This is a genomic window from Catenovulum agarivorans YM01 (assembly GCF_000281085.1).
Classification (GTDB): domain Bacteria; phylum Pseudomonadota; class Gammaproteobacteria; order Enterobacterales; family Alteromonadaceae; genus Catenovulum; species Catenovulum agarivorans.
Map to the genome: position 1 here is coordinate 184,974 of NZ_JH767522.1, position 41,468 is coordinate 226,441.

Sequence of the window (41,468 nt, forward strand, 5' to 3'; positions counted from 1 at the left end):
AACGTTTTATCATGGTGTATTACCCAAATGGTTGTGTGCGTGATTCATGGCACAACTATGCGCTTGGCCCACTCAATGCGAACAGCTTTGCAGCCAGCCCATTAGCACCACTTGGGAATCATTTCGATAAAATGTTACCAATCAAAAACCTGACTCTTGCCGGTCATGGTGGTAGTACAGGCCATCCTGAAGCATGCCGCGGCGTGTTTTCAGGTGGTATGGACGGCGCAACCAGCTTTGATGTCAGCATAGGTGAAAATTTAGGTGGGCAGCTTACCAATAACATGCATGTTGGCTGTTTCTCATCTAAAGCAATCAGTGTCGACTATATGCCGTTTACTGATAAAAACGGTAACAAGATCAAGGTTTCAGATGATCCTCAGCTTATTTACGACAATCTGCTAGCAGATGTTGTGACTGGAGATCCAAACGACGTACCACCAGAAACTCTGCGTCGTCGTCGCGTATTAGAATCCTTGCAAGAAAACTTAGACCTGTTACAAGCCAACAGCTTAAATGTGAAACAGCAAGGTAAATTAATGCAGCATGAAGAAGCACTGAATTATTATCAAAACTTGCTCAACAATAGTTTAAATGTGGGTACAGGTACGTACTCACGTCCAACTATTGGCATGACAGATAATGATGAAGATGCTGAGTTAATTGCTCAAGCTCAAATGCGCAATATTGCGATGGCGTTTGAAGCCAACATCACCCGCACTGCGACTTTCCAGTTTATGGGTGCGCAGGATGAATCTGTGCGAATTAACTTTGAAAGTATTCGTGACCGTATGGGTGATTTTGGTTTTGATCCTAAGTTGTATTGGAACGAAACTCGTAGCCATGTAAGTTCTCACAACGAGTCGGACTTATTTAATACCCAAACTTTCTGGTACAACTTGATGATTGCCTACTTGATGGACGAGCTAGCAGCTCGCCCTGACAATGCGTACGGCGGCACTTTACTCGACAACACTTTAATATTGGTGATGTCTGAAGTTGGTGGTGGTAATCACCAAATGGATAACCCGGGTACTTATGTTGCTGGCGGTGCAGGTGCGGCAATCCGCACTGGTAATGCGATTGATGCTGGCGGCGCGGGTATGTCGAATTTGTATTGGGATATTTCTAACGCCTTTGGTTTAGGTTGGGGCAATTATGGCAACAGCTTTGGTGGCATAAACGGCTTCCAAGTTTAGTATATTCTTGCGCTAAACAATGCTGAGTTGTGCAGCTCAGCAGCACATAGTTTCAAAGCCGCTTATTGAAAAATAAGCGGCTTTTTTTGTTTTGATAGCTAGTACCTAGTCGATGATGAATTTGAGACTTCAATCGCTTCACTCCAAACGGTCACTTAAACATAAGGTAAAACAAAAACGCTTTAACTTCGGAGCAAGCAGGCTGGAAATCACGAATAACTCACCAAACGCTGCAAGTCATCCCTGAGCGCTCTCGAATTGCATCCATGCAATTCAAGGTTGGTTCGTTTATTCGCAATTCCCATCCCTACTAAACTTATTTATCGCGGCAGAAAAATAGCAGCACCTCAATAGGTAAAAAGAGCTAGAGCAATAACTTAGAGCAAAATTTCTTTTTCATGGATGAAAAAGCGAAGCGTACAAGGATGTATTCACAGCGGTTTTGCGAAAGTTTTGCTCTGGCTCTTTTGAACATATAGCACACACTCCAAGCACCAACTAACTTTAACTTCGGGGCAAGCAGCTGCAAAACAGCAGCGACTACATTACCTGATTGAAGCCTGTTTAAATGCTGATTTTCTAAAACTTCAAAAGATATGGATATCTTTTGTGAGCGGCCAGGGACTGGCGAATAGCGTTTTTAGAAAATTATGCTTCAAACGGGCTTAGTTGCACCGCGCAGACAGCTATTTAACTCTATCAGTTAGCCACTCTGGTAAATAGACAATACAAATATTCAAGCTGCGGTTGTCTTCCGACAACATAGCTGACTGAATTTGAACTTTTTTGCTATCCGCACTAAAAGTTGGATGCACATGGTCACGCGCTGTGGTTTTATGCCCAGAAGTTAACAACATCTGCTCGCCAGTTTTGCGATCATACAAATACAAATCACGCGCAAAATCATCACCTACAGCCCAACGACCATTTGGTGAACCGTGCACATGCCAAACACCACTGCCCTGTTGCGGTTGACCAACAATATGCATTTCATTAGTACGCAAGTTAACAATGCCTAGACCCGTTGGCTTTTCGCGAGTGCCAGAAGGCCCCCAACCGTCATTAGTGCCAACATCCCTATGACCCATTAACGCAAATGCGACTTCATCTTTGGTAATAATGGCTTCGTGAGTTACCCAATCATAATCAGCTTCTGGGAATAAAGGGCGCGCCTTTTCACCCACTTTAACTGTCCACATACGCTGTGGTGATTTACCGCCGGTTTCCCAACTAAAAACTAACTCGCGTGAAACCCAAGGGTTAGTTTGAATATGCCCAGCTTGAAATGGCACAACTGTGACAATATCAATTTCACCGGTTTTAACATTCATACTGGCAATACCTGTTGGCCCAGCGCCCATATTGCGTGGGCCAAAAGTATCACTCACTTTAGTGCCTGCAGGTAAATGTTTGGCAGCTTCTTCACGGCCAATGCGAAAATAAATTAAATCTTCTTTTGCATCTAACGCCATGTCACCACCCGCGCCCATACTCGCAGGTACAGTACCGACAATGCGCTGATAAACACCTTCGCCTTTTACTTGCTGTTTATTCACATCGGCAAATAACTTAGCTAAATCCACTTCAACAATTTGTTTATCAGCATCATTATTGCCATATCTCGGCTGTTTATTCGCAGCAGATGTTGCATCACGCATCACATATAATTTCATCGCCTGACGCGCGTTAACCAACATGCCAAAATAACCACCTTGGGTAATTTGCACTATGCAGCCATCTTGCTCATTCACCGCCATAGCTTCGCCGGCAACACGGCCAGAGCGAAATACCAACCAATTGCCATCTGCAGTCCACTGCAGATGAGTTGGATAAATTTTCGAATCACCCTTTGCTTGGGTGGTTAAAAAAGCCAGTTTGACGCCGGTTACTGGATCAGTAATCACCTTCTTTTCAGACGGAAATACTTGGCCGATTTCGGCCTGAACAACAAAACTAGCCAACAAACTAATAGTTACAAAAAACATACGAACAAATTGCATAAGCTTCACACAAAAACCAAATTTAATCACATTCGGTCAATTTAAATTTTAAGTGATTAAAATATTTTTCAGTGAGTTTTAACCTAGCAATATGTCGAAAGCCGCTATTCAACTCGACATCAAGCTGGGCTAATCTATACTGAAACACTAGAGCGTTTCTGCACACAAATGGACTCCAGCACGATGCACTACTTAGAAAATGAACTTCGAACACTAATCCAACAAGATCCCGAAATTTTTAAATTTGTCGAAAGTGTAGCGCTGGATGGCCTGTGGTATTGGGATTTAACTCAGCCAGAACACGAGTGGATGAATGAAAGGTTTTGGCAAATTTTAGGTTATGCCCCCGAAGATAAACGTCACCTTGCCAGTGAATGGCAAGACATTATTAATCCAGATGATTTAGTGGTTGCAACCGACAATTTTTACAAACACTGTGAAAACCCCAAGCACCCATACGATCAAATTGTTCGATATACACATAAACAAGGCCATACTGTGTGGATCAGGTGTTATGGCAAAGCGATTAGAGATGAGCAAGGCCAACCAATTCGCATGTTAGGAGTTCACCAAGATGTAACCTCTTTTAAAAGTGTTGAAAGTAAATTACAACGCCAGCAACAAATGCTCGAACAAATGAGTGAGCTCGGTCGCATTGGCGCTTGGGAAGTGGATTTAGTTAACCAAAAATTGTACTGGTCATCAATGACTAAACAAATCCATGAGGTTGCCGCGGATTATCAACCAAACATAGACACAGCGGTGACATTTTATAAAGCGGGTCATGCGCGCGCAACGATTGAAAAATTAGTAAATAAAAGCATAAAAACTGGGCAACCCTATAGCGCAGAGTTGCCACTGATCACGGCCAAAGGTCGAGAAATATGGATTGCGACTCGAGGCCGAACAGAAATGTTCGAAGGTGAATGTGTACGTATATTTGGCTCTATCCAAGATATCAGCGACAAAAAGTCAGCAGAAAAGGCTTTGATTGAAGCGAAAGAAGCAGCCGAGTCTGGTGACAAGAGTAAAAGTGAATTTTTGGCCACCATGAGCCATGAAATACGCACACCACTAAATGGAGTGCTTGGCATGCTCCATCTGTTAGAACAATCCGGCTTAAATACACAGCAAACCAAACACCTAAAACTTGCGCGTAATAGTGCAAGTACACTGCTGAATACAATCAACGATATCTTAGATTTCTCAAAATTAGATGCGAATAAAGTCACACTTGAAGGGCAAAAAATTAATCTAGTTGAATATCTTGAAGAATTTGCCCAAACGGTCGCGATTCGAGCCAATGATAAAGGCATTGAATTGATTCTAGATGTCAGTGCGGTTGAACACCCAGTTATCATCACAGATCCATATAGATTGCGGCAAATTCTCGATAACTTGGTTAGTAATGCAATTAAGTTTACTCACAGAGGAAGTATCAGCCTCTATTGTGAAACCAAGCAAGTACACCAGTCGGTACTATTATCGATAGATGTGGCAGATACTGGTATTGGTATAGATAAAGAGCAGCAAAAAAACTTATTTAAACATTTTTCACAAGTCGATAGCAGTACAACGCGGAAATATGGTGGCACAGGTTTAGGTTTAGTGATAGCACGTAAACTTTGCCAACTAATGGGCGGTGACATTAGCCTGACCAGCGAACCAGGTGCAGGCACTACATTTTCATTTTGCATTAACACCCAGTTGTTAGCTAATGAACAACCAACAACCTCTGACGACCCTATAGGGGAAAAACGCATAGGGACAATAGGTATTAGTCCAACGCAAAAAGAGGTGATCACCAATTACGTTGTAAAATGGGGCGGCAACGAAGCGCTAGTCGCAGATATTTTACTCGATTTACAACAACACGAGTTAGCGCATCAACAAGTCATCACACAACAAATTGTATTAATTGATCATGCGCTTTATCACAATAATAGTGCCTTTATAAATCAATTAATTCAAACAACTAAAGAAAATGTCCACTGGTTATTAATTGAACCCGTGGCGATGCAAGCACCTAAAGCCAAGTACCATAAAATTGGCTTTAAAAATTGTATATCTAAACCCATTTGCCCGAGTGAGCTATTTAATAAACTTAACATTCAGTGCGAAGACAATCCCGCTGAAAGCGACGAGCAAACAACCAAGATCACAGCATCGAATGAAGAACAACCAGCAACAACAAATAAAAATAAACAGCATGTTTTATTGGTTGAGGACAATTTTATTAACACTGAAGTTGCCAAAGGCATATTGCAACATTTGGGCATGTCGGTGATCACAGCTGTGAATGGGCAAGAATGCATTGAAATCTTAGCCCAAGAACAAGCCCACAACATATCTTTGATATTTATGGATTGCCAAATGCCTATCGTAGACGGATATCAAGCGACTCAAATGATCCGAAACGGCGAAGCCAGCGAACAATTTAAACAAATTCCAATTATCGCCATGACGGCCAATTCGCTTAAAGGTGACAAAGAAAAATGTTTAGCCGCTGGGATGGACGATTATTTATCTAAACCTATTTCACCAGATAAAGTTGCAGAAAAATTACGCATCTGGTTACCGAATAAAACTCAATAACATGCTAAACTGCGTTCAGTTTTTAGATGTATTGATTGATTATGCAAAAAATTACCACCTTATTATTCGACCTAGACGGCACTTTAGTTGACAGTGCCCCAGATTTAGCCGCAGCGGTAAATAAAACTTTAGCTGTATTACAACGCGACACTTTTGACGAACAACAAATTCGCACTTGGGTTGGCAATGGCGCAAAAGTATTAATTGAACGAGCCTTATCCGGCAGCCAACAAATAGACCCAGAGTTAGACAGCGCGCTTGCAAACGATGCTTTGGGCTTGTTCTTAAAACATTATCAACAAGATGTTTGTGTGTATTCAAAGCTGTATGCGGGTGTTGCTACAACACTTCAACAACTAAAAAATGCAGGTTTTACTCTAGCTATTGTCACTAATAAACCAGAAAAGTTTATTCAGCCAATTTTAGCCAAATTGCAAATTGCCGAGTTCTTTTGTTCAAGCCTTGGTGGTGATAGCTTGCCGGAGAAAAAACCGTCACCTCAACCACTATTGCATATATGCCAGCAGCTCAATGTTGCAGTGGAAAACACACTAATGATCGGCGATTCACACAATGATATTCTGGCTGCCAAAGCAGCTAATATGCAGAGTATTGGTTTAACCTATGGGTATAACTATGGTGAAGATATTAATAAACACCAACCAGATTGGGTGTTTGATAATTTTGCGGATATTGTCTCTGTTGTGATGAAATAAACGAGCAGCCATCCCCTTAACACAACAATACAAAAAGGAATGCACTTTGAAACTAGAAAAAGACACAGTTGGAAGTTTAATCGCAGCATTTAACGCTGCTCCTTCTAGTGAGCTAGCTAAACTTATCTGCCTCAATTTAGATCAAGTCGAAGATAAAACACATGCAGCTAAGTTTAGCCAATACATCCAAGCCCCCATAAGCAATGATGAACTCAGCAAAATTCAGCGTCATTTTTTAGCTGATTTCGGATTAAGTTCAATAGAACATCTATACGACCTAAATAATCCTCAACAAAGCCAGCTTAAAGTGGAGGCGTATATAAATTGTGGTCAATTCGACCGAGCTAAAACTTTGTATATGGAGCTTGTAGAGGCAAATCCAGAGTTAAAAAATCCTCAACTTGAGTCATTGCTCTCAATTCCACCAACCAAAGAACGCCCAAAACTCAAAGTAATTGAAGCCGAACAAAACGTAGTACAGATTGAAAAGTTTAAAGGCCAAGTAACTAATTTTTCGAGTGTTGTTGGTTTGACTGACGTCAAAAAACAAATCCATAAAAAGATAATACTGCCTTATCAAAAACCAAGCATATTTCAAAGGTTCAAGAAAAAAGTAGGCGGTGGCGTTATTTTATACGGGCCGCCAGGGTGTGGAAAAACACTATTGGCTCGGGCAACCGCAGGTGAATGTAAGGCAAATTTCTACAACATTGAAATTTCAGACGTGCTCGATATGTTTATTGGTCAATCCGAGGGGAAGCTGCACGATATTTTTGAAAAAGCGCGCCAAAACACGCCTTGCGTGCTGTTTTTTGATGAATTAGAAGCACTAGCGAGTAAACGCGAATTCAACAAAAATAGTGCTCATCAATTAGTCAGCCAATTTTTAACTGAGTTAGACGGATTTGAACAAAAAAATAACGGTGTATTGGTGTTAGCATCAACTAATGTACCCTGGTCAATAGATTCTGCATTTATGCGCCCTGGCCGCTTCGACAGAATGTTTTTTATTCCACCGCCAGATAAAGAAGCCAGATTAGCCATATTAAAACATTATCTTGAACAAAAGCCTTTTGATTCAAATATTGAATTAACACAGATAGCGGCTAAAACGTCCGGCTATTCTGGCGCCGACCTAGAAAATTTAATTGAAATGGCCGCAGATGAAGCTATAGATGAAACACTCGAAAGTGGTGAAGAGGTACAAATCAATCAACAACATTTGTCTGAAGCACTTAAACAGGCAAAACCAAGTACAATAGAATGGTTAACCACAGCTAAAAATTACGCAAAATACGCCAACGATGGTGGGAAATACGACCAAGTTTTGGAGTTTATAAAAAAACATGGAAAATAATATCTATACAATTGCTGACGAGCCAAAACCGAAAAAGCTCAGTTATCTAGTACAAAACCCGACTATGATTATATTTGCCAGCATACTCATTCCAATTTTTTGGACACCACCTTTTGCAGGTAGATTGTGGATGCCATTAGTATGGATTGTTATAAATGGATATTTGTTAGGCAGTATCAGCTTCAAGAAAGAACTAGGTATAGCAATAGGTGCAGTGTTTGCAATGTTTTGTTCTTTTTTTGCATTAGGTGCATTAATACAACTAGACAACTTTTATACGAGCGAACAAATGCGCCCTTATTTTCAACTTTTTCTGAATGGCATTTTATTTTTTAGCTTGTACTGGATCAGCAGTAAACAAGAGCAGAGCTATAGTTTGTTTCAATACGCACAGGGCAATCATCATGGATGAAATACAATTTAACTTAGCTTGGCAAGCCTACCGCCAAGGTAATACTTCTGCTGCGCAATCACGTCTGTGTGAGCTATTAGCTCAGTCACCTAACGAGCCTATGTACCATGGTTTATTAGCCGCCTGTCTTATGCAACAGCATCGACTAACAGCCGCTCAGTATGAATTATCAATTGCACTGCATGGCGAGCCCAATAACGCTTTTTTGCTTAATCGTCAGGCGAGCTTGCATATACTGCAACGCGAATATCAGCTTGCAATTGACACCTGCCAACACATGTTGCAACTAGATCCTATGGATATTAGCGCCTTATTATTACTCGCAGATATTTACCAAACAACCGAAAACTACGACCAACAACTCAGCTATGTTCAACAAGCGCATGCGCTTGAACCAAATGATATAGATGTATTGTTAGCCTATGCTGATTACTTTATTAACATCAAAGACTTGAATACAGCTAAACAATACGCGCTAGACGCGATAAAAATAGATCCCTCAGCTCTGAATGCTAATTTAGCAGTAGCCAATATAGATTTAAAACTAGGCAACATTGAGTCGGCTGAAAACCATACAAAATTTGTTATGACCTATGCGCCCGACTCGAAAGCTTGTTTACAGATTTTTGCAGCAATTAAAGCAATAAAAAACCCGCTATTGGGCTTGTGGTGGAAAGCGAATAACTTTTTAGACAACCTGTCACAGTTACGCATGGTGCTGGTACTTATTTCTGGATATTTGATGTTTAATTTAGCTGCGCAAATTTTGCGAGATTTAGACCAGCCTAGCTATGCAACAGTCGTATCGTCCGCTTGGTTATTAATTGTTATCTATTCTTGGGTTGGTATTCCGCTTTATCATAAAATGCTTAAAAAAGAGCTGGCTGATTTTAAGTTTAATCCGAACTACTAAGCAGAAGCCTCTTCAACCAGCGCCATGCAATCGATGCAAAGCGCTGGCCTACCAACTATTTATTCGTTATAACATTTTCACTGCGGCACAAGGCCATCAATACGCGGATAAAATCTTTGACCGAAGAAATAGACGCGGTTTCTTCCATGGTGTGATAACCAGTTGTTGGGATCTGGATAGTTGTACCTGTCACCTTGCCGTTTGACGCACTGATAATACGCCCAAGCTCAGTACTACCATAGGATTGCTGCTCACCACCCACTTGCGCGGCTTCTTCGTTTTTCAAACGCACATATTCGTCTTTAAAAATGACGCTAATACCCAGCTCACTACAAATAGTCGCAACTCGTTCGGTTGCGCCTTTGGCAAATTCAGCATTGGCATCTTTGTTCCGTAAAACCAGTTGTTGTTCATCAGCTGTGGTTCTATCCGGAAATGGCGAGGTATCAACCACGTACAATTGATTGTTTTGTGCACCGAAACGACGGAACCACTCGAGCAAATAGCGCCAGCTTTTACCTGCTTCTTCTTGGGCAGTAAAAAATACCGTACCTTGAAAACCTAAACTGAATAAATGCACTAATACCGCAGCAGATATAACGTTATCTAGCTGAGCAGATAGGTAGTTTTCGTTAATTGCTAATTTATCTGAAAACGCCACGGGCGTACCGGCAACTAAGTGCTCCAATCCTTCAACTTCAAAAATTAAGTTATTTCTGTGTTCGCAAGTATAACTGCCTTTGATCACCCCAGCGCCACGGTACGCGCCCGACCAAGGTTCATATGCATACACAGGCGTTTGGGTAAAACGCCCAGCAACTTTTTTAACTAAAGCTTCAGATACCGAGTTGCCTAACAAGTCTGAACGACTACCCGCGACAAAGGCGGCAAATTGGAACTCATTTGGACCTGTACAGACTAAACCGTGGCGGTCGATATGCGCCGAAAAATAACCGGATTGTGGCTTATTGCCTTGTGCAACTAACAAGCCTTCGTACCAAGTCACTTTGGCACCTCGGCTCTCTAATTCGCGTTGTAAAACACGGTAAAAAGCATGTTCAGAACCGACCACACAAGGTTCACGAACAAGTATCTTTAACAGGTCAATAAAATCGGCAAAATGTAGGTTCATATGGGCAACCTCGGCAGTCAAAAGTTAACTGCCTTATACGCTTTTTAGCTGTAATTACAAAGCTTTTTTGCAGATTTTTTGCTCGCGAAAATTTCGACTATTCCGCCAGCGACAAAATATAATCAGCAATGAGTTCACGTGTATCCTGTGGTAAAAAATCATGTGCTGGCATTTGGTGTTCACCCCACTGACCACTGCTACCCTTTGCTATAACTTCTGCGATTTTACTTTTGCCGTTATCCATAGCTTGATACTTGTTGCCAACTTGTTTAAAGCTAGGACCAACAGAAACTTGTGCCTCTTGGTGGCAACCGATACAACGGTTTTCTTTAGCGGCGTCTTTGCCTTGGCTAATTAGCAGCTGGGTTTGATGATCGACAGTTTTGTCTGTAGCAAGTGTTTGTTCGCTGTTAGGCTCAACCTTTTGTCGCAACTTCGCCAGTATTTGTTCTAGTGGCGCATCGTTGAACTCAAAATAACTCAGTTTAGAATCATCGGCATCAGCCCACCATTTCACCCCGTATTCCAGTACCCACAAACGTCCTTTTGCATCTAGCTGCATATCTAATAAACCCGCAAACTCAACATGGTTAGCAAAGTCGTCAATTTTGACCACGCGATCAAATTCATCCAAAGTGACCACTTTTAACCAATGGCGCATAAAATCGCCAATAAAGAGTTTTTTGGCAAAATATTGTGGATAAGCAAATTCATCACCACTAGGGTAAATACCTGCCACTAAAGAATTGCGCGAGCCTTGGCCTAGCTCGGGAAATTCAGCTGAAGGCGCATATGGATAATACAAAATAGCCGCTTGAGCTTGGGGTAATTCCCTTAAACCTGTATTGCGAGGTGAGAAATTAACTGGCGCTAACGGATTAAATAAGTTGGCTGATTTTTTCTCAGCGTAATCGTACATGCGGTACGGAATGTTATTGGCAATCATAGTTGGCCAACCAAAGTTACCGGGTTTAGTCACTTTATTAATTTCGCAATAACCGCGAGGTCCAAACTCAGCAACATCTTCACGTGCATCAGGGCCAACATCAGCAAAATATATAGTATCTGATTGTGGGTCAACCGCCATAGTATATGGGTTACGCGTGCCCATGACGTAAATTTCCGCTCGACCTTTTGTACTGTCGGCAAATAAGTTGCCCGCTGGAATGGTATAACTACCTTGTTTGTTTGGTGTAATGCGTAAAATTTTGCCGCGTAAATCTTGTGTATTGCCAGCGGTGCGCAGTGCATCATGGTGCGCCCTGCCTTCAACATTACTGATAGGGCCAGTGCCATTCGACTCAAACGGATTGGTGTTGTCACCTATGGTAATAAATAAATTGCCGTGGCGATCAAACTCTAAATTACCGCCAGTGTGGCAACAAGTATTGTCCATAGGAATATCTAACAACACTTGTTCTGTGCTCATATCGAGCTTTTTATCAACAACTTTGACTTGCGAAATGCGCTGAAGCAAGTCGTGCTGTTTAGCTGCATCGGCCAAGTCATACATCAAATAAACCAACTGGTTTTCGTCAAAATCAGGATCAAATATAGCGGACAAAAAGCCAAATTCACTTTGTTTGTGCTCTTTGGCGTACAAGTCGAGTTCAACCATCACATGCCTTTGCCCCGACTCAATATCAAACCACAATAATTGACCTCGACGTTGGGTGATTAAAGCTGTGTTTAAATCAGGTGATAAGGCGAAACTAACTGGCTCAGCTAATTGTTGAGTAACGACCTTTTGTTCAAAACGGCGTAAATCAGGCTTCGCTTTTGAATAGTCTAATGGTTTGCGTTGTGCCAATGCGTAATCTAAACCGCCAGATAAATGTTTTAAATAAAGGGGATGTTGATAAACCGCTTTGCTATGACCAATGCCGGTGTAAAATACTCGCCCGCCATCAAATTCGTGATACCAAGCCAGTGGATGATAAGCACCTTGTTTGCCACCTTGATAACTGCTTTCGTCTAACACTAATAGGTCTTTGCGCCGATCTGACAAATCTTTAAAGTCGTACCATTCGTCAGCTAAAACAAACTCGGCCGGTAACGTTTCTGTCGCCGGGTGCTCATGGTTAACAACTTTTATCCGCGCTTGTTGTACATTAGATGGATCGCCTGGATGAGATAAAAATACCCCACCTATCATACGGCGGTACCAATACCATTTTCCTTCGTGTTCAGTATCTGTTGCCGAGTGAATACCAACAAAACCGCCACCCGCTTGCATATATCTTTCTAACGCCAACTGGCCATCGTCATCGAGTACATCACCTGTGGTATTGATAAATATAACAGTGGCTATTTTGCTTAACTGCTGGTCGTTAAATACGCTAGCGTCTTCGCTGGCGATAACCTTTAAACCTTTGTCTTTGGCTAATTTGCTGACCGCCGTCACAGCCGTTTCAATTGAATCGTGTCGCCAGCCAGTCGTTTTAGAATAAATGAGCACTGTATCTAACTTGTTGGCGACAGTTTTATCGGTTGCTTTGTCTTCCGCTGAGCAACCAACCAGAAACAGCAGAGCTGCAGCAAACATATTGATTAGAATTGATTTTATAAGTTTCATAACCTTGCCAACAAACCACAAAAAGTATGTAACAATTTACAACATTTATGAAACAAAACAATCCGAGAAAGTCGGATATTAATAGGACAAATTCGGCGTTAGCTAGAATAGCTCTACTTTATAGCGCTTAGCCTTTTTAACAAACTTAGCGGTAACAAACATATCGGCCGCCCCTGTTACTTTGCAATCTAACTGGTGATCAGCTTTATCATGAATGCAACGAATAACTGCTTTAGTGCCAATTTTCAGCACTTGTGAACTGCCTTTTATTTTTAGGTCTTTAACAAAAGTTACTTTATCGCCTTCAGCCAATACAGCACCATTGGCATCACAAATGTTCAACTCATTTTCCGCTGCTGCGTCTTCAGCATTCCATTCATGCGCACATTCAGGGCAGATAAATAAAGATTGATCTTGGTATACAAATTCAGATTGGCAGTGCGGGCAAGGAGGACAACTCATAATTACAACTCAGGATAAATTTAGTGGTGATAACGGCATTGTACAATAATTACCGCTAAGTATGTTGCACGTGCTTATTCTTTGTGCGCAAATGGATACTTGGGCAAAAATTAGCAAATTTGGTAAAAACTAAATACAGAGATACACTTAGGTGATGTGTATATATTTTAGGCAATAACAAGTGACAAAAAAATTAACTATATTGGTTCGAGTGGAACCCGGTTGTTTAGGCCCAACAGGCAAAGATTATGTTGAAGATTTTTGCGCTTTTGCCAACCCTGTGTTTAGCAGAATTAGGGAGCAAGCACTGAATTGGCAGCTTGTGCCAAGGTATGACAAGTCACTTGATGAAGTAGAATTGCAGCTTGAAGGACGTAAATTGACCCCTGAACAAGCAGAGAAATATTTATCTATGTTAGATACCTCTTTTACTGAAATCTCTGAAGATATAGGTAACAAATTGAGTATTTGTATCGATAAGTTTTTCGAAGCTCATTGATGAAAAAGCCTTAAACATTCTAAAACCATAAGTTTTGTAACAAAGTGTACAAGGCGTTTACAATCAAATCAGCTTGACCTAACATGACGTCAATTAATCAATTTTGACAACATGGACGTCATTTATGTTCAAGCTAAAATCCAAACCTATTTCTTGCCTGCTGCTCCTTCTAGCCTGCACGCTCAATAATTTATCAGGTTGTTCATCAATACCAGCTACCAACATTGAATCATCACAAACAGAAGTTGAGCAAATTCAAGCCAGTAAAATTGCGTTGGACGGTCGAGATAAATTTAATTCGAATGCCCAATATGCTGAAATTGGCAATAAACAATATGTGTTCTTTGAAAGATCTGAAGGGCTAAATTTCAAAGATAAGTCGATACACTTAAGCGAGATAGTCGACAAACAAAAAGCAGTGGAAAAAATATCACCAACAACTCAATTTACCCAAAACAAACAATTCAGCACATTGTCGGGGTTGGTTAAAGAAAAAGAACGCCAGTGGTTATATTTTACTTATGGCGATAGCATAAGGAAAAAACCAGCTACAATTTTAAAAGGCCAAGTCATGCCAGATGGCCGATTAACAGCTGTAACACAAGTCACTTTAAACCATGATATTGAGGTAGGTAGTTGGCCATATTTCCACTACCATAACGGCCAATATTATATGGTTTACCGTAAAATTAAGTGCTGCGAATTAGGCTTTGCTGTTAGTGAAAATGGCACGGATTTCACAAGTACGAACCAATCAGGCTTTAAAGGTTTTATGCCCGCAATTGCCAGCTTTGGCGATGGCTCACTAATTTATACCTACCAACGTACCTTTCCCACTGATCAATTAAGAAGTAATGGCAAAGTTAAATACACGCTTAAATCTAGATATCAAATATCACATGATCAGGGCCAAACTTGGCAGCCCGAAAAAATTGTTACAGATACTACATTTACCGTACATGACGCCATTCCCTTTTTACGCCAAGACGGCAATATAGATTTGTATTATAGCCATGGGTTCAACCGAAAGATTGGTCATTGGAGCTTATGGCGACGCTGTGTAAACAGCCAAGGTGATCTAGGTAAAGAATATTTGGTTGCCGATGAAAGCATAGGTCATATCGCAAAACCTAACGTATTTAGGCGTACGGACGGCCGAATAGTTTTACTCTTTAGTGAACAAGGTGAAGAGATTAGAAATGGGTCTCAGCAAACTTTCAGCATTTTGAACTCGGACGCTGATTGTCAATTTAATAAGGATTAATATGAAAACAACTGCATTACTTATCATCAGCATCTTAGCCGTTCTGCTATCAGCTTGCTCGAACAACTCATCATTTCAGAGCCAAGTGAAAGCGGATGTGAATGAAATTAAACAACAAATTAAAGCAACCCACCCCGCTTTTTTGAAACCAGAAGACAACCAAGAGTTTATTGCTTGGTGGCACAACGGTGACAAGTTGGTAGAAGAAAAGCTGCCATTAGTAAAAACCCAGCACGACGCAACCGCCTTGCTCAATTATTATATTTTGGGTTACAAAGAGCCGCATATGTCAGCCCGAAGATATACCAAGTGCAAACTGTGTCTGCGCATTCCATTGACCCGAGTATTCTTAGTAAATTTTACAGATACAGAATCTGATTTATCTTATGCTAAATGGAGTGGCTTTTTTGTCGATTTAGTCGAAGATGAATTTATTGTTGGCCATACCAGCCAGAACTGGCCAATAGATTTACCACCAGCTGGTGCAAAATTGCAAAGCTGTGATCAACAAAAAGCGCACCATATTTACCACCAAAAAATATTGCCTTATATAGACCAACGCGCGCAAATTGATACAAGCTCAGCTACCGCATTGTTTACTTTCAGCTTTCCACACTTATATCCGATACTCGCTCAGCAACATTTTTCAAACTGTCAATTTCAGCTAATCGATGGTTCACTAAAAAACTACGCATTAACCTGGCAAGGGGCCGAAGGACTAAAACAAACCAAAGACGACTGGCAGAATCTTGGCAAAAAGCTCAACCAAGGTAAAAAACCGCAATTGGGGATTGAGAATAAAAGTGATTTAACATGGGTGAGTGTGCCTTCTTTTACCTTGTCGAGTAAAAAAGTCGCTCACTACAACACAGTGCTCAAGCAAGTTCAGCAACTAACAGATGATGACACATTAGTTGTCGACTTACGCGGCAACCAAGGTGGCTCACTGTATTATATGGCTCAGCTCATACAATCTATCTACCCGTCAATCACCAGTTTACGTTACACAGGTACAGCCGAGCCAATCGCACATGTCAAAGCTTCAAAGCAACTCATTGAGTTTTATCAACATCACCTTAATTTGTTTGAACAAGCCGAGCAAAATACAATTCCACCAAAAAAACAGTTTGAATTGGATACAATAAGCCGATTATCTCGGTTACTCAAGAATCACAAAAATGCCAAGCAAGCATTAGTGTTAACCAAACAACAACAGTCCGAGTTATTCAGCTATATATATCAAGAGAATACTCGCCAACAAGACTTTGCCGGTAAAGTGATCTTGTTAACTGCGCAAGATTGTTTCAGTGCTTGCCTAACATTTGTTGATTTATTACGAACTAAAGATCAGGTTGTGCATGTAGGCAAAACCACAAATGCAGATACCAAATATCTAACAAACATCCACCTTAGCACATCAAAAGGCAAAAAGTTTAGGTTACCTGTTATGCACTTCCCAAATAGAGTGCGGGCAGACAACCAACCTATATATCCACAACATCAATACCCTGGATATATTTGGGACACGGCTAAAGTTGCGCAGTGGATTTTAAGCAATCAATCAATATTCTCTAACCACTCTAACCCTTTGTAGCGCAGCGATATATCAGCTGCGCTATTTGCAATTACTCTGTTGGCAGCCTGTCGCATCTTGGCAAGCTGCTGAATTGAAAAAGCGTTCGTAAATGTGTAAGACCATTCATTGAGCACATTCATCCCTTGATAACAAATTTGGCTATGCTCTGACTCTGTTAAAGCAATTAGGTAGTCAAAAACCTCATCACTAACTGCAGGTTGTGGATTAAACGTTTTTAGCGCGTATGCACGTAAGATAGGGTCATTTGTTGATTCAATAAATTCTGCTATATATGGGTTTAATACAGCAGATTTGATCAATTCATCATCACGTCTGATATGTGCAAACAGATACTGTTGCATCTGCGGCGAAAATTGCTGATTTCGAATCAGTTCAATGATCAGCTTTATTCTTATTTGCTGATTTTGCATATACATAACAACGAATACCGCTGTATCTAAATCGAGCTGGCGCTTTGAGCTTAACCAGTGTTTTATCGCTTGCTCTTGTACACTAGCATCTGCAACTAACATCACACGAGTCAAAAAATGCCTAGTTGGGGTGTCGTCCATCTGAAAAAAACTGCTGATAAACGACTGCAATAAATTATTATCTGCAGCAAGTTGAGCTGCATGGTCGTAAACAGGTACCTCTTCTATCCATTCAGCTTCTTGCTGTGTTAATGGGGTATTAAACAATGAAGTCCAATTATGTACTAGCCTATCACTTGGATGGTTTTGCTCAGTTAACTCAACCACAGACTGATGTTTGTCATCAACTGAGATTAGAGCTGAACTGCTTTGTTGCGTGCGTGGTAACAGCACAAAACTCACAAGCGTGCTTGCCACAACAACACCCAATACAAAACCCACAATAGCATGTTTATTAACCATAACTATGTTATCCCGAATTAAAGTTATTGTAGATAACCCAATAGCTCCAATGCTTTCATGCGAGTTTCAATGCTGAAGCTGCGGTCATCGGCTATTGCATTAACTCGCTCGCGCGCATCTGCAATTTGATTAGAATTGAACAAAACTTCTCTGTTATGTAACCAGCCATTTAACGCTTCTAGCCCTTGAAAACTTGCTTGTGGGTTAGCAGAATCAACTAATACAAATATTTGATTAAACATACTGTCGGGTATCTGCCCTGCAGGAGCGCTAGCTTGCAACGCTAAAGCTTTGAGCTCACTGTCGTTTGTATTGTTAAATAAAACATCTACTACCTGTTTTATTCTAGGGTTATGTTGAATATCGTCAGCAATGCGTAAATGTTGCAGCAAGTATTTGGTCGCTTGGCTATCTATTTGCTGTGCCGCTAATTGCTCTAAAGCCGTTACCTTTAACTCTGCTTGATTGATGTTCATAATCAGCGCAACACCTGACATTTGATCTAACACACGCTCAGACGCAACTAGATAAAATCCAGCCTGCTCCATATAACTATCTGAACTTTGTTTAAGCACATTGATTAAATAATCACGTGTAGGCGAATCTTGCAAATACAAAATGTTGTCTACCACCTGATTGAGCAGTTGTGGGTTATTTTGCAATGCATCTGCGTGCGGCACTGTTTCCATATCACCAAGCAAGCCAATTTCATATTCACTTAAGCCTGCAGCTAATATGCTGGCGAAGTCTCGAAACTGATGGGTTTGCTCTGAAAACTCCCCCTCACCTGTTGCTTCCATATCAAGCTGGGCGAATTCATCAGCAGAGCTGACAGCATTCTCATAATTGGGCGAGTTCGATGACTGTTTGGTTGAGGCTGTTTTGGCGGCGTATTTTATGTCTATCGGCTGGAGTGAACTGACAAAATTGCTGTAAAGAATAACAGAAACAGCTGTTGAGAATGCACAGCCTAATGCAAAAGAGAGTTTGTCTAACACCATAGGACCTGGGCACCTATTAAACTAAGCGAAAATCTGGACAACTAAACCAATTTCAAGCAACATCAGGTTCAAAGCAATTGCTTGCCTTGAACCTTGAATAAATTAAACCTAGTTCCCTGCTGAGCCTAGTTTCACATAACCATCTACCCCACTAATAGCTGGATTGTTAGCACTGAAAACAGTAAAAGTAGGTCGCGTGTTGTCGGTTGATTGGCCATCGTGTTTACGGTAAACCAAAGCGTATACCTTATCTGCCGAATTAGCAGGGTTAACTCCTCTAATTTCGTTACCATCTATTGAATTAATATTGGTTACACCGTTTAAGCTGATCGCTTCATAAAAAGTTTTATCAAATGAGTTGCTTGAAGGTCGGCTGTTGCCACCTACAGTCGCGCCCACATCTTTAATTTTATTATTGCTAATGGTTACATCGTTAGCGCGCTCTAAACTAATGCCTCGAACTGTTTTAGTAATTTCGTTACCGGTTACAGTGATATCAGAAGCAGTCCATGCTGAGCCAGAATTACGGTTTTTGGTACTGATGCCCACTACCACATCATTCAAATCGTTATTTTTAAAAGTTATTTTGTCGGCACCACGCTTGGAGGTTAAACCGTCGTAAGCTCGCTCAACATAATTGTTTTCCATAGTGTAATTGTCGCCGAGATGACCTTTATAGTTATCGGCACTCACGTAAATACCAGCGTCACGTACACCATAAAATCTATTGTTTTTGAAAGTAGCACGGCTTGCACCAACCATTAAAATACCGCTGTCACCACCCGCATATCGATAGTTTTGTGTACTGCCTGGAGAAGTGCCATAAAACTTGATGTTTTGCACATCGATATGCCCCAATACTAGAATACGATCATTTGCGTTGCTTGAATTAGGATCATCAACTTCACCACGAATACTTAAACCATCAGCCGTTGCAGACGTTCCTTTTTGTGAAGCAGGCGACAAGTTAGCAGACTGGCCACCAGGGACAACAGTAGACACTTTAGCGTCGGCCATAATAAAGCGACCACCACGCCACACAACACCAGGCTTGATTGTATTGCCAGTGCTGCCAGTGGTATTACATTCGCTAGTGCTTGAGGTGCCTTTTAATGCAATTAAGTCGCCGTCTAAACTTGAACTGCCTTTAAAAGTAACTTTGTCAGTAGTACTGACTTTAAGTGTTCGTTTGATATTAATTTTGATTGTTTTGCTAATGGTGTGAAATTTATTGTTATTTGAGTTAGTTTCAATAACCAGCTGCTTGCCTGTTCGTGTAGCCAAGTTCAACGCATCTTCTAAATTTGAAGCATTACCTGAGCCAGTTAAGCGAATTTGATTGTTTGCTGAATCATAAATAACTTTACCTGCTGCTAAATAACCTACATTTGAAGAATGGTTTGGGTTAGTACTTGGACAAGCTGCATTCGCAGCCCCAGCCATAGCAAACGCAGCAATAGCTGCATGTGTGATAATGTTGCGTTTCAACATAATGATACCTTGTTAGTTGTTGTGTGAATTGTGTGAGCCTTACCGACGAATATTGTTACAAGTTAGTTACAAATAAGGCGCAATTATTTAAACACAAAACCAACAAAAAGATCAACAACAACCAAAAACAATCATTTAAACTTTACAAAACAACAACAAACTGTCACCATCCATCATTAATTTTAAACGATTGACTTAAAAGACTGTTGTTTTACAGAAACAATCCCTAGGATTAACCCCAAACTAACGGAATAGGAAAAAATCAGGATGAATCGGTACATTCTTGCACTTGTAGTATTTTTAGCCAGTTGCACCACTAACACGACAATAGCTCAACTCAAACTCAGCCAAACCCCACAAATAAATTCAGTACTAAAACCAGCAAACGACTCTCGAGATTACGGTTATCTCACCCTAAGCAATGGCATTCGTACCATAGTGGTTTCAGATCCTGAATTAGACGAATTTTCAGTCAATTTACGCTTGGGTGAAGGCTCGATAAACGACCCAACTGACCAACGAGGGTTTGCTCATTTGTTTGAACATTTATTCTTTGGTGGTACAGTACGTTACTCTTTCTTGAATTATTTTGAAAACGCTAGACGTGTGCGTTTTTTAGGTGCGGATAAAGAAGACACAACTGTTGCAAAAACCTTTAGTACTTCAACCGAATTAGGCTTCCATGTCACGCAAGATAAAATTGAAAAAGCATTACCTATGTTTCAGAAAATGCTGCAAGGTGACTTTACCGTTAAAGAAACTAAACGGGGTATTCGCTCACTCAATAGGCATAGAGTTGTTAAAGCAAAAGAATTTAAAAAGATGTTTTTTGCCGATGCCAATCCATTACATCCAATTAGTTTTTTTGAGGGTGATCCAACCAACTATGTAGCTAAAAGTGATTCGTTAGAAGATGCAAAAGTAATACGCCAACAGCTATTACACCATTACAATACAAGATTTTCAGCCAACAATATTACCTTAGCTATAGTCGGCTCGGAAAGTTTAGATAAACTCGCTGGCTACGCTGAAACTTATTTTAGTTTTATCCCCAATTTACAAGTTACAGCAAAAAAAATTACAGTTGAAGCATACCCAAAAGACAACTTGCCGCGTACCTTATATATTGAACCAACAAGCTATTTGAAGAATTTATCAAACCGATTGATTGTACAGTTTTTTATCCCAAACAACTTAACCGATTGGCAAACCAACCCAAATGAATATATTGCCTGGTTATTAACTAATGACAATGCATCATCATTAAACAGCTGGTTATTAGAGTCTAACTATATTAGCCGACTGTATATTGACAACACACCAGACCAATTTGCCACAAGTGGCTACCTGTCGGTTGAGATGGCACTGACTGAAACTGGCGAAAATAACCGCCAACAGATAATTGATATGGTTTACCGCCACTTGGGCAATTTGCAGCAAAGCGCGTTAAATGAAAAAGCTTATCTTGAATACATAGACGACAGTAATAAAAAGTTTGAACAGCTCGAAATGCAAGATGCCAAAACACTTGCGGGTAAATTGTCGGATAATTTATTTGTGTATCCTGCAGAGTTCGCGTTAAAAGCCGAGTACACAGCGCTTAAATATGACCCAGCTGCAATTCAGCAAGTATTAAATTGCCTTAAAAAAGATAACTCACGGGTTATTCAATTTAAACAGCGAGATAATATGCAGACTAACCCACAATTAGCGTTTAGATATAAGGTTGAAAGAGAGTAGCATTTACAAAAAAGCTGCCATCTCAGGCAGCTTTTTAGAAAAATCATCTAGAAAAGAGATTTTAAGATTTACTTTTTGTACGCAGCCAATGCAGCTTTAACTTGTTCTTTCGACGTACCGCCTTTAGCAACACGTTTTTCTAAACAAGCTTCAATTGTTAGATGCTGGTATACATCTTCTTCAATAACGTCACTGAAAGTTTTTAACTCAGCAATTGGTAAATCTTCAAGTGGTTTACCTAAAGCAATTGCACCAACCACAGCACGGCCAACTATGTGGTGCGCTTCACGGAATGGAATGCCTTTAGCTACTAAATAGTCAGCCAATTCGGTTGCATTTGAGTAACCTTGTTGCGCAGCTTGATAAGTGCGCTCTTTGTTTACTTTAATGCTTTCGATACACAAAATGGCCATTTTTAAACAAATGCCCCAAGTGTCTACTGTATCGAATAAACCTTCTTTGTCCTCTTGCATGTCTTTGTTGTATGCCAAAGGTAAGGCTTTCATAGTAACCATCATACCAGTTAATGAACCAACTACACGACCCGCTTTACCACGGATAAGCTCCATCGCATCTGGGTTTTTCTTCTGTGGCATTAACGATGAACCAGAGGTTACTTCGTCGCCCATTTCTAAGAAACCAGCTTCACCTGTATTGTAGAAGATAATGTCTTCTGCCATACGCGATAAATGCACAGATGAAATAGACGCAACCGATAATAACTCTAATACATGGTCACGGTCTGATACTGAATCTAAGCTGTTGCGTGTTGCACGGGCAAAACCTAGGTCTTGTGCTAACACTTCACGGTCAATTGCGTATGCTGTACCAGCTAATGCGCCACAACCTAATGGTGATGCATTCATTAGCTCTAAAGCATTGCTCAAACGCTGTTTGTCGCGCTCGAACATTTCTACATAAGCTAAACACCAGTGTGCAAAAGTCACTGGCTGAGCACGTTGTAAATGGGTATAACCCGGTAATACAGTGTCTTGCTCACGCTCTGCTAAAGTGACTAACGCATCAATTAACGCTGCTAATAATTCAGATAACTCTTCACCTTGTTTACGACACCAAAGTTTTAAGTCGGTTGCTACTTGGTCATTACGGCTACGACCTGTGTGCAATTTTTTACCTAAATCGCCCACTGCTTCAATTAATTTGCCTTCAACCCAGCTGTGGATGTCTTCCGCGTCAGACTGCAAAATAACTTTTGGATCAGCTTGCACTTCTGCTAATAATGCATTGAGTGCAGCTTCTAACTTTTGCTGTTCATCAGCAGTCAGTACGTTAACCGAAGCTAACGCACGTGACCAAGCGACCGAACCAATAATGTCTTGTTCAGCCATACGGTAATCTACTGGCAAAGAGTCGTTAAACTCTTTAAATAAATCACTTGTTTGACCGGTAAAACGGCCGCCCCAAAGTCCCATTATTTACCTGCCTTTTTCTCTAGTTCGTTTAACGCTTTAATACGGCTAGATAAGCTGAATAATCGGATGAAACCTTCTGCATCTTTTTGGTTGTAAACTTCGTCTTCACCAAATGTTGAGAATTCTTCATTATACAAGCTGTTTGGTGTACGACGTTGAATAACTGTTGCGTGACCTTTGTATAAACGTACAACGATATCACCAGTAATTTCTTCAGCAAAAGAAGCACCCGCAGCTAATAATGATTTAGCCAACTGAGTGAACCAACGGCCATCATAAATTACGTGAGAGAACTCTAAACCAACTTGCTCACGGAATTTAAGCGCGTTTTTATCTAAAATCATGCACTCAAGCGCTTTGTACGCTTTCATTAATACAGTACCGCCTGGCGTTTCGTAACAACCACGAGACTTCATACCAACTAAACGGTTTTCAACTATATCAATACGACCAACACCGTGTGCTGCTGCTTTTTTGTTTAAGTACATTAAAGCGTTATAAGGTGATAATTCTTGGCCATCTACAGCTACTAATTCACCTTTATCGAAAGAAAGTTGGACAGTTTCAGACTCGTCAGGTGCATCCATAGGATCAACTGTCATAGTCCAAATGCCTTTTGACGGCTCGTTCCATGGATCTTCAATTTCACCACCTTCGTGTGAAATGTGCCATGCGTTTGCGTCGCGGCTGTAGATTTTAGTTAATGAAGCTGAACACGGAATGTTGCGCTCTGCTAAGTAGTTTAATAGGTCTTCACGTGAACGCATAGACCACTCACGCCATGGCGCGATTACTTTTAAGTGTGGTGCTAATGCAGCAAAACAAGACTCAAAACGTACTTGGTCATTACCTTTACCAGTACAACCATGACATACAGCGTCAGCACCTACTTTTAACGCAACTTCAACGTGCGCTTTAGCAATTACTGGGCGCGCCATAGACGTACCTAATAAGTATTCACCTTCGTATACAGCACCCGTTTTAACGATTGGGTAGATGTATTCTTTAACAAATTCTTCTTTCAAATCAACTACGTGACATTCAGTTGCACCAGAAGCAATTGCTTTTTCTTGAATACCTTCTAACTCTTCTTCGCCTTGTCCAACATCAGCACAGAAAGCAACAACTTCACAACCTGGATAAGTTTCTTTTAACCATGGAATGATAGCCGAAGTATCTAAGCCACCGCTGTAGGCTAATACAACCTTTTTAATATCTGACATTTAAATATGCTCCTACTTGGACAATAGCGTCATTAAAACCGCATTTTGCGCGTGCATACGGTTTTCTGCCTGCTGAATTAACAACGAACCTTCACCGTCAACCACTTCATCAGTTGCTTCGATACCTCGATAAACTGGTTGGCAGTGCATAAAGTATTTTGCACCTGTTTTTGCCATTAAAGCGGCATTTGTTTGGTAAGGTGCAAAGATTTTTTGTATATCTTCAAGCGACTTTGAGTCGCCCATAGAAATCCATGTATCATTGTAGATGGCTTCTACGCCATTGGCTAAATCAACGTCGTGGCTAATGCTAATTTTGCCACCGTTTTCTTCTGCCAACTTCTGCGCCAACTGAATGATATTAGCGTCTGCTGAGTAACCTAATGGGGTGATCACTCGTACATCAACACCTAAAATAGCACCAGCTAACATAAGTGAATGCGCCACATTGTTACCGTCACCAATATAAGCAATAGACGCACCTTCTAATGAGCCGCCTCTTACTTCATATAAAGTTTGGTAATCTGCCATTGCTTGGCAAGGGTGATATAAATTACATAATGAGTTGATCACTGGAACATTGGCGTGTTTTGCCATTTCAACTAAAGTGCCGTGTTCAAATACACGCGCAACAATAGCATCCACCCAACAGGATAAGTTCAGTGCAAAATCTTTAACTGACTCACGTTTACCTAATTGACCGTTTTGTTGGTCTAAATAAACCGCGTGACCGCCCATTTTAGCTATACCTACGTCAAAACTGACACGTGTACGCAGTGACGGTTTTTCGTAAATAGTTGCAATGCTTTTACCCGCTAATACTTGGCTATACTTAGCTGGGTTTTGTTTAAAATCGACTGCTAGCTTAATAATTTCAAGCAATTGCTCTTTGCTATAGTCTTGTACGCTAAGAAAGTTTTGCAAGATCCTGCTCCGCTTCTAAATTTGTCTGACTGACGTTATTCAGGCTGCACTGTGGTACCACAAGACTGATCTTGTAGCCACTGGCCAATTAACGCTGGGTTGCGCCAGTTTAAAATACCTATAGGGGCAGCCAACTCGGTTGCTGTGTCTATTGCGGTATTCACTTTCACTATCATGCCATCGGTAATCACACCATCAGCAATCAGTTGCTGGGCAAGTACCTTGGTCATTTGAGGAATTACTTGTTTGTCGCCATCTAAAATGCCGTCTACATCCGACAACAATAATAATTGGCCACGTAACATTTTTGCGATTGCTTCTGCTGCTTGGTCTGCATTTACATTCAATAATTGGCCGTTTTCATCACAACCAATTGAGCTGACCAAAGGTAAATAACCGGCTTTAACTAAAGACTCGATTAAACCCACATGACCACCACCAACTTGACCAACACAGCCTAAATCAGCATCTGGGACAAAACAGTTGATTTCACCACCGTCGGCTAAAGAAATGCCTACGGCTAAATCACCAACCGCTTTGGCAGTTGCAACCATTTGTTTATTTGCACTACCAGCCAAGCCACCTACTACATAAGGGATGTGCTCAGCTGGGGTAATACGTAAACCGTTTTTCTTTTCGCTTTTTAACCCTAAGTCGGTTAACAGTTTTTGTACTAAAGCCCCCCCGCCATGAACCACAACCACAGGTTGAGTTTCACGAATGCGCTTTAGCTCAACAAAAAATGCTTTTAGGCACTCAGCGTCTTCTAATAACGCACCACCAACTTTAATTACTAAGGTTTTAGCCATTTAGATTAAACCTCGGCTTGAGTCGAAACCAAATCGAATATTGGCGCATTGCACAGCTTGTGAAGATGCACCTTTTAATACGTTATCAATGGCACTGACGACAATTAAATAACCAGTTTTTTCGTCTAACGCCCAATGTAAATCAACAAAAGGTGTGCCTTCGACATTTTGAATTGCAGGCCACGACTGACGTAAACGTACTAACTTTTTACCTTCGTAAGCATCGTTATACGCTTGGTTGATTTGTTGAATATTGGTGCCGTCTTTTAGTTTTAACGTAATGGTTGCCAAAATACCGCGCTTAAAGTTACCCAAATGAGGCGTGAAAATAACTGGGTTAGATAAATGCTCAGCAATTTCTGGCTGATGGCGATGACCAAACACACCATATGGATTGTAGCTTACTTCACAAAAGCTGTTAGATAACTTAGCTGCACGGCCTGCACCAGACACACCACTAACAGCGTTAATGTTTGGAATAACTGCGCTATCAATTAACTTAGCTTCTTGCAAAGGTTTTAATGCAGTTAATGACGCAGTTGGGTAACAACCAGGTACAGCGACTAGGTTAGCGTTACGGATATCCGCAGTATTCCATTCTGCTAAACCGTATACAGCTTGCGATAATAATTCTGGATAAGTATGCGCAAAACCATAGTAGTCTTTGATAACAGATAAATCAGATAAACGGTAAGCACCAGATAAATCAAAAACCACACCACCGGCTTCAACAATACGCGCAGCCATTTCAACACTAGCTTCGTGTGGTGTACATAAGAATATAGCGTCACATTCTGGTACTAATTTAGCGATTTGACTTTCGCTAATTGGAATTAATGTACGGTCGATTTGATATGCATATTTACCATGTAGTGCCGAAAATGCTTTGTAAGCATCTGCACTATTTTCAGATACGTATAAACCTGCAATTTCAAATTCAGGATGTTTATGGATTAAGCCTGCTAACTCAGCACCAGCATAACCACTTGCTCCAACGATAGATACTCGAATCATATTCCCCACTCCCAGCGCAAAACCAAAGGCGTATTGTAGCAATCAACAACAAAAAATAAAGCGCACAGAGCGAACGATTTCTCGTTAACTCTGTGCGCGTCATAAAGTGTTTATATATTAACCAAACAAAAACCGAATAACAAGCAAGACTTGAATATATATTCACTTATTATTCATAAATACCCACAAACATAAAATTGTCGGTATTGTTGAGAAAACTAGTTAAAGGATAACTTAGTTTTGCTGGTTTTGCATGCTTTGAAAGACCAAAGAGAATTGTACACCTATTGAGTTTTGAAGCTTCGATAAATTGCATTTCAAAGCCACATGAAGCATTAGTAGAAAAAAGTCACGCCAACAGCTCCCAAAACATCAAAATAAGTCTCAACACAAACTAAACTTTCCCTTGAAAAAGTCGCAACCACTGATATTCTAGCTATAAGGCAATTGGTCAAGACTAGCTACAATGGTTAAGTTTAAACGAATTTACGAAGAAAAAATCAAATCCTGGATCAATACAAAGGAAAGGCATCCCTTACTGATTGACGGCGCTCGCCAAGTCGGAAAAAGTTATTTAGTTGAACAAGTCATTGCCCCAAAGTATTTTAATAACATTTTAAAATTGGATTTCATGAAAGATCCAAGTTTACATTCAATTTTTAACGGCTCGCTATCCGTTGATAATATTTTAGAAGAAGTTCAGTTAGCGACTAATCAAATATTTAACCGCGAAACAGATCTATTGTTTTTTGAAGAAGTAGGCTTGTGTCGGAATGCACTCGAGTCGTTAAAATTTTTTAGCCAAGATGCACCTGATATTCACCTAATAGCGACTGGCTCAAACATCGGTCTATTCGGAAGGTTTCCTGTTGGCAAAACCGTTAGAATGACCATTCATCAATTTACCTTTGAAGAATTCTTATGGGCAACTGATAACGAGTTACTGGCCAATTATCTGCATAAAGAGCCAAATGTAATATCTGAACTTGCACATGACAAGTTGATGACAGCATTCAGAGAATATCTGTATGTAGGTGGAATGCCCGCAGCTATTCAAGCCTGGAATGCGCCAAACACAAATATTATTACAAGATTAAACAACGTTCGAGAAAAGCAAAATAACATTATTGATGATTACATAATGGATTTTGGCAAATTTGCTGAAGATGACAAAGTATCGCCAATGATCACAGAAAGGATCTACAAAAGCATACCTGTACAGCTGTCTCTCACCCACGAAGAAAAACCAATGCCGCGTTTCAAATTTCGAGATGCGATGAACAATAGAAAAACGACTTATAACGAGGTAAGTTCACCCGTCTCATTTCTGGAACGACTAAAATTGGTCAGACGCATCCATCAGATTGATACGGTGAATCAAAAATTTCCATTAAAAGCTATGGTCAAAGAATCGTTATTTAAATTATGTCTAACTGATATTGGATTACTAAATGCTATGTTAGATATACAATTTACCCAAATCAGGAACAAAGATTTTGCCTTCAATGGATTCCTTGCGGAGGTGTTTGTTTTAAATGAAATGTTGAGCTCTCATACTTCGCCGCACGCCTCTAATATTTATTCATACAAAAAAGGTGATTTAGAAGTTGAATACATTATTCAAGGAAAAGATGGAACTCCTATCCCTATAGAGGTTAAAAGTGGCAACAACACCAAGGCAAAAAGCCTAGTTGCTTTGATGAAAAAATCTGAGCTTAAAAAGGGTTACAAGTTAACTGCAAAGAATGTTCAGGTAAATTCCAACAGAGATATTGAGCAATGGCCAATTTATCTAGCCAAATCTTTGTACAACAAACTCACGCGTTTCTAAAAACAAAAAAGCCCGCTATATATCAGCGGGCTATTCAAGTGTTCAAGGAAGGATGTTACAGCGCATCTAACGCTTGTTTTACATCTGCAACTAATTCGCTGCTGTCTTCAATACCAACAGAAAAACGCACTAATGTTTGAGTAATGCCTGCTTTTAATTGTGCGGCTTCATCCATAGCAGCGTGTGTCATGGTAGATGGGTGACAAACTAAACTTTCAGTCCCACCTAACGACTCAGCTAGACTGAAGTGTTCTAACTTGTCGATAAAACGCGTGACTTCGTCGGTTGTGCCTTTTAATTCGAACGACAACATAGCACCAAAACCGTGTTGTTGTTTTTTGGCAATTTCATGACCAGGATGGCTTGGTAAACTTGGGTGATATACCTTATCTACCGCTGGGTGGTCTTTTAATACATCAACTAAAGCCAATGAGTTTTCTTGGTGTTGTTTCATACGTGGAACTAAAGTGCGTACGCCACGTAAAGTCATGTAGCTGTCGAATGCTGAACCTGTAATACCGATACAGTTTGCCCACCATGCTAGCTCTTCACCTAACTCTTTAGTTTTAGTAACCACAACACCACCAACAACGTCGCTATGACCATTGATGTATTTTGTGGTTGAATGGACAACTATGTCTGCACCTAAAGTAAGTGGTTGTTGGAATACCGGTGACAAGAAAGTATTGTCTACTGCCACTAAAGTTTCAGTTTGTTTAGCGCGAGCACAAATGTCGCTTAAGTCGCTAATGCGCAATAACGGGTTACTTGGTGTTTCTACCCAAATAACTTTTGGTTTAGCCGCGAAAGCCGCATCTAACTCTTGTTGATTAGTTTGATTGATAACTTGCAGTTTAAACGCGCCACGTTGCGCTAAGTTGACAAATAATCGATAACTGCCACCGTAACAATCGTGTGGCACAACTAATAAATCGTCTGGGCGTAATAATTGGCAAACTAAGTGAATAGCAGCTGTACCAGTTGCAGTAACAACACCATGTGCACCATGCTCTAATTCAGCTAATGTATTAGCTAAAATGTCACGCGATGGGTTGCCACAACGGCTATAATCGTATGGACCTTTTTGGTTAAAACCTTCAAACGCATAGGTGCTTGATAAATAAATTGGTGGAACAACGGCGTTATATTGGCCATCCGATTCAATACCACCACGCACTGCGATGGTTGCTAAATTTTTTTTGCTCATAAATTCTGCTACTTTGGGTTTATTTTAGACGTCTATACGGCTAAAATGTATCGTTATGCACTATATGGGTCAAGTGATTTATCTTATTTGACCTGTATTGCGGAAATTTTTACATTATATACTTTATAACCAACTTACCCAATGACCATTTTGTTTGGGCATAATTTTAAATTTAGGTACGAATAACAATGACAAAACGTAATGGCCCAACAATTTGGGATGGAAACTATATTCACCCTTATGTCGAGCACGGCAAAAAGAGTGAAAAAGTTAAAAAGATCACTGTATCTATTCCAACCAATGTTTTGAAAGTTTTAACCGACGAACGTACCCGCAGACAAATTAATAATCTTAAACATGCAACCAACAGTGAGTTATTGTGTGAAGCGTTTTTACACGCATTTACCGGCCAACCATTGCCAACCGATGAAGACTTAGCCAAAGATGCAGTTCATCGTATTCCTGCTGAAGCTAGGCAGATAATGACAGAAATGGGCATTGAGTTTGAAGAGGAAGATGAGCTGGAGGAATAGTGGGCTTGTGGGCACAATCTAATCTTGAGTAGACTATTCATCCATGAAGAGCAGGCCCTGTCGCCTTCCGTAGCTCCACCTCAGCAAGCTGCGAAGCGGTGCTTCGGTCTAGCTTCGCCCATGAAAAAGAAATTTTGCTCTAGATTATTGCCCAAGCACATGCAAATTTTAAGAGTTTATTTAACAGCCTTTTCCTGCTGCTCGATTAAATACCAATTTTTATCTGGCATTTGTACTTGAGTGATCCATTGCCAATTGTCTGAGCTCAGTGGAATTTCTACGCCATTTGACAACAACATAGTGCTCGCGGCTATATTAGGTTGTTTATTCAACACAACGAATACAGACTGATTATCAACTAAATGGCTGAACAATTGAGCGGTATAAGTCACTTTGCCTGAGCTTGAGTTGTATAACCCCTCAATATCACTCGGGTATTGCGATTTTTGATATTGAGCTTGCCACTGCTCTGGCAGCTTATAGCCAAATTGTTGCTCAACATGCTGTTGCCAAACAGAAAAAGTACCGAGTCGTTCGTAAACAGAAGCAAGGTTAAGCAAATAAGTTTGCTGTACTGGCCAAAAATAATAAACCTCTTCCATCGGCATATTTGAGTAGCTAGTAAAGAGCTGGTTTGGATCAAAATGTCCCTTGTCGACTAAAGCTTGTATCACTTTATCCAAATTTGTCGTTTTCAATTTGATCATATCCAACAACAAAGGCAAACCCAATTCACCTTCTCTTTCGGTTAACAGCGCTAGGTTATCTTTATTTGCCAAAAACTTATTTAAGCCTTCTAGGTCTGCATCCATAATTAATTGACGCAGTTTTTTTTGCCCTTGGCTTAACCACAAATGTGGATCATCTACCGCAGCTTGTGGTTCAACACTGGTATTTTGTGCCGTTTTTACTTCAGCCAAATGTTCATCTACAGGTTCAACTTTCCAACCAGCAAATAACAACAGCATGACCAATACAAACACAGATCCTGCCGCAGCAATTATTGCTGTCGACCAGTGCGAAGGTGATTTTTTACTTTTGCGGCTAGGTAAGGCTGAGTTAGCTTGTTTGCTAGTAGCTGCATTTGGTAGGCTTTTAATTTGTTCAGCCAACTGATACCTGCTTTTTTGCTGGGAGGCATATTCAAGACTATCAATCCACTGGCAGCTTGAAATATAAAATTCTAAATCTGCACTCGGTGCTATATCTTGCAAACGCAGCGGAATAATCTTTTTACCTTTACTAAAGGCTCGTTCAACCTCTTTTGCCACAGCACTAGAGTGATTCGAATGCTCAGTTAATACCAGTACCAGTACCTGGCTTTGTTCAATACCTTTAACAATTTCAGCACCATAATGCGCCGAAGCTGGAATATTGCGCGGTGCTAACCAACACACTAGTTGCTGCTCTTCTAAAAACTCAACAAGCTCGGCGACTAGGTCATAGTCTCGACTAGCGTGGCTAATAAATGCATCAAACATGCGTCAATCCTTCATTAACCACCATGGGCTGCAGATAGCTCTTTTTGCTGAGTTGTCTGCGCCCAAATAAAGTGTTCCAGCGACAACGCATGGCCAATTTCTAACAAGACTTTATTTGCATGGCTGTCGTTATCGCAACCAGCGAGTATATCTACCGCTTGTTGGGTGAGTTTCGCGCTCGACTGGTATTGAGTTAATAACTCTTTCACTGAGTTATTATTTGCCATCATTTCCACTGCCGCTGCCGATAGCGGCAACAAGGCACTGGTAAATACCAGCCAATTTTTTACTTCAACCCCAGCCCATTCTTGAGTGGTTAAAAATTGATAACACACAGGAATAAATAACAAACATAACAGTCCAACAGGAATAAATATCGACAATTTGACCAACCATTCGCTACATTTATGCTGCTTTGTCAGTTTAGCGTGCGCAGCTTGGTAATAGGCCAATTGTTCATGCAACCAGATAGACTTTAAATCAGCTAAATTAATAGATTCACAGCCAGCGCTACTACCGGCTAAACTCGCTTGTTTGAGCACTTTTTTCACAACTTGTTGTTTGGCTGAAAAATTTGCTGGGATGGAATTAGCAACCGACTGACTAGCATTGTCACCAATAAGCGCTCTTTGTTGCCAAAAAAATTCAATACGTAAGGCTTCAGCAATTGCCCGATACAAAGTGTAATTGGCTTTAATTTTGTTTGGATTGCGCCACTTATACCAAATAAACCCAAGTACAAAGGTGATGACATAAGCTGATAACACAATAAGCGAGGGCAATATTTTGGCAAAAACCAGAAATAACAAGGAAATGAGCACGGTTAACCCAGCTACTGTGTAGTGAGCATGTTTAACTTGTTGCTGAGTAAAATTTGCCAAACGGTCAAAATGAGCAAAGTGTTCAGATATTCTATCTTGATCTGCGCTTGCACCTTCTTTGGCAGACAGTTTATTCAAAGGCAATAAACTGTTTTGTTCACTGGTCGCTAACGCCTTTGCTAACTTGCTCAATTGTGCGATTAAATCCACCAGCGTTTTGGGGATAGCTGGTTGTAAACTAATAGGTTTAATACTGGTTAAGTAGCCTTCAGCTTGCCCTTCAACCGGGATCACATAAGTTGGCACACTAGTATCTTGCGTCCATTGCACTGTTTTATGCGTTAGGTGATGCATTCGATACTGCGGCGAAAAAGCCATTTTTGTTGTAAAGGCTGTGCCACCTGGCGCATCACTATTTTGCAAATCCCACAGCGACAGCAGTAAATCGCTTTTATTGGTTAAATAGCTTGAGAGGTTTTGGTAACACAGATCACGCTCAACTTGTGGGTTTAGATGAATAACGCGCCCTTGTTGGTCTTTTATTTGTGTTAATAGTGTTTCTAGCTGCGCTTGCTCGCGTGGTGAAAAGTCTTGTTTATACATGGCCAGCGGCATAGGCAACACAGCAGTGGTTCGAATATTATAACCTTGCTGCTGCATTTCTAGCGCCGCTTGGCTAACTAACCAATCAGCGCCAACGGCCATACCTGTTACTATGCGCAGTTGCAAAAAAGGGTACTGCTCGGTTATTGCCGTTAGATATTTTGTAACTTTCTGTTGTAACTCAACTTGCGAATTTTTCGGCAAATTGCGATGTCCAGTTACCCCTATTACTAGTTCTAATTCCATATTCCAATACTCTTGTAGCTAACCTACAAAAGTATAAGATATTGATGGTATTAATAAAACTATTTTTTATAAGTGCAAATACAATCCAACACCGAGGCAATCGGGGTGCGAAATATCTCATTTGTTATAGCTAGTGCTGTAAGTCCGTGCAATCAGCCCATTGGAAGCATAATTTTCTAAAAACGCTGCTAGTAAGATGCAATATATCCAAAAGAGCGAGAGCATAACTTTCGCAAAACCGCTGTGAATACATCCTTGTACGCTTCGCTTTTTCATCCATGAAAAAGAAATTTTGCTCTAAGTTATTGCTCTAACTCTTTTTACCTATTGTGGTGCGGCTAAGTTTTTAGCCTAGTTCCTCAACGTTCAAACAGCCATAAAAATGTAAAGGCAGGTAAATGGATGTGTTGCGAGCAAAACTTCACAAAACATGGAAGTTTTGTGCGAGCGATTCAGGGACGAACTTGAAGCGTTTTTGCGAGGAATATTCCATTTGCCTGCTGACTTCTCTGCCACCCACACAGCAACAATAACTTTCCAACCTATGTGCACAAAACTAATGAAGTGCCGCCCTAAAAGGCTGCCGAGCGCAAATCTCAGCTTCCGCAATTAAAATTTCTTCTAAGCGAGTATCAACGGTTTCTTTATCAAAATACTCATAAGCCAATTCAACAAACAAGTTTTTGTGCGTTTTTTCAGAATCAGCAATTTGTTGATAAAAATCTTGCTCTGGAGAACCATCCGGTAAAGCTTGGGCAACTAACGAAAAACGTTCGTAACCACGCGCTTCAATCACAGCGCCCACCAACAAACGATCAATAAAAAACTCATCAGTGCCTTTGCGAAACAAAGCACGAATTTCGTGGATATAAGGGTCTTTTTGATCATTACCTAAAGTAGCACCACGACCGTATAAAATTTTAATCACTTCTTTAAAGTGGATCATCTCTTCAATGGCTAGATCAGCCATAGCACGCACTAATTTTTCGCGGTCAGGGTAATGCGATAACATAGAAACCGCCATACCAGAGGCTTTTTTCTCAGCCGCAGCGTGATCTTGTAAAAAGGTATCAAAGTCAGCTAAAACAGCTTCAGTCCACTCAAAAGGCGTATCGTATTTCAATTCAAACATATTATTCGTCTTCTATTTTGAGCATTTGTATTTGCTCAAAACCTAATTTTTTAAAATATTCTTCGCGGTAATTTTTAACTGCGGCAGAGGTTTTACTTGTGGCAGCAACTTGCTGTTCCATGCGTAAAAAAGCAGTTAAATCTATATTTTCTGCCGCTGCAACTGCTTCATGCATATCTTTAAATTTGTCGTAGGCGAAACTAATTTGTTTCGGTTGTTTGTTGAAGATATAACAAATTTTTCGAACAGCCATAACTCTCTCTAAGCCTTAATTATCAGTTAAGAAGGCAAGTTTATCGACCTTACCCAACCTTGTCGACTCAACTTTGTTGGCATGGCGAATTTGTTGCCAGGCTGTCACCTTGCCTGCCATATTGATTGGCTGAAAACTCGCCTGCGCAATAGGCTGATCAGCTTTTAACAATTGCTGCTGATGCAAAAAAGCAATGAGTTGTTGGTAACTACCTGAATTGGCAATATTTAAGTTCAATAACCGCTGCGGCTCGTCCGAAAAACAGGATTGTACTTGTTGTTGATGGCTTAGATAACACTCGCGCAGAAAGTCTAAATCATTAATATTATTTAGCGTAAATGGTTGAAATATATCTTGATAAACACGCTTTAAATGCGGATTAAACCCACCATCTACCCGTACTATATTTTTGTACATGCGCAATAATAGTTGCTGAATAGACGGAAACCAATTGTCGAGATCTCGCTGTAAGTTGATAAATTTCGAGTCAGGATAAATACAGGCTAATTTGGCAAAGTCCGCAAATACGGGTGCATCGGCTATCACTTGCGCTTGGTTGAAAGCTTCATCAGTAAAAGCTGTATGTGCGGTTTTAAAACCTAGCTCTAACATAGCCACGCACAAGCTAGTTGTTGCTGTGCGTGGTAAACCAATAACAAAAATTTTGTTCTGTGAATTAGAAACGGTAGACATAAGCCAACGACAGAGATTTATCGCGCGATTCAAAATCTTTTGGTTTAGTGCGTGCGGTTGCAGAAAAACTATGCTGATTATAGTCGTAGCTTAACTGCACATATGGGTAGTGAACCCAGCAGCTAAAATAAGCGTTGACCTCTACTTCTTTAATTCCACAAGTTAAGTGTTTAACTTTGCCATCACCATCTGTATCAGGATAATCCTTATCCGAAACAAAGTTCATGGCAAATTCACTGTGCCAACCTAGCTTTGTTTGCAGTTTATCAGTCCACACATATTGCCAAGCGATATCCATATCTCCGCCCCAGACACCTGAATCTGCACCACCATATTTGTAAGAACCAGGTATAGCCTTCTCCGGGGTGAATTCAAAATGACCACCAATCAATAAGTTTTGCTTGTCGTTAATTCGACTGTAATGAGTTAGATCTAAATAAGCTTTCCAAAAATCGGCCTGCATTAAACTATCGTTACCAACCGGGCCAGTTAAGGTGCGAATTTCGCCACCATTCGTTTGTGCATTTTTGTTTTTAAATTTATCTTCGATTTGTGCTTGAGTTAATCCACCAAATGCACCTTCTAGCGCTTTATTTACTTTGATGTTAACGTTAGTAAAAGCTACAGTGTCAAAGAGTTTGTATCTAAACGAGCTGGATAAACTGGCAGATAACATAACTATAGTTTCTTCTGTGTCTAACCATTTAAAACCGGCAAGCAAATCAGCATCGTCAAACTGACAGAAATTAACTGAATCTTGCGTGACAATTTGTCCAGTTGGACATTCATCTAGATTAACCACAGGAACAAATTCACTAAAGTTCACATGCTGAATTTGTTCATTAGACGTAGTTTTATGTTCAATACCCAATACATATTGGCTGTTTTGCCATAACTCTAACGGGTTCTCAATCGACAACTTCAGCAATCGACTTTGACCACCAATTTCAAAAACAGATGAATCAACTATATCATCCGACACTCGATAACGGATATCGGCCAATTGCGCACTGAGTCGTCCACCCTCGTCACCATACGGCATAACATATTTAGCGGTTAACGATGAGAAATTAGCAGTTTCACTCGGATCTATTGTTGCCCCCAACTGTAAATAATCGCCATTGCCAGTTGGATTAACAAACAAGCCACTCAAACCTAAACGTTTATCACCAGTTAAACGTGAAGCATTGTTATAAAGTGAAATAGCTTTAGTTGCTTGGATATCATCAATTTTAAGCACTAAATCCGTTTTACCAAAACCAACACTTTTTAGCTCAGGGGTAATACGCGCAGAGGGTAAAAAAGTTAAGCGTGATAAACGCTGTTTAAGCGTTGGTGCATGAATAACCTTACCGGTTAAATCGTTTAAATGGCGTAAGAAGAGTTTTTTGTCATATTCAAAACTATTCTCACCTATAATTTGAATTTGATTTAAGCGGTTTTCTTCAATCTGTAAAACCACTACACCATTACTTATTTGCTGTGCTGGCACAACACAGCGCGAAGTTGTGTAACCCATTTGGTGAAAAATCTGGGTGATTTGCTGGGCAATATTTTGCAAATCAGCCGAGGTAACCATTTTTCCGACATAAGGTTTAGCGATGGGAATGATTTGTTCGTTTTTCAGCAAAGTATTGCCTTTGACACTAATACTATTGAGCTGAAATTTAACTGTTTGCGCTAGTTGTGATTGGCCTTCACGCTGGATATTTTGGTCTATTTGAAGTTCTTGAATATCCGTTGGTTTATCTAAGTTATCTTGATTTTGTTGAGAGTTTTCTTGCTGGTCTTGTTGTAATTTTTGAATAGTATTGGCATAAGCAGATAAAGATACAAAGCTAAAGAAAATTGCTGATACAACTGCAGTCAATTTAAACGCAGATTGGCGTAAATACATATGACTCCCTGATTATTGTTTTATGGTTAGCGCAAACGAAAGTAAAACATTTATTCAACAATTGCTCAATCGTGAGCTGAACAATTTTGCAGATTATTTAAGGTAATATTTTGAAATGAAGGCACAAAGTCATTTCCACCTTGTGCCATTAGCTAGTTAGCCTTGGATAGATGCTGTTTTTATGGCGTGGGACAGTTTTCTCCATAATTCGCATTTAAGTTTTGCAAAAACGATTCGCTCGGTGAAGCGCTGTCCATAGCCGCACAAAATTCAGCTTTAGTAGCTAGCGGATAAATGCCCATATCTTGGTTGTCTGTGCCGCATAAGCCTAAGTCAAAATCAAAAGTACAACTTGCTAATAAGCGCACATTGCCAAGATCAAACCCAGATAAAAATTCAGCATTAGCACTCAAACTGACAAATACTGCCTGATTACCGGATACACCAGCATAAACAGCTGAATCAGCGTTATAAGCTAACACTAATCCATCAAAAGATGCACCTGTAGCCGCCAAGGTAATTTGGTTAGTTGTCGCATTAAAAGTCATTTCAAAACCGGCAACTGAGTTGGTTATCAATTCACCTTCATTGCCTGGTACTGGCACTAATAAGAGTGAATTGATAAATGCAGTTTTACCACCTGATTGCTGCACTTGTTCAGCTAATTTGATTGAGGTATTAATACCTTCTGCACTCGATTTTACTGTTGTCGTAGTAATCGATGTGGTCACTTGTTGTGTGGTGGTTGTGGTTCTGATACTGCTTTGAACCACTTTAATCACAGATTCGTACACGACCTTTTGCGTACTACTTCCCACTTTAGAAGCGGCAATAGTCGCACCGATTTGTTTAGCAGCTTCTTTGACTAAATCTTTACTGTCGTTATCAATGGTTAGCGTATCTACTGCTGCAGCTAAAAAGTCACTGAGGCCTGTATCTGTCACTAAACTACCAGCATTTGAGCCAATAGCTTGTTTTAATACATTTAGTGAGTTTTTGTTGCCCGCCGACACTTTTAAACCTTCTTTAGCAACAATTGCTTCTTGCACCGCAGTTAATTTAGCTGAGGTTTTGGCTATGACATCTTTGATTGTGGTGGTTTCATTATTGACGACAATCTCCTGTGTCGATGCAGCTTTGACCCCACGAGTCAAAGCTTCTTGCACAACAGCCTGTGGCAAACCGCCGATGCCCTCAGCAGGAACACCTGTTGCAGGAATTAGCGCAACTATCGGATTGGCAAACAGCGAGACTTGGCCTGTTGCTGGATCAGACACTGGGACAAATTGCAATTCAAATCCAGCATTGTAAGAAATGTCAGCTTCAGATAAATCGCCACTTTCATCAATATCTTGAAACGTTAAAAAAGCTTCTGTGTCAGTATTACGACTAGTGAATTCAACAGGGGCAACTGGCGTTACACCTTCAGCAAATTGATATTCACCCGGCGAAATTTCAGTAGCTGTGTTGCCAATACTATCCACCACAGATAAACCAATAATAACGGCATCTTCAGCAAGATATGTGTATTGATTTTTTACCTGATCTTTAGCTGATTCTGAGCTAGAGCAAGCAGCAAGTAACAGGCTAGCTAGTGCAAACGCGCCGTATTTTATTGGCTGAAAAAGCTTTGAGCTTTGTTGCATAGTTTTACTCCATCTCAATTTGCTAATACAGATAGCTTTTTAAAATTACCTAAGCTCATTAAGTGAGCAATAATCAATTTATATGCGCCCGAGTTAACTAACTGTAACTTTTGCTCGTCGGTTAATTGATTGAGTTTATCTTCGTTGATACGTTTAAAGCCCTGAATCTGATATTTTTTCCCACCTGAATTCATCTGCGCCTGCGCATCTTCCAACAAATCTAATTCATCCAATTGAGCAATAATTTTTTCAGTTTTACGACAAGCTGATTCATATTGCTTCATAAAATTCATAACATTAAGGGTAAAGTCGGTTGCTTCACCGTCATCGGTAAATAAAGCTTGCCCTTGTTGTTGACTTAAACTCGGTGAGCTTGCATCTAATGCAAGCATCAACTGCTGTTGTTCTTGAACGAAAACAAATGGATAACGGCGAATAAACGCAGGTATATATTCTCCTGCACGCCACTGACCGTTTTCATCTAACAAGACATTTTGTTGTGGTTTTATCCCGAGCAGAGCAAAAGCAACAAACCTCTGTTGCTCGTTCTTCGTAAACAAAATAGGCAAAGATTTTGCGCATTCGAAAAACTCTTCTGCTGTCACGACACATTCGCGTAGATTTTGACTGAATTGATATCCCTCAAGCGGATTTACTTTTAAGTTGAAGTGCTGATCTTTATTTAAAATTTCGATTTTTTGATAAATGCCAAGTTCCATTATGCCTTCCTCTGTTTTTATTATGAGTGTTGAGGGGCAGCTACGTGCCCCTCAAAGATGCGACGAGCGACCCTTTATTCAGAGTCTGAGTTACCAAATAGTTTGCGGAAGAAATCTAAGAAGCCGTTACCCGTAGAAGTATCGTCTTGTATATCTTTCACATCTTGGCCTAATTCATCCAACGTTTCGTCACCAACTGTCGCGCTACCAGCATCAACAGCTTTTAACACTACACTACTAGATTGAACTTCTGCAACTGTAGTCGCTGCAGTTGTAGTATCCCCTTGGCCAACTCGGAAATCAGCTATTGCATCAGCTTTAGCATTTGCAAGATTCGCTGTAGATTGAGCATTAGCCGCTGCTGTAGCGTTATTGCCGATTGCTGTGCTGTTGGCTGCAATATTTGTTGCATTGCTCGCCGCACTGCTTGCAATGTCAGCAACACTTGCAGATAAACTACCTGCGCTGCCGCCAGACGCTAAGCTCACATCATTGTTAATGCTAGTTGCAGTGATAACATCATCTTCGACAGTGAAGCTAGCTAACGCAGCTAGTTTCATACTGTTATCTGCACCAGTTGCATCTGCTGCGGCAATCGCAGCTGCATTGGCAGCAATTGCGGTATTTGCTGCAGTTTCATTCGCATCTACGTCTGCTTGAATCGCCGTTTCTGCTGCTGTGGCGCGTGTTGTTTCTGCAGTAATTGCAGCCGTATTTGCTGCAATCGCATTGTTTGCAGCTGTTTCATTGGCATCTACATCTGCTTGAACTGTTGCGATTGCGGTATTGGCTGCTGCTTCGTTAGCATCTACGTCCGCTTGAACTGTTACGATTGCAGTATTGGCCGCGGCTTCATTCGCATCTACATCTGCTTGAATCGCCGTTTCTGCTGCTGTAGCGCGTGTTGTTTCTGCTGTAATTGCTGCCGTATTTGCTGCAATTGCTGTATTTGCGGCTGTTTCATTAGCATCTACATCAGCTTGAATAGCTGCTTCTGCTGCTGTTGCACGTGTTGTTTCTGCTGTGATAGCCGAAGTATTTGCGGCAATTGCTGTATTTGCGGCAGTTTCGTTGGCATCCACATCAGCTTGAATAGCTGCTTCTGCTGCTGTTGCACGTGTTGTTTCCGCTGTGATAGCCGTGGTATTTGCGGCAATTGCTGTATTTGCGGCTGTTTC

Annotated in this window: 34 protein-coding genes; 12 read left to right on the plus strand and 22 right to left on the minus strand. The window is 40.5% G+C overall.

Annotated elements, in window-relative coordinates; all coding sequences use genetic code 11:
* Positions 1-1,199: DUF1552 domain-containing protein (locus WSC_RS21755; RefSeq protein ID WP_040393895.1), on the plus strand; the 1,199-nt coding region annotated here is incomplete at its 5' end.
* A gap of 686 nt (positions 1,200-1,885) precedes the next feature.
* Here the strand turns inward: WSC_RS21755 and WSC_RS0103535 are convergent.
* A complete protein-coding gene (locus tag WSC_RS0103535; protein WP_016954525.1) occupies positions 1,886-3,199 on the minus strand; it encodes a TolB-like translocation protein in 1,314 nt (437 codons plus the stop codon).
* A gap of 183 nt (positions 3,200-3,382) precedes the next feature.
* Between WSC_RS0103535 and WSC_RS21760 the strand changes: the two genes are divergently transcribed.
* Genes WSC_RS21760 through WSC_RS0103560 form a run of 5 tightly spaced genes read left to right on the plus strand, consistent with a single transcriptional unit; the run spans position 3,383 to position 9,192 of the window.
* On the plus strand, positions 3,383-5,794 hold the full coding sequence (locus WSC_RS21760) for a PAS domain-containing hybrid sensor histidine kinase/response regulator (RefSeq protein ID WP_016954526.1): 2,412 nt from the start codon (positions 3,383-3,385) through the stop codon (positions 5,792-5,794).
* 41 nt (positions 5,795-5,835) lie between these two features.
* Complete coding sequence (locus tag WSC_RS0103545) at positions 5,836-6,510, plus strand: phosphoglycolate phosphatase (protein ID WP_016954527.1); 675 nt, start codon at positions 5,836-5,838, stop codon at positions 6,508-6,510.
* Between the two features lie 46 nt (positions 6,511-6,556).
* Positions 6,557-7,867 carry an ATP-binding protein gene (locus WSC_RS0103550; protein ID WP_016954528.1) on the plus strand — a complete coding sequence of 437 codons (1,311 nt, stop codon included), beginning with the start codon at positions 6,557-6,559 and terminating at the stop codon, positions 7,865-7,867.
* On the plus strand, positions 7,857-8,279 hold the full coding sequence (locus WSC_RS0103555) for a hypothetical protein (protein WP_016954529.1): 423 nt from the start codon (positions 7,857-7,859) through the stop codon (positions 8,277-8,279). Before WSC_RS0103550 ends, WSC_RS0103555 begins: the two co-directional genes overlap by 11 nt.
* Positions 8,272-9,192: a tetratricopeptide repeat protein gene (locus WSC_RS0103560; RefSeq protein WP_016954530.1), complete on the plus strand. Its 921-nt coding sequence runs from the start codon at positions 8,272-8,274 to the stop codon at positions 9,190-9,192. Before WSC_RS0103555 ends, WSC_RS0103560 begins: the two co-directional genes overlap by 8 nt.
* A 55-nt stretch (positions 9,193-9,247) precedes the next feature.
* On the opposite strand, the gene WSC_RS0103565 is transcribed toward WSC_RS0103560, so the two are convergent.
* From WSC_RS0103565 to WSC_RS0103575, 3 genes are all read right to left on the minus strand, one after another.
* A complete protein-coding gene (locus WSC_RS0103565) occupies positions 9,248-10,324 on the minus strand; it encodes a hypothetical protein (protein ID WP_016954531.1) in 1,077 nt (358 codons plus the stop codon).
* 97 nt (positions 10,325-10,421) lie between these two features.
* Positions 10,422-12,899, minus strand: a complete 2,478-nt coding sequence (locus WSC_RS0103570; RefSeq protein WP_016954532.1) for a ThuA domain-containing protein — start codon at positions 12,897-12,899, stop codon at positions 10,422-10,424.
* A 102-nt stretch (positions 12,900-13,001) separates the two neighbouring features.
* A complete protein-coding gene (locus WSC_RS0103575; protein WP_016954533.1) occupies positions 13,002-13,361 on the minus strand; it encodes a zinc ribbon domain-containing protein YjdM in 360 nt (119 codons plus the stop codon).
* A 181-nt stretch (positions 13,362-13,542) separates the two neighbouring features.
* Between WSC_RS0103575 and WSC_RS0103580 the strand changes: the two genes are divergently transcribed.
* The 3 genes from WSC_RS0103580 to WSC_RS0103590 all read left to right on the plus strand — a co-directional run bounded on the left by WSC_RS0103580 (position 13,543) and on the right by WSC_RS0103590 (position 16,718).
* Positions 13,543-13,860 (plus strand): hypothetical protein, encoded by a 318-nt coding sequence (locus tag WSC_RS0103580; RefSeq protein ID WP_016954534.1) that lies wholly within the window; start codon positions 13,543-13,545, stop codon positions 13,858-13,860.
* Positions 13,861-13,984: 124 nt separating this feature from the next.
* Positions 13,985-15,124, plus strand: coding sequence for a sialidase/neuraminidase family protein (locus WSC_RS0103585; RefSeq protein ID WP_016954535.1), 1,140 nt, complete (start codon positions 13,985-13,987; stop codon positions 15,122-15,124).
* Between the two features lies 1 nt (position 15,125).
* Positions 15,126-16,718: a S41 family peptidase gene (locus tag WSC_RS0103590; protein WP_016954536.1), complete on the plus strand. Its 1,593-nt coding sequence runs from the start codon at positions 15,126-15,128 to the stop codon at positions 16,716-16,718.
* Here the strand turns inward: WSC_RS0103590 and WSC_RS0103595 are convergent.
* From WSC_RS0103595 to WSC_RS0103605, 3 genes are all read right to left on the minus strand, one after another.
* Positions 16,682-17,593, minus strand: a complete 912-nt coding sequence (locus tag WSC_RS0103595) for a hypothetical protein (RefSeq protein WP_016954537.1) — start codon at positions 17,591-17,593, stop codon at positions 16,682-16,684. The genes WSC_RS0103590 and WSC_RS0103595 overlap by 37 nt on opposite strands.
* 23 nt (positions 17,594-17,616) lie before the next feature.
* Positions 17,617-18,594 (minus strand): hypothetical protein, encoded by a 978-nt coding sequence (locus WSC_RS0103600; RefSeq protein ID WP_016954538.1) that lies wholly within the window; start codon positions 18,592-18,594, stop codon positions 17,617-17,619.
* Positions 18,595-18,702: 108 nt separating this feature from the next.
* Complete coding sequence (locus WSC_RS0103605; RefSeq protein ID WP_016954539.1) at positions 18,703-20,085, minus strand: right-handed parallel beta-helix repeat-containing protein; 1,383 nt, start codon at positions 20,083-20,085, stop codon at positions 18,703-18,705.
* 267 nt (positions 20,086-20,352) lie between these two features.
* Here WSC_RS0103605 and WSC_RS0103610 point away from each other — a divergent pair, with 267 nt between their 5' ends.
* Complete coding sequence (locus tag WSC_RS0103610) at positions 20,353-21,825, plus strand: insulinase family protein (protein WP_016954540.1); 1,473 nt, start codon at positions 20,353-20,355, stop codon at positions 21,823-21,825.
* Between the two features lie 68 nt (positions 21,826-21,893).
* On the opposite strand, the gene argH is transcribed toward WSC_RS0103610, so the two are convergent.
* Genes argH through argC form a run of 5 tightly spaced genes read right to left on the minus strand, consistent with a single transcriptional unit; the run spans position 21,894 to position 27,228 of the window.
* Positions 21,894-23,258 (minus strand): argininosuccinate lyase, encoded by a 1,365-nt coding sequence (argH, locus tag WSC_RS0103615; RefSeq protein WP_016954541.1) that lies wholly within the window; start codon positions 23,256-23,258, stop codon positions 21,894-21,896.
* Positions 23,258-24,481, minus strand: a complete 1,224-nt coding sequence (locus WSC_RS0103620) for an argininosuccinate synthase (protein ID WP_016954542.1) — start codon at positions 24,479-24,481, stop codon at positions 23,258-23,260. Before WSC_RS0103620 ends, argH begins: the two co-directional genes overlap by 1 nt.
* A 12-nt stretch (positions 24,482-24,493) precedes the next feature.
* Positions 24,494-25,405, minus strand: a complete 912-nt coding sequence (locus WSC_RS0103625; protein ID WP_016954543.1) for an ornithine carbamoyltransferase — start codon at positions 25,403-25,405, stop codon at positions 24,494-24,496.
* A gap of 35 nt (positions 25,406-25,440) precedes the next feature.
* Positions 25,441-26,214: an acetylglutamate kinase gene (gene argB / locus WSC_RS0103630; protein WP_016954544.1), complete on the minus strand. Its 774-nt coding sequence runs from the start codon at positions 26,212-26,214 to the stop codon at positions 25,441-25,443.
* Positions 26,215-27,228: an N-acetyl-gamma-glutamyl-phosphate reductase gene (gene argC, locus WSC_RS0103635; protein WP_016954545.1), complete on the minus strand. Its 1,014-nt coding sequence runs from the start codon at positions 27,226-27,228 to the stop codon at positions 26,215-26,217.
* Between the two features lie 466 nt (positions 27,229-27,694).
* On the opposite strand from argC, the gene WSC_RS0103640 reads away from it, so the two are divergent.
* On the plus strand, positions 27,695-29,059 hold the full coding sequence (locus WSC_RS0103640) for an ATP-binding protein (protein ID WP_016954546.1): 1,365 nt from the start codon (positions 27,695-27,697) through the stop codon (positions 29,057-29,059).
* 55 nt (positions 29,060-29,114) lie between these two features.
* Here WSC_RS0103640 and metB read toward each other — a convergent pair whose 3' ends face one another.
* Positions 29,115-30,266, minus strand: coding sequence for a cystathionine gamma-synthase (gene metB, locus WSC_RS0103645; RefSeq protein ID WP_016954547.1), 1,152 nt, complete (start codon positions 30,264-30,266; stop codon positions 29,115-29,117).
* A gap of 188 nt (positions 30,267-30,454) precedes the next feature.
* On the opposite strand from metB, the gene metJ reads away from it, so the two are divergent.
* Entirely contained in the window at positions 30,455-30,799 is a 345-nt protein-coding gene (metJ, locus tag WSC_RS0103650; protein ID WP_016954548.1) for a met regulon transcriptional regulator MetJ, read from the plus strand.
* 176 nt (positions 30,800-30,975) lie between these two features.
* Here metJ and WSC_RS0103655 read toward each other — a convergent pair whose 3' ends face one another.
* The 9 genes from WSC_RS0103655 to WSC_RS0103695 all read right to left on the minus strand — a co-directional run.
* Positions 30,976-32,280 carry a toll/interleukin-1 receptor domain-containing protein gene (locus tag WSC_RS0103655; protein WP_016954549.1) on the minus strand — a complete coding sequence of 435 codons (1,305 nt, stop codon included), beginning with the start codon at positions 32,278-32,280 and terminating at the stop codon, positions 30,976-30,978.
* A 14-nt stretch (positions 32,281-32,294) separates the two neighbouring features.
* The gene (locus WSC_RS0103660) at positions 32,295-33,950 is read right to left on the minus strand and encodes a hypothetical protein (RefSeq protein WP_016954550.1); all 1,656 of its coding nucleotides are present in this window, start codon (positions 33,948-33,950) and stop codon (positions 32,295-32,297) included.
* A 556-nt stretch (positions 33,951-34,506) separates the two neighbouring features.
* The gene (locus WSC_RS0103665; RefSeq protein ID WP_016954551.1) at positions 34,507-35,082 is read right to left on the minus strand and encodes a MiaE family protein; all 576 of its coding nucleotides are present in this window, start codon (positions 35,080-35,082) and stop codon (positions 34,507-34,509) included.
* Between the two features lies 1 nt (position 35,083).
* A complete protein-coding gene (locus WSC_RS0103670; RefSeq protein WP_016954552.1) occupies positions 35,084-35,335 on the minus strand; it encodes a DUF2960 family protein in 252 nt (83 codons plus the stop codon).
* 15 nt (positions 35,336-35,350) lie between these two features.
* Entirely contained in the window at positions 35,351-36,028 is a 678-nt protein-coding gene (locus WSC_RS0103675) for a sulfotransferase (RefSeq protein ID WP_016954553.1), read from the minus strand.
* Positions 36,012-37,925, minus strand: coding sequence for a POTRA domain-containing protein (locus tag WSC_RS0103680; RefSeq protein ID WP_016954554.1), 1,914 nt, complete (start codon positions 37,923-37,925; stop codon positions 36,012-36,014). The genes WSC_RS0103675 and WSC_RS0103680 overlap by 17 nt, the downstream gene beginning before the upstream one ends.
* A 179-nt stretch (positions 37,926-38,104) precedes the next feature.
* Positions 38,105-39,571: a hypothetical protein gene (locus WSC_RS0103685; RefSeq protein ID WP_016954555.1), complete on the minus strand. Its 1,467-nt coding sequence runs from the start codon at positions 39,569-39,571 to the stop codon at positions 38,105-38,107.
* A 14-nt stretch (positions 39,572-39,585) separates the two neighbouring features.
* Positions 39,586-40,290, minus strand: coding sequence for a SapC family protein (locus WSC_RS0103690; protein WP_016954556.1), 705 nt, complete (start codon positions 40,288-40,290; stop codon positions 39,586-39,588).
* A 74-nt stretch (positions 40,291-40,364) separates the two neighbouring features.
* Positions 40,365-41,468 (minus strand): hypothetical protein (locus WSC_RS0103695; RefSeq protein ID WP_016954557.1); only part of this gene is annotated, 1,104 nt, incomplete at its 5' end.

Bases quoted from the DNA above. Each gene is read 5' to 3' on its own strand.
- WSC_RS0103535 (WP_016954525.1), bottom strand. From the start codon at position 3,199: ATGCAATTTGTTCGTATGTTTTTTGTAACTATTAGTTTGTTGGCTAGT.
- WSC_RS21760 (WP_016954526.1), top strand. From the start codon at position 3,383: ATGCACTACTTAGAAAATGAACTTCGAACACTAATCCAACAAGATCCC.
- WSC_RS0103545 (WP_016954527.1), top strand. From the start codon at position 5,836: ATGCAAAAAATTACCACCTTATTATTCGACCTAGACGGCACTTTAGTT.
- WSC_RS0103555 (WP_016954529.1), top strand. From the start codon at position 7,857: ATGGAAAATAATATCTATACAATTGCTGACGAGCCAAAACCGAAAAAG.
- WSC_RS0103560 (WP_016954530.1), top strand. From the start codon at position 8,272: ATGGATGAAATACAATTTAACTTAGCTTGGCAAGCCTACCGCCAAGGT.
- WSC_RS0103565 (WP_016954531.1), bottom strand. From the start codon at position 10,324: ATGAACCTACATTTTGCCGATTTTATTGACCTGTTAAAGATACTTGTT.
- WSC_RS0103570 (WP_016954532.1), bottom strand. From the start codon at position 12,899: ATGAAACTTATAAAATCAATTCTAATCAATATGTTTGCTGCAGCTCTG.
- WSC_RS0103575 (WP_016954533.1), bottom strand. From the start codon at position 13,361: ATGAGTTGTCCTCCTTGCCCGCACTGCCAATCTGAATTTGTATACCAA.
- WSC_RS0103585 (WP_016954535.1), top strand. From the start codon at position 13,985: ATGTTCAAGCTAAAATCCAAACCTATTTCTTGCCTGCTGCTCCTTCTA.
- WSC_RS0103590 (WP_016954536.1), top strand. From the start codon at position 15,126: ATGAAAACAACTGCATTACTTATCATCAGCATCTTAGCCGTTCTGCTA.
- WSC_RS0103595 (WP_016954537.1), bottom strand. From the start codon at position 17,593: ATGGTTAATAAACATGCTATTGTGGGTTTTGTATTGGGTGTTGTTGTG.
- WSC_RS0103600 (WP_016954538.1), bottom strand. From the start codon at position 18,594: ATGGTGTTAGACAAACTCTCTTTTGCATTAGGCTGTGCATTCTCAACA.
- WSC_RS0103605 (WP_016954539.1), bottom strand. From the start codon at position 20,085: ATGTTGAAACGCAACATTATCACACATGCAGCTATTGCTGCGTTTGCT.
- WSC_RS0103610 (WP_016954540.1), top strand. From the start codon at position 20,353: ATGAATCGGTACATTCTTGCACTTGTAGTATTTTTAGCCAGTTGCACC.
- argH (WP_016954541.1), bottom strand. From the start codon at position 23,258: ATGGGACTTTGGGGCGGCCGTTTTACCGGTCAAACAAGTGATTTATTT.
- WSC_RS0103620 (WP_016954542.1), bottom strand. From the start codon at position 24,481: ATGTCAGATATTAAAAAGGTTGTATTAGCCTACAGCGGTGGCTTAGAT.
- argB (WP_016954544.1), bottom strand. From the start codon at position 26,214: ATGGCTAAAACCTTAGTAATTAAAGTTGGTGGTGCGTTATTAGAAGAC.
- argC (WP_016954545.1), bottom strand. From the start codon at position 27,228: ATGATTCGAGTATCTATCGTTGGAGCAAGTGGTTATGCTGGTGCTGAG.
- WSC_RS0103640 (WP_016954546.1), top strand. From the start codon at position 27,695: ATGGTTAAGTTTAAACGAATTTACGAAGAAAAAATCAAATCCTGGATC.
- metB (WP_016954547.1), bottom strand. From the start codon at position 30,266: ATGAGCAAAAAAAATTTAGCAACCATCGCAGTGCGTGGTGGTATTGAA.
- metJ (WP_016954548.1), top strand. From the start codon at position 30,455: ATGACAAAACGTAATGGCCCAACAATTTGGGATGGAAACTATATTCAC.
- WSC_RS0103655 (WP_016954549.1), bottom strand. From the start codon at position 32,280: ATGTTTGATGCATTTATTAGCCACGCTAGTCGAGACTATGACCTAGTC.
- WSC_RS0103660 (WP_016954550.1), bottom strand. From the start codon at position 33,950: ATGGAATTAGAACTAGTAATAGGGGTAACTGGACATCGCAATTTGCCG.
- WSC_RS0103665 (WP_016954551.1), bottom strand. From the start codon at position 35,082: ATGTTTGAATTGAAATACGATACGCCTTTTGAGTGGACTGAAGCTGTT.
- WSC_RS0103670 (WP_016954552.1), bottom strand. From the start codon at position 35,335: ATGGCTGTTCGAAAAATTTGTTATATCTTCAACAAACAACCGAAACAA.
- WSC_RS0103675 (WP_016954553.1), bottom strand. From the start codon at position 36,028: ATGTCTACCGTTTCTAATTCACAGAACAAAATTTTTGTTATTGGTTTA.
- WSC_RS0103680 (WP_016954554.1), bottom strand. From the start codon at position 37,925: ATGTATTTACGCCAATCTGCGTTTAAATTGACTGCAGTTGTATCAGCA.
- WSC_RS0103685 (WP_016954555.1), bottom strand. From the start codon at position 39,571: ATGCAACAAAGCTCAAAGCTTTTTCAGCCAATAAAATACGGCGCGTTT.
- WSC_RS0103690 (WP_016954556.1), bottom strand. From the start codon at position 40,290: ATGGAACTTGGCATTTATCAAAAAATCGAAATTTTAAATAAAGATCAG.